54 protein-coding genes are annotated in these 55,234 nt (G+C 71.7%); 21 read left to right on the top strand and 33 right to left on the bottom strand.

What is annotated here, in order from left to right:
- Nucleotides 1-29 precede the first annotated feature (29 nt).
- Together ACLJQE_RS40105 and ACLJQE_RS40100 are read right to left on the bottom strand one after the other, a co-directional pair.
- A complete protein-coding gene (locus ACLJQE_RS40105) occupies nt 30-773 on the bottom strand; it encodes a CbtA family protein (RefSeq protein WP_410644872.1) in 744 nt (247 codons plus the stop codon).
- Nucleotides 774-792: 19 nt separating this feature from the next.
- Complete coding sequence (locus tag ACLJQE_RS40100; RefSeq protein ID WP_410644871.1) at nt 793-1,002, bottom strand: CbtB domain-containing protein; 210 nt, start codon at nt 1,000-1,002, stop codon at nt 793-795.
- 192 nt (nt 1,003-1,194) lie between these two features.
- On the opposite strand from ACLJQE_RS40100, the gene ACLJQE_RS40095 reads away from it, so the two are divergent.
- Nucleotides 1,195-2,112, top strand: coding sequence for an ROK family protein (locus ACLJQE_RS40095; RefSeq protein WP_410644994.1), 918 nt, complete (start codon nt 1,195-1,197; stop codon nt 2,110-2,112).
- Between the two features lie 18 nt (nt 2,113-2,130).
- Here the strand turns inward: ACLJQE_RS40095 and ACLJQE_RS40090 are convergent, their stop codons facing one another.
- Together ACLJQE_RS40090 and ACLJQE_RS40085 are read right to left on the bottom strand one after the other, a co-directional pair.
- Nucleotides 2,131-3,528 carry a Dyp-type peroxidase gene (locus ACLJQE_RS40090; protein ID WP_410644870.1) on the bottom strand — a complete coding sequence of 466 codons (1,398 nt, stop codon included), beginning with the start codon at nt 3,526-3,528 and terminating at the stop codon, nt 2,131-2,133.
- A gap of 149 nt (nt 3,529-3,677) precedes the next feature.
- Nucleotides 3,678-4,718, bottom strand: a complete 1,041-nt coding sequence (locus tag ACLJQE_RS40085) for a helix-turn-helix domain-containing protein (protein ID WP_410644869.1) — start codon at nt 4,716-4,718, stop codon at nt 3,678-3,680.
- A gap of 115 nt (nt 4,719-4,833) precedes the next feature.
- On the opposite strand from ACLJQE_RS40085, the gene ACLJQE_RS40080 reads away from it, so the two are divergent.
- Complete coding sequence (locus ACLJQE_RS40080) at nt 4,834-5,700, top strand: NAD(P)-dependent oxidoreductase (RefSeq protein ID WP_410644868.1); 867 nt, start codon at nt 4,834-4,836, stop codon at nt 5,698-5,700.
- A 15-nt stretch (nt 5,701-5,715) separates the two neighbouring features.
- On the opposite strand, the gene ACLJQE_RS40075 is transcribed toward ACLJQE_RS40080, so the two are convergent.
- On the bottom strand, nt 5,716-6,288 hold the full coding sequence (locus ACLJQE_RS40075; protein ID WP_410644867.1) for a TetR/AcrR family transcriptional regulator: 573 nt from the start codon (nt 6,286-6,288) through the stop codon (nt 5,716-5,718).
- An 81-nt stretch (nt 6,289-6,369) separates the two neighbouring features.
- On the opposite strand from ACLJQE_RS40075, the gene ACLJQE_RS40070 reads away from it, so the two are divergent.
- Complete coding sequence (locus ACLJQE_RS40070; RefSeq protein WP_410644866.1) at nt 6,370-7,242, top strand: SDR family oxidoreductase; 873 nt, start codon at nt 6,370-6,372, stop codon at nt 7,240-7,242.
- Between the two features lie 57 nt (nt 7,243-7,299).
- Here the strand turns inward: ACLJQE_RS40070 and ACLJQE_RS40065 are convergent, their stop codons facing one another.
- Together ACLJQE_RS40065 and gltB are read right to left on the bottom strand one after the other, a co-directional pair.
- Nucleotides 7,300-8,751 carry a glutamate synthase subunit beta gene (locus ACLJQE_RS40065; RefSeq protein WP_410644865.1) on the bottom strand — a complete coding sequence of 484 codons (1,452 nt, stop codon included), beginning with the start codon at nt 8,749-8,751 and terminating at the stop codon, nt 7,300-7,302.
- The gene (gltB, locus tag ACLJQE_RS40060) at nt 8,744-13,315 is read right to left on the bottom strand and encodes a glutamate synthase large subunit (RefSeq protein ID WP_410644864.1); all 4,572 of its coding nucleotides are present in this window, start codon (nt 13,313-13,315) and stop codon (nt 8,744-8,746) included. Before gltB ends, ACLJQE_RS40065 begins: the two co-directional genes overlap by 8 nt.
- Nucleotides 13,316-13,870: 555 nt before the next feature.
- Between gltB and ACLJQE_RS40055 the strand changes: the two genes are divergently transcribed.
- Nucleotides 13,871-14,503, top strand: a complete 633-nt coding sequence (locus ACLJQE_RS40055) for a YigZ family protein (RefSeq protein WP_410644863.1) — start codon at nt 13,871-13,873, stop codon at nt 14,501-14,503.
- Between the two features lie 20 nt (nt 14,504-14,523).
- Here ACLJQE_RS40055 and ACLJQE_RS40050 read toward each other — a convergent pair whose 3' ends face one another.
- From ACLJQE_RS40050 to ACLJQE_RS40040, 3 genes are all read right to left on the bottom strand, one after another.
- The gene (locus ACLJQE_RS40050; protein WP_410644862.1) at nt 14,524-15,099 is read right to left on the bottom strand and encodes a GNAT family N-acetyltransferase; all 576 of its coding nucleotides are present in this window, start codon (nt 15,097-15,099) and stop codon (nt 14,524-14,526) included.
- A gap of 40 nt (nt 15,100-15,139) precedes the next feature.
- On the bottom strand, nt 15,140-15,397 hold the full coding sequence (locus ACLJQE_RS40045) for a hypothetical protein (RefSeq protein WP_410644861.1): 258 nt from the start codon (nt 15,395-15,397) through the stop codon (nt 15,140-15,142).
- Nucleotides 15,398-15,537: 140 nt separating this feature from the next.
- Nucleotides 15,538-15,993, bottom strand: a complete 456-nt coding sequence (locus ACLJQE_RS40040) for an Lrp/AsnC family transcriptional regulator (protein ID WP_410644993.1) — start codon at nt 15,991-15,993, stop codon at nt 15,538-15,540.
- A 79-nt stretch (nt 15,994-16,072) separates the two neighbouring features.
- Here ACLJQE_RS40040 and ACLJQE_RS40035 point away from each other — a divergent pair, with 79 nt between their 5' ends.
- Nucleotides 16,073-17,107: a Glu/Leu/Phe/Val dehydrogenase dimerization domain-containing protein gene (locus ACLJQE_RS40035; RefSeq protein ID WP_410644860.1), complete on the top strand. Its 1,035-nt coding sequence runs from the start codon at nt 16,073-16,075 to the stop codon at nt 17,105-17,107.
- Here ACLJQE_RS40035 and ACLJQE_RS40030 read toward each other — a convergent pair.
- The 8 genes from ACLJQE_RS40030 to ACLJQE_RS39995 all read right to left on the bottom strand — a co-directional run bounded on the left by ACLJQE_RS40030 (nt 17,076) and on the right by ACLJQE_RS39995 (nt 24,667).
- Complete coding sequence (locus ACLJQE_RS40030) at nt 17,076-18,326, bottom strand: ABC transporter substrate-binding protein (RefSeq protein ID WP_410644859.1); 1,251 nt, start codon at nt 18,324-18,326, stop codon at nt 17,076-17,078. The two genes, ACLJQE_RS40035 and ACLJQE_RS40030, sit on opposite strands and share 32 nt — an antisense overlap.
- Nucleotides 18,323-19,375: a branched-chain amino acid ABC transporter permease gene (locus tag ACLJQE_RS40025; RefSeq protein WP_410644992.1), complete on the bottom strand. Its 1,053-nt coding sequence runs from the start codon at nt 19,373-19,375 to the stop codon at nt 18,323-18,325. The genes ACLJQE_RS40030 and ACLJQE_RS40025 overlap by 4 nt, the downstream gene beginning before the upstream one ends.
- A gap of 97 nt (nt 19,376-19,472) precedes the next feature.
- Entirely contained in the window at nt 19,473-20,351 is an 879-nt protein-coding gene (locus ACLJQE_RS40020; RefSeq protein WP_410644858.1) for a branched-chain amino acid ABC transporter permease, read from the bottom strand.
- The gene (locus ACLJQE_RS40015) at nt 20,348-21,160 is read right to left on the bottom strand and encodes an ABC transporter ATP-binding protein (RefSeq protein WP_410644857.1); all 813 of its coding nucleotides are present in this window, start codon (nt 21,158-21,160) and stop codon (nt 20,348-20,350) included. Before ACLJQE_RS40015 ends, ACLJQE_RS40020 begins: the two co-directional genes overlap by 4 nt.
- Nucleotides 21,148-21,957, bottom strand: a complete 810-nt coding sequence (locus ACLJQE_RS40010; RefSeq protein WP_410644856.1) for an ABC transporter ATP-binding protein — start codon at nt 21,955-21,957, stop codon at nt 21,148-21,150. The genes ACLJQE_RS40015 and ACLJQE_RS40010 overlap by 13 nt, the downstream gene beginning before the upstream one ends.
- A 118-nt stretch (nt 21,958-22,075) precedes the next feature.
- Entirely contained in the window at nt 22,076-22,894 is an 819-nt protein-coding gene (locus ACLJQE_RS40005; protein ID WP_410644855.1) for a PHP domain-containing protein, read from the bottom strand.
- A 13-nt stretch (nt 22,895-22,907) separates the two neighbouring features.
- Nucleotides 22,908-23,531, bottom strand: coding sequence for a response regulator (locus ACLJQE_RS40000; protein WP_410644854.1), 624 nt, complete (start codon nt 23,529-23,531; stop codon nt 22,908-22,910).
- Nucleotides 23,528-24,667: a GAF domain-containing protein gene (locus ACLJQE_RS39995; RefSeq protein WP_410644853.1), complete on the bottom strand. Its 1,140-nt coding sequence runs from the start codon at nt 24,665-24,667 to the stop codon at nt 23,528-23,530. Before ACLJQE_RS39995 ends, ACLJQE_RS40000 begins: the two co-directional genes overlap by 4 nt.
- 84 nt (nt 24,668-24,751) lie before the next feature.
- On the opposite strand from ACLJQE_RS39995, the gene ACLJQE_RS39990 reads away from it, so the two are divergent.
- On the top strand, nt 24,752-27,487 hold the full coding sequence (locus tag ACLJQE_RS39990; RefSeq protein WP_410644852.1) for an FAD-binding and (Fe-S)-binding domain-containing protein: 2,736 nt from the start codon (nt 24,752-24,754) through the stop codon (nt 27,485-27,487).
- Here the strand turns inward: ACLJQE_RS39990 and ACLJQE_RS39985 are convergent, their stop codons facing one another.
- From ACLJQE_RS39985 to ACLJQE_RS39970, 4 genes are read right to left on the bottom strand one after another with little or no spacing between them, the layout of a single operon-like run.
- Nucleotides 27,488-28,051 carry a TetR/AcrR family transcriptional regulator gene (locus tag ACLJQE_RS39985; RefSeq protein WP_410644851.1) on the bottom strand — a complete coding sequence of 188 codons (564 nt, stop codon included), beginning with the start codon at nt 28,049-28,051 and terminating at the stop codon, nt 27,488-27,490.
- A gap of 47 nt (nt 28,052-28,098) precedes the next feature.
- On the bottom strand, nt 28,099-28,296 hold the full coding sequence (locus tag ACLJQE_RS39980; RefSeq protein WP_410644991.1) for a ferredoxin: 198 nt from the start codon (nt 28,294-28,296) through the stop codon (nt 28,099-28,101).
- Between the two features lie 2 nt (nt 28,297-28,298).
- A complete protein-coding gene (locus ACLJQE_RS39975) occupies nt 28,299-29,513 on the bottom strand; it encodes a cytochrome P450 (RefSeq protein ID WP_410644850.1) in 1,215 nt (404 codons plus the stop codon).
- A complete protein-coding gene (locus ACLJQE_RS39970; RefSeq protein ID WP_410644849.1) occupies nt 29,510-29,782 on the bottom strand; it encodes a hypothetical protein in 273 nt (90 codons plus the stop codon). Before ACLJQE_RS39970 ends, ACLJQE_RS39975 begins: the two co-directional genes overlap by 4 nt.
- Before the next feature lie 167 nt (nt 29,783-29,949).
- Between ACLJQE_RS39970 and ACLJQE_RS39965 the strand changes: the two genes are divergently transcribed.
- A complete protein-coding gene (locus ACLJQE_RS39965; protein ID WP_410644848.1) occupies nt 29,950-31,140 on the top strand; it encodes a cytochrome P450 in 1,191 nt (396 codons plus the stop codon).
- A gap of 14 nt (nt 31,141-31,154) precedes the next feature.
- Nucleotides 31,155-31,370: a ferredoxin gene (locus ACLJQE_RS39960; RefSeq protein WP_410644847.1), complete on the top strand. Its 216-nt coding sequence runs from the start codon at nt 31,155-31,157 to the stop codon at nt 31,368-31,370.
- Here ACLJQE_RS39960 and mtnA read toward each other — a convergent pair.
- Nucleotides 31,367-32,332 carry an S-methyl-5-thioribose-1-phosphate isomerase gene (mtnA, locus tag ACLJQE_RS39955; RefSeq protein ID WP_410644846.1) on the bottom strand — a complete coding sequence of 322 codons (966 nt, stop codon included), beginning with the start codon at nt 32,330-32,332 and terminating at the stop codon, nt 31,367-31,369. The two genes, ACLJQE_RS39960 and mtnA, sit on opposite strands and share 4 nt — an antisense overlap.
- Before the next feature lie 46 nt (nt 32,333-32,378).
- Between mtnA and ACLJQE_RS39950 the strand changes: the two genes are divergently transcribed.
- Nucleotides 32,379-32,777 carry a RidA family protein gene (locus ACLJQE_RS39950; RefSeq protein WP_410644845.1) on the top strand — a complete coding sequence of 133 codons (399 nt, stop codon included), beginning with the start codon at nt 32,379-32,381 and terminating at the stop codon, nt 32,775-32,777.
- Nucleotides 32,778-33,053: 276 nt separating this feature from the next.
- On the opposite strand, the gene ACLJQE_RS39945 is transcribed toward ACLJQE_RS39950, so the two are convergent.
- The 3 genes from ACLJQE_RS39945 to ACLJQE_RS39935 all read right to left on the bottom strand — a co-directional run bounded on the left by ACLJQE_RS39945 (nt 33,054) and on the right by ACLJQE_RS39935 (nt 36,132).
- Nucleotides 33,054-33,848: a PIG-L family deacetylase gene (locus ACLJQE_RS39945; RefSeq protein WP_410644844.1), complete on the bottom strand. Its 795-nt coding sequence runs from the start codon at nt 33,846-33,848 to the stop codon at nt 33,054-33,056.
- 325 nt (nt 33,849-34,173) lie between these two features.
- Nucleotides 34,174-34,971, bottom strand: coding sequence for an Fpg/Nei family DNA glycosylase (locus ACLJQE_RS39940; protein ID WP_410644843.1), 798 nt, complete (start codon nt 34,969-34,971; stop codon nt 34,174-34,176).
- Between the two features lie 24 nt (nt 34,972-34,995).
- A complete protein-coding gene (locus tag ACLJQE_RS39935; protein WP_410644842.1) occupies nt 34,996-36,132 on the bottom strand; it encodes an MFS transporter in 1,137 nt (378 codons plus the stop codon).
- 47 nt (nt 36,133-36,179) lie between these two features.
- On the opposite strand from ACLJQE_RS39935, the gene ACLJQE_RS39930 reads away from it, so the two are divergent.
- Complete coding sequence (locus ACLJQE_RS39930) at nt 36,180-37,583, top strand: PLP-dependent aminotransferase family protein (protein WP_410644841.1); 1,404 nt, start codon at nt 36,180-36,182, stop codon at nt 37,581-37,583.
- Here ACLJQE_RS39930 and ACLJQE_RS39925 read toward each other — a convergent pair whose 3' ends face one another.
- The gene (locus ACLJQE_RS39925; RefSeq protein WP_410644840.1) at nt 37,584-38,210 is read right to left on the bottom strand and encodes a glyoxalase; all 627 of its coding nucleotides are present in this window, start codon (nt 38,208-38,210) and stop codon (nt 37,584-37,586) included.
- A 251-nt stretch (nt 38,211-38,461) separates the two neighbouring features.
- On the opposite strand from ACLJQE_RS39925, the gene ACLJQE_RS39920 reads away from it, so the two are divergent.
- The 6 genes from ACLJQE_RS39920 (at nt 38,462) to ACLJQE_RS39895 (ending at nt 43,209) form a co-directional block, all read left to right on the top strand.
- A complete protein-coding gene (locus tag ACLJQE_RS39920) occupies nt 38,462-39,202 on the top strand; it encodes a GNAT family N-acetyltransferase (protein WP_410644839.1) in 741 nt (246 codons plus the stop codon).
- Nucleotides 39,202-39,423: a translation initiation factor IF-1 gene (gene infA / locus ACLJQE_RS39915; protein ID WP_103337604.1), complete on the top strand. Its 222-nt coding sequence runs from the start codon at nt 39,202-39,204 to the stop codon at nt 39,421-39,423. The genes ACLJQE_RS39920 and infA overlap by 1 nt, the downstream gene beginning before the upstream one ends.
- A 75-nt stretch (nt 39,424-39,498) precedes the next feature.
- The gene (locus tag ACLJQE_RS39910) at nt 39,499-39,822 is read left to right on the top strand and encodes a YciI family protein (RefSeq protein WP_410644990.1); all 324 of its coding nucleotides are present in this window, start codon (nt 39,499-39,501) and stop codon (nt 39,820-39,822) included.
- A complete protein-coding gene (locus tag ACLJQE_RS39905; RefSeq protein ID WP_410644838.1) occupies nt 39,819-41,186 on the top strand; it encodes an RNA polymerase sigma factor in 1,368 nt (455 codons plus the stop codon). Before ACLJQE_RS39910 ends, ACLJQE_RS39905 begins: the two co-directional genes overlap by 4 nt.
- 198 nt (nt 41,187-41,384) lie before the next feature.
- Nucleotides 41,385-41,540, top strand: coding sequence for a hypothetical protein (locus ACLJQE_RS39900; RefSeq protein ID WP_410644837.1), 156 nt, complete (start codon nt 41,385-41,387; stop codon nt 41,538-41,540).
- Nucleotides 41,541-41,598: 58 nt separating this feature from the next.
- Nucleotides 41,599-43,209 (top strand): hypothetical protein, encoded by a 1,611-nt coding sequence (locus tag ACLJQE_RS39895; RefSeq protein ID WP_410644836.1) that lies wholly within the window; start codon nt 41,599-41,601, stop codon nt 43,207-43,209.
- A gap of 33 nt (nt 43,210-43,242) precedes the next feature.
- Here the strand turns inward: ACLJQE_RS39895 and ACLJQE_RS39890 are convergent, their stop codons facing one another.
- Nucleotides 43,243-44,007 carry a phosphatase PAP2 family protein gene (locus ACLJQE_RS39890; RefSeq protein WP_410644835.1) on the bottom strand — a complete coding sequence of 255 codons (765 nt, stop codon included), beginning with the start codon at nt 44,005-44,007 and terminating at the stop codon, nt 43,243-43,245.
- Nucleotides 44,004-44,651 carry a dienelactone hydrolase family protein gene (locus ACLJQE_RS39885; protein WP_410644989.1) on the bottom strand — a complete coding sequence of 216 codons (648 nt, stop codon included), beginning with the start codon at nt 44,649-44,651 and terminating at the stop codon, nt 44,004-44,006. Before ACLJQE_RS39885 ends, ACLJQE_RS39890 begins: the two co-directional genes overlap by 4 nt.
- Before the next feature lie 95 nt (nt 44,652-44,746).
- Here ACLJQE_RS39885 and ACLJQE_RS39880 point away from each other — a divergent pair, with 95 nt between their 5' ends.
- Nucleotides 44,747-46,099, top strand: a complete 1,353-nt coding sequence (locus ACLJQE_RS39880) for a TrpB-like pyridoxal phosphate-dependent enzyme (protein ID WP_410644834.1) — start codon at nt 44,747-44,749, stop codon at nt 46,097-46,099.
- A gap of 100 nt (nt 46,100-46,199) precedes the next feature.
- On the opposite strand, the gene ACLJQE_RS39875 is transcribed toward ACLJQE_RS39880, so the two are convergent.
- The gene (locus ACLJQE_RS39875; RefSeq protein ID WP_410644833.1) at nt 46,200-47,474 is read right to left on the bottom strand and encodes a diguanylate cyclase; all 1,275 of its coding nucleotides are present in this window, start codon (nt 47,472-47,474) and stop codon (nt 46,200-46,202) included.
- A gap of 207 nt (nt 47,475-47,681) precedes the next feature.
- Between ACLJQE_RS39875 and ACLJQE_RS39870 the strand changes: the two genes are divergently transcribed.
- The gene (locus ACLJQE_RS39870; RefSeq protein ID WP_410644832.1) at nt 47,682-47,939 is read left to right on the top strand and encodes a hypothetical protein; all 258 of its coding nucleotides are present in this window, start codon (nt 47,682-47,684) and stop codon (nt 47,937-47,939) included.
- 30 nt (nt 47,940-47,969) lie between these two features.
- On the opposite strand, the gene ACLJQE_RS39865 is transcribed toward ACLJQE_RS39870, so the two are convergent.
- From ACLJQE_RS39865 to araD, 3 genes are all read right to left on the bottom strand, one after another.
- Nucleotides 47,970-49,169 (bottom strand): MFS transporter, encoded by a 1,200-nt coding sequence (locus ACLJQE_RS39865; protein ID WP_410644831.1) that lies wholly within the window; start codon nt 49,167-49,169, stop codon nt 47,970-47,972.
- 51 nt (nt 49,170-49,220) lie between these two features.
- Nucleotides 49,221-51,005 carry a VanW family protein gene (locus ACLJQE_RS39860; protein ID WP_410644830.1) on the bottom strand — a complete coding sequence of 595 codons (1,785 nt, stop codon included), beginning with the start codon at nt 51,003-51,005 and terminating at the stop codon, nt 49,221-49,223.
- Between the two features lie 110 nt (nt 51,006-51,115).
- Nucleotides 51,116-52,843 carry an L-arabinonate dehydratase gene (araD, locus tag ACLJQE_RS39855; protein ID WP_410644829.1) on the bottom strand — a complete coding sequence of 576 codons (1,728 nt, stop codon included), beginning with the start codon at nt 52,841-52,843 and terminating at the stop codon, nt 51,116-51,118.
- Between the two features lie 77 nt (nt 52,844-52,920).
- Here araD and ACLJQE_RS39850 point away from each other — a divergent pair, with 77 nt between their 5' ends.
- The 3 genes from ACLJQE_RS39850 to ACLJQE_RS39840 are packed head-to-tail and all read left to right on the top strand — an operon-like array spanning nt 52,921 to nt 55,070.
- A complete protein-coding gene (locus ACLJQE_RS39850) occupies nt 52,921-53,574 on the top strand; it encodes a GntR family transcriptional regulator (protein ID WP_410644828.1) in 654 nt (217 codons plus the stop codon).
- On the top strand, nt 53,571-54,074 hold the full coding sequence (locus ACLJQE_RS39845) for a metallophosphoesterase family protein (protein ID WP_410644827.1): 504 nt from the start codon (nt 53,571-53,573) through the stop codon (nt 54,072-54,074). Before ACLJQE_RS39850 ends, ACLJQE_RS39845 begins: the two co-directional genes overlap by 4 nt.
- A gap of 9 nt (nt 54,075-54,083) precedes the next feature.
- The gene (locus ACLJQE_RS39840) at nt 54,084-55,070 is read left to right on the top strand and encodes a PHP domain-containing protein (RefSeq protein ID WP_410644826.1); all 987 of its coding nucleotides are present in this window, start codon (nt 54,084-54,086) and stop codon (nt 55,068-55,070) included.
- The last annotated feature ends 164 nt before the right edge of the window (nt 55,071-55,234 follow it).

Raw genomic sequence — 55,234 nt, 5'->3', positions numbered from 1 at the left:
CGCTCCGGTCATCAAGCGAACCCGGCCGCTCAGGCCGCTACTGCGGTCCGCCGGTTCAGTGACTTCTCCGCGAATGCTCCGAACGCCAGGCCCAGCGCCAGCCACAGCGTCACCTGGGTGCCGACCGAGGCCGTGCGGAAGCTCCACAGTGTCGAGGCCGGGAACGTCGGCGGGACCTCGTCGACCGCCGGCATCAGCCAGGCCACCACGCCGATCACCACCAGGTAGGCCGCCGCGGCGAGGAGGAAGCCGTTCCATGCTCCCACTCGGTCCGCGAGCTTGCGGCCGAACACCGTGGCGAAGATGCCGACGAGCAGCGAAACCGCGACGAAGCCGAAGTACAGCTCCGTGCGGGCACCGATCGTGCCCGGCTGGCCGACCGCCGGTGGGTTGGCCGGGTACTTCAGGAACGGGACCAGGAACACCACCGTGAACGCGCCCGCCGTGAGCAGCAGTGCCGTCACCCGGGGGCGCAACGAGCCGAGCCGTCCCTGGGCGAACGCGAACGCCAGTGAGAGCAGGCCGCCGATCGCGACGCCGTAGACCAGCACGCCGGTCAGGAGCCCCAGCGTGCTCTGGATGTCGCGGGGGACGAGCTCTTCTTCAGAAGGAGCAGCAGCGGACGCGTCGTGGGAGTGCGCGTGGCCGCCGGACTCCTCGAGCCCGATGGCGGCGTTCACCGACGGCTCGCCGAAGGCGTAGGCGAACCCGAACGCGAGCACGCCGGCGATCAGGCCCGCGAGCATGCCGCGGACCAGCAGGGTTTTCATCATGGGAGCGCAGGCCTGCCGATCAGTGGCAGGGGAAGGCCAGCAGGTGCCGGCCGTCGTGCACGAACTCGTGGACGTACATGTTCGCGAACAGCGCGGTGGCGCCCTGCTCGGCGCTCACGAAGTACAGCGCGATCATGGCGAGGAGCACCACGAACACCGCCCACGGCACGATCTCACGGATCGGGATACGGATCGGGAGCGGAACGGCGGGAGCTGCCGTCTGGGTCATGTGTGGCCTCCTCGGGCTTTCGCGGCCTCATCGGGGTCGATCACGACGGTCCGGGTCTGGCTTCCCCCTGGCGGGGGTCACAGTGGCGCGACCGCGCGGACTTGCACCGCGTTCCGGAATCCGTCGTCTGGCCGGTTGAGCGTAGGTCCGCCGTTCGGGGCGCGTCAATGTGACAATGCCGCGGTGACTCGAATGGTGGCCGCCCTCGACGTGGGCGGGACGACGATCAAGGCGGCTCTGCTCGACGAGCAGCTCCAGCCCAAGGCGGCACTGCGCGCGGAGACGGCGCGCAGCGCGGACGGGACGGCGCTGGCCGCGCAGACCGTGGACATCGTGGCCGCGCTGGCCGAGCAGGCGGGCACCGGGCAGCCCGCGGCGGTGGGTGTGGTGGTGCCGGGGATCGTCGACGAGGAGACCCGCATCTGCCACTTCTCGGCCAACCTCGACTGGCGCGAAGTCCACTTCGGCGAACTCCTGGAGGAGCGGCTCGGGCTGCCGGTGGCGTTCGGCCACGACGTCACCGCCGGTGGCATCGCCGAGTTCCGGGTGGGCGCCGGCCGGGGCGCCACGAACGCGGCGTTCATCCCCGTCGGCACCGGTATCGCCGCCGCGCTGCTGCTCGACGGCCGGATCCACCGCGCGCACGGGCAGGCGGGCGAGGTCGGGCACATCGACGTCGGCCACGCCGGCAAGTGCGGCTGCGGCGCGACGGGCTGCCTGGAGGCCATCTCGTCGGCGGCCGCGATCGCCCGCCGCTACACCGAACGCACCGGGCGCCCGGCCGACGGCGCACGCGAGGTCGTCGAGCTGGCCCGCCGCGGTGACGAGGTCGCGGTCGCCGTCGTCCAGGACGCGCTCGACGGGCTCGGCCACGGCATCCGGACGCTGCTGACGCTGCTCGGCCCGGAAGTGATCGTCTTGGGCGGCGGCCTGTTCACGGCGGCCGACTACGTGCTGGAGCCGGTGCGCGAGTGGCTGGCCGCGCACCTGACCTTCCAGCGGCTGCCGGAGCTGCGGATCGCCGAGCTGGGCGACGAAGCCGGGCGGCTGGGCGCCGGGCTGCTCGCGTTCGACCTGCTCGACGCCGCCGGAGGCCACCGCCATGGCTGAAGCGGTGGCCTCCGGCGGTCAGAGCGCGCGCAGGAAAGCCAGCGAGGGCATGAAGAAGTACTCGCCGCCCCGCAGGGTCACCGACTGCGGTACCGGACCGGCCGTCCGCTGCGCCGAGCCGCCCCAATCCACCGTGTAGTCCGACGACCCGCGCTCGCCCTGGCCGATCACCGGGTCCGGCCCCGGGGTGACGCCGTCGACGATCGGGAAGCGCGGGTTGTTCGCCCAGATCGCCTGCGTGAACTCGAACTGGTTGCCCAGGCCGGAGTTGAAGGTCATGAACAGCAGGCCGACCCCGCCGCTCGGCCGCGCCGCGGGCGGCACGTCGGCGTTCGGGTCGTCCGGGCGCTCCCCGTACGTGACGCCCCGGCGGGCCATCAGGTGCCGCCGCTCGTCGGCCGGGTCTTCGGCGCCGCCGGAGCCACGCGGGTTCGTCTTGCGGATGTGCGCCTGGAACGGGCACTTCAGCGCGGCGCGGTCACTGTCGTAGGTGAAGTTGTTCGACACCGGGCTTTCCGCGCCGTCTTCCCGCTGCGTGGTCAGCGGCGTGCCGTCCTCGAACCGGCCGATGATCATCGCCCCGGCCCGCTCGCGGTCTTCGCCGTCGAGGCCGAGCGTGTCGGCCAGATCCGCTTCGGCCTGCTTGAACCGCCGGACGTTCTGTTCCAGTTTGCGGAAAACGAAATAGCTGCCGAAATGCACGCCGGGATCCGGTGCCGCGGTGTCGGGAACCAGCACCTGCTCCAGCGGCGCCGCGGGGTTCCACACGTTGATCCCGTCGGTGTTGTTCTTCTCCGCGTCGACGTCTTCGGTGAGGAACAGCGGCTGGCTGCGGCCGTCGACGTACCCGAAGTGCTCGATTCCCTCGCCGCGCGCGTTGACCCGGCCGAGGCCGGTTTCCTCCGCGAGGACGGTGGCCGAATCCGGCAGCAGACCGAGGATTTCGTTGCGGCGAGCTGTCGTTGTTTTGTCGGTGGCGTCCCCGACGAGCACGACGGCGTGGATTTCGTCGCGGTAGCCCGGATCGAACGTCGAGCGCGGCGGGTCGTCGAGCTTCCGCCGCGTGTCCGGTGCCGTCATCCCGCGCAGGAACGCCTCGTCCTGCGGGAAGTTCTCGACGCCGAGGGCGCGGTAGCCGGCCGCGGTGAGCCCGACGCCGACGTACGGCGTGCTCGCGCCGGTCCCGGCCTTGAACGCGCTCACCTCGTCGAGGTGTGTCTTGGCGGACTTCATCTTCCCGGTGACCGTGACGAGGAAAGCACGCGCTTCCGCCGCGTCGCCGAAGGCGAGGAACAGGGCGGACAGGTGGTCGCGGACGTGGGCCTTGAGGATGTTCGGCTGCAGTTCGCCGAGCATCGTCGCGGCATCGCCGGTCGCCGTGGTCCAGGACAGCGTGGTGGACAGATCGACACTCAATTCGGGTCCCCTCCCGTGTGAAAAAAAGCCCGCCTCTCGGCGGGCACCCGGCCGGCCGAAATCCCCCCTCGGCCGACCGGGTCCCCTGAATACAGAGTGCAGTGGCCGAGGCGGGCGATGCCACCCGTTTGCCGGATTCACACGAAAGATTAAGTTGAGCGCGAAACAGTTTCCGGCCGGAAAGAATTCCCGGGCAACCAGGTGTCCACAGAGGACGGCCGGGGAAACGCCCGCCGGTAATCGCCTGGTGACACGCCGAACTGCTTGAGGAAGTGGTGACGCAGGTTGTTCGCGGTGCCGAGGCCGCTCAGTGCCGCGACCTTCTCCATCGGGAGCCCGGTCGACTCCAGGAGCGTCTGCGCCCGGGCCAGTCGCTGGTCGAGCAGCCACTGCAGCGGGGTCGTCCCGGTGGCGCGCCGCAGCTGCCGGTAGAAGGTGCGCGGGCTGACCGCGGCCCGGCGGGCCAGGTCCTCGATCGTGAGGGGGCGGTCGAGGTGGGCGCGGGCCCAGTCGAGCACCGGGGCGAGGCCCTGGTCGTCGGCGGCGGGGACGGAGAGGTCGACGAACTGCGCCTGGCCGCCGGGCCGGTGCGCGGGGACGACCAGCCGGCGGGCCAGCTGGTTGGCGACGTGCGCGCCGAGGTCGCGGCGGACGAGGTGCAGGCAGAGGTCGAGCCCGGCGGTCATCCCGGCGCTGGTCAGCACGTCGCCGTCGTCGACGTAGAGAACCGAGTCGTCGACCCGGACCGCCGGGTGGCGCTCGGCGAGCTGGGCGGCGTGCATCCAGTGCGCGGTGGCGGGACGGCCGTCGAGCAGCCCGGCCGCGGCGAGCGCGAAGGCACCGGTGCACAGCGACACCATCCTCGCGCCGTGGGCGTGGGCGTTGCGGAGGGCCGCGATCAGGTCCTCGGGCACCGGTACGCCGTCCTCGACACAGGCGTCGGGGACCGAAGGCACGATGACCGTGTCGGCGCCTTCGAGGCCTTCGAGCCCGTACGGCGTCCGCAGGGCCAGGCCGGGTGTTTCCGACGCCGGCGAGCCGACCCCGCAGATCCGCAGGTCGTACCACGGATCGGCCAGGTCGGGCTGCGGGACGCCGAACACGGTCGCCGCGATGCTCACTTCGTACAGATCCCAGGACCGCAGCCCGATCTCCTCGGGCACGACCAGGGCGACGGATCCGGCGCTCATGACCCGATCCTATGGCAGGAATTTGGTGGCGTGGGTCAGTGGTGCCACTGGTAGGACTCGGACCGCGCTGCGAATGTTGCGGCACACGATCACCAACCCGTTGAGGAGCAAGGAAATGAAGCAGCCTGTGACCGTTCTCGGCCTGGGCGCGATGGGCTCGGCATTGGCCGGTGCCCTGCTGGACCGCGGTCACCCGGTGACCGTCTGGAACCGCACGGCGGAGAAGGCGGTGCCGTTGACGCAGCGGGGAGCCCGGCTCGCGGCTTCGCCCGGGGAGGCGATCGCGGCGAGCCCGCTCGTCGTCGCGTGCGTGCTCGACTACGCCGTACTGCGCGCGGTGCTCGAGCCGGAATCGTTGCGCGGCAAGGACTTCGCCAACCTGACGTCCGGTTCGCCGGAGCAGGCGGCGGAGGCGGCCGGCTGGTTCGGCGCGCGGGAGGCCGGCTACCTCGACGGCGCGATCATGACCACCCCGGAAGGCGTGGGCTCGGCCGAGGTGATGTTCCTGTACAGCGGGCCGCGGCCGGTGTTCGACGCGCACGAGCAGGTGCTGGCGGCCCTCGGCGACCCGGTGTACCTCGGGGCGGACCCGGGCCGGGCGGCCCTGTACGACGCGGCCCTGCTGGGGCTGATGTGGTCGGCGATGGCGGGCTGGCTCCACGGCGCGACGCTGGTGGGCGCGGAGAAGACACCCGCGGCCGAGTTCACGCCGGTGGCCGTCCGCTGGCTGGGGACGGTGAACCGGTTCTTGACGCGGTATGCGGATCAGGTGGACGAGGGCCGCTATCCCGGTGCCGACGCCACCGTCGACGTGCAGGTCGCGGCCATCGGGCACCTCATCCACGCGGCCGAGGCCCGTGGCGTGGACAACGCGTTGCCGGAGCTGCTGAAGTCCATGATGGAACGGGTCAGCGCGGCCGGGCACGGGTCGGACAGCTTCGCGAGCTTGGCCGAGCTGTTCGCGGGCCGGGTGGCGCGGTAGCGCTGATCCGGTGAGTCAGCCGAGTGCGGCCGTCGCCGCCACCAGCTCGGCCAAGGCTTCGCGGACCAGCTCGGTGAACTCCCGCTCGTTGCCGGGTGCGACCCAGCGGGTGAAACCCGTCGTGAAAGCGAGGCCGCCGATTTCGGCGGCGAGGCCGGCCGTCGGGTCCGGGACTCCGCGGGCACGCAGGGCGCCGGCCATCGCGGCCGTCAACGTCGCGTGCTTGAGCAGTTCACGTTCGCGCAGGTCACGGTGGCCGGCGACCACCGACTGGACCTGTCGTGCCCGGTCGCGCCGCTGCGGTCCGAAGGCCGCCGCCGCGGCCGTCAGGCCCGCCGCCACCGCCTCCACCGGGCTGGCCGGCGACGGCGCTTCGGCGATCGCCTCGGCGAAGATCCGGCTCAACACCTCTTGGCCCGCGAAGAGCACTTCGCGCTTGTCCGTGAAGTGACGGAAGAAGGTCCGCTTCGTCAGCCCGGCCCGCTCCGCGATCTCGGCGACCGTGACGCTGTCGTACCCCCGCTCGGCGAACAGGTCGAGCGCGGCGTCGAGCAGTCGCTCGCGCGTGTTCGGCTCCCAGCGGCTCATGTCCTCAGCCTAGGCGATGACACCTGGTGTCATCGCGGTGCTATGGTGATGGCACCAAGTGTCATCACCAGGGAGAAGCTCATGCGTGTGTTCGTCACCGGCGCGTCCGGCTGGATCGGCCGGGCCCTCGTGCCCGAACTCCTCGAGGCCGGGCACGAGGTCACCGGGCTGGCGAGATCGGACGAGGCGGCTGCCGTCGTCGCCGCCACGGGCGCCGGCGTCCTCCGCGGCGACCTCACCGATCTCGACGTCCTCCGAACCGGCGCGGACGGCGCCGACGGTGTCGTCCACCTCGCCTTCGGGCACGACTTCAGCCGGGTGGACGCCGCGATCCGGACCGACGCGGCCGCCGTCGCCGCCATGACCGCCGTGCTGGGAGGCAAGGCCTTCGTCGCCGCTTCGGGGACGCCGATGGTGCCCGGCCGCCCGGCGACCGAGGCGGACGACGCCGTCTTCGCGGGCCCGGTGGCCGGCCGGGCGGACATCGCCCGGGCCGTGCTCGAGACGGCGGAACGCGGCGTCCGCGCGTCCCTCGTCCGGCTGCCGCGTTCGGTGCACGGCGAAGGTGACGCCCACGGGCTCATCGCCCGCCTGGTCGCCCTCGGGCGCGAGCAGGGCATCGCGGCTCACGTCGGCGACGGGACGCAGCGCTGGCCCGCGGTGCACGTCCTGGACGCGGCCCACCTGTTCCGCCTGGCGCTGGAACGGGCCCCGGCGGGCGCGGTGCTGCACGCGGTCGGCGACGAAGGCGTACCGATCCGCGACGTCGCCGAGGTGGTCGGGCGCCGCCTCGGCCTGCCGGTCACGTCCGTGGCCGCCGGGCAGCTCGGCTTCCTCGGCGGGATCCTGGCCCTCGACCAGCCGGCGTCGGCCACCACGACCCGGGAGCTGCTGGGCTGGCGGCCCACGCAGCCGGGACTGCTGGACGACCTCGAAAAGGGTTACTACGACTGAGAAGCAGGACAGCGCCGGCGGCGGTGGCGACGATGACACCTCCGCCGGCGCCGGGTCTTACGCGATCGGCCGGTCCGTCGGCGCGATCGGGCGGGGCAGGACGTCACGGCCGGTCAGGTAGGCGTCGACGCCGGCCGCGGCGCTGCGGCCCTCCGCGATCGCCCACACGATCAGGGACTGGCCGCGGCCCATGTCGCCGGCCACGAACACGTTGTCCAGGCTCGTCTTGAACGCCTGGTCGCGGGCCACGTTGCCGCGCGCGTCCAGCTCGACGCCGAGGTCTTCGAGCAGCCCCTGCTTCTGCGGTCCGAGGAAGCCCATCGCCAGCAGGACCAGCTGCGCGGGCAGCTCGCGTTCGGTGCCCGGCACCGGGACGAACTTGCCGCCCTCGTTGCGCACCTCGACCAGCTTCAAGGCGCGCACGCGGCCATCCGCGTCACCCAGGAACTCCTGCGTGTTCACCGCGTAGAGCCGCTCGCCGCCCTCTTCGTGCGCCGAAGACACCCGGTAGATCATCGGGTAGGTCGGCCACGGGTGGGCGTCCGAACGCGCCTGGGGCGGCTTGGGCATGATCTCCAGCTGCGTCACCGACCGCGCGCCCTGGCGGTGCGACGTGCCGACGCAGTCCGCGCCGGTGTCGCCGCCGCCGATGACCACGACGTCCAGCCCCGCGGCGTCGAACGGCGACTTCTCGAGCTCGCCCGAAGCGACCCGGTTGGCCGGGGGCAGGAACTCCATCGCCTGGAGGATCCCGTCCAGCTCCCGGCCGGGGATCGGCAGATCGCGCCAGTCGGTCGCGCCGCCCGCGAGGACCACGGCGTCATAGGACGCCTGGAGCTCGGCGGCCGAGACGTCCACGCCGACGTTCACCGACGTCCGGAACTCCGTGCCCTCGGCACGCATCTGGTCGAGCCGCCGGTCGAGGCGGGACTTCTCCATCTTGAACTCGGGGATGCCGTAGCGCAGCAGCCCGCCGATCTTGTCGGCCCGCTCGAGGACCACGACGCTGTGGCCCGCGCGCGTGAGCTGCTGCGCCGCGGCGAGCCCCGACGGACCGGAGCCCACGACCGCGACCTTCTTGCCGGTGAGCGCGACGGGCCGCTGTGGCGTCACCCAGCCCTCGTCGAAGGCGCGGTCGATGATCGAGATCTCGACCCGCTTGATGGTCACCGGGTCGTCGTTGATCCCGAGCACGCACGCCGTCTCGCACGGCGCCGGGCACAGGGTGCCGGTGAACTCCGGGAAGTTGTTGGTCGCGTGCAGCCGTTCGATCGCCTGCTGCCAGTCCTCCCGCCAGGTCAGCGTGTTCCACTCCGGGATCAGGTTCCCGAGCGGGCAGCCCTGGTGGCAGAACGGGATGCCGCAGTCCATGCAGCGGCCGGCCTGCTTCTGCAGCTTCGTCGTGGCGAAGTCTTCGTAGACCTCTCGCCAGTCCATCAGCCGCAGGTCGACCGGACGCCGCTTCGGCTCTTCGCGGGTGGTGGTCAGAAAGCCCTTGGGGTCAGCCATGTGCGGCCTCCATGATCGCCTCGTTCACATCGCGCCCGTCGCGCTCGGCCTGCACCTGGGCGGCGAGCACGCGCTTGTAGTCCTTCGGCATGACCTTCCCGAAGCGGTCGATGCCCGCGTCCCAGTCGGCCAGCAGTTCCCGCGCGACCGCGGATTCCGTTTCGTTGTAGTGCTTCTCCAGCGTTTCCCGCAGGAAGTCCGCGTCCTCGGAGTCGAGCGGGTCGAGGTCGACCATCTCCGGGTTGACGCGGTGCGCGGGCAGGTCCAGCACGTAGGCGATGCCGCCGGACATGCCGGCCGCGAAGTTGCGCCCGATCGGGCCGAGCACGACCATCCGGCCGCCGGTCATGTACTCGCCGCCGTGGTCGCCGACGCCTTCGACGACGGCCAGCGCACCCGAGTTGCGCACGCAGAACCGCTCGCCGACCTTGCCGCGGATGAAGATCTCGCCGCTCGTCGCGCCGTAGGCGATGACGTTGCCGGCGATGATCTGCTCCTCGGCCACGTACTGCGCGTCGCGCGGCGGCCGCACGATCAGCCGTCCGCCGGACAGGCCCTTGCCGACGTAGTCGTTGCCGTCGCCGTACAGCCGCAGCGTGATGCCCTTGGGCACGAACGCGCCGAACGACTGGCCCGCGGTGCCGGTGAAGGTGACGTCGATGGTGTCGTCCGGCAGGCCTTCGCCGCCCCACCGCTTGGTCAGCTCCGACCCGAGCATGGTGCCGACCGTCCGGTTCACGTTGCGCACCGGCAGTTCCAGCCGCACCTTGTCGCCGGAGTTCAACGCACCCTCGGCGAGCTGGATCAGCGTGTTGTCGAGCGCCTTCTCCAGCCCGTGGTCCTGCTTCGTCTGCTGCAGCCGCAGCCCGGCCGGGGCCGTGTCGGGCACGTGGAAGATCGGCGACAGGTCGAGCCCGGACGCCTTCCAGTGTTCGACCGCCTTGCGCTTGTCGAGGAACTCCGCGTGCCCGACGGCCTCGGCGATCGACCGGAAGCCCAGCGCCGCCAGGTACTCCCGCACCTCCTGGGCGATGAACTCGAAGAAGTTGACGACGTACTCGGCCTTGCCGCTGAACTTCTCGCGCAGCTTCGGGTTCTGCGTCGCGACGCCGACCGGGCAGGTGTCGAGGTGGCAGACGCGCATCATGATGCAGCCCGACACGACCAGCGGCGCGGTCGCGAAGCCGAACTCCTCGGCGCCCAGCAGGGCCGCGATGATGACGTCGCGGCCGGTCTTGAGCTGCCCGTCGGTCTGCACGACGATCCGGTCGCGCAGCCGGTTGGCCAGCAGCGTCTGCTGCGTCTCGGCCAGGCCGAGCTCCCACGGACCACCCGCGTGCTTGATGGACGACAGCGGCGACGCACCCGTCCCGCCGTCGTGACCGGAGATGAGCACGACGTCCGCGTGTGCCTTGGAGACGCCCGCGGCGACCGTCCCGACGCCTACCTCGGACACGAGCTTCACGTGGATGCGCGCGTCCGGGTTGGCGTTCTTGAGGTCGTGGATCAGCTGCGCCAGGTCCTCGATCGAATAGATGTCGTGGTGCGGCGGCGGGGAAATCAGGCCGACACCCGGCGTCGAGAACCGCGTCTTCGCGATCCACGGGTACACCTTCGCGCCGGGCAGCTGCCCGCCTTCGCCGGGCTTCGCGCCCTGCGCCATCTTGATCTGGATGTCGTCGGCGTTGACGAGGTATTCGCTCGTGACGCCGAACCGGCCCGAGGCGACCTGCTTCACGGCGCTACGGCGTTCCGGGTCGTACAGCCGCTCGGCGTCTTCGCCGCCCTCGCCGGTGTTGGACTTGCCGCCGAGGCGGTTCATCGCGATGGCGAGGGTCTGGTGCATCTCCATGGAGATCGAGCCGTAGGAGATCGCGCCGGTGGCGAACCGCTTGACGATCGACGAGACCGGCTCGACCTCCTCGATCGGCACCGGCGGCCGCTGGCCGTACTTGAAGTCGAACAGCCCGCGCAGCGTCAGCAGCTTCTCGGCCTGGTCGTCGACGGCCTTCGTGTACTCCTTGAAGATCTCGTACTTCCCGGACCGCGTGGAGTGCTGCAGCTTGAACACCGTCTGCGGGTTGAACAGGTGCGGCTCGCCTTCGCGGCGCCACTGGTAGTCGGCGCCGGTCTCGAGCTCGCGGTGGGCGGCCCGGACGCCGTCGGCCGGGAACGCGTACTTGTGCCGCTTCGCGACCTCGTCGGCGAGCGTCTCGAAGCCGACGCCGCCGAGGCGGGACGTCGTCCCGGTGAAGCAGTTCTCGATGACCTCTTCGCCGAGCCCGATCGCTTCGAAGATCTGCGCGCCGGTGTAGGACGCCACGGTCGAAACGCCCATCTTGGACATCGTCTTGCGGACGCCCTTGCCGAGCGCCTTGATCAGGTTCTGCGTCGCCTGCTTCGGCGTCACGCCCGGGATCAGGCCCTGGTGGGCCATTTCCTCGACGGTCGCCATCGCCAGGTACGGGTTCACCGCGGCGACGCCGTAGCCGATGAGCAGCGCGATGTGGTGCACCTCGCGTGCGTCGCCTGCCTCGACGATGAGGCCGACCTGCGTGCGCGTCTTCTCCCGGACGAGGTGGTGGTGCACCGCGCCGGTCAGCAGCAGCGACGGGATCGGCGCGTGGTTTTCGTCGACGCCGCGGTCGGACAGCACGATCAGCCGGGCGCCGTCTTCGATCGCCTCCGAAACCTCGGCGCGGATCTCGTCCAGCCGCTTGACCAGCGCTTCGCCGCCGCCGTGGACGTTGTAGCGGCCGAGCACGGTGACCGCCTGGAACTCCGGCAGGTCGCCGTCGTCGTTGACGTGCACCAGCTTGGCGAGCTGGTCGTTGTCGAGCACCGGGAACGGCAGCGCGATCCGGCGGCACGACGACGCGTCGCCGATCAGCAGGTTCGGCTCGGAGCCGATCTGCGTGCCGAGCGCGGTGACGAGCTCCTCGCGGATGGCGTCCAGCGGCGGGTTCGTGACCTGCGCGAACAGCTGGATGAAGTAGTCGAAGATCAGCCGTGGCCGGCTGGACAGCGTCGCGAGCGGCGAGTCGTTGCCCATCGAGCCGATCGGCTCCGCGCCGGTGCGGGCCATCGGCTCGAGGATGGCTTCGAGCTCTTCCTCGGTGTAGCCGAACGCCTGCTGGCGGCGCACGAGCGCGGCGTGCAGCGGGACCTCGCGGTCGCGCTCGGGCAGGTCTTCCAGGTGCACCAGCCCGGCGTCGACCCATTCGTCGTACGGGTGCGCGGTGGCCAGTTCGGTCTTGACCTCTTCGTCCTCGACGATCCGGCCTTCGACGGTGTCCACGAGGAACATCCGGCCGGGTTCGAGGCGTCCCTTCCGGACGATCGTCGCCGGGTCGATGTCGAGCACGCCGACCTCGGAGGCGAGCACGACCAGGCCGTCGTCGGTCACCCAGTACCGGCCGGGGCGCAGGCCGTTGCGGTCGAGCACCGCCCCGATCTGGCTGCCGTCGGTGAAGGCGACGAGCGCCGGGCCGTCCCACGGTTCCATCAGCGTCGAGTGGAATTCGTAGAACGCGCGCCGCGCGGGGTCCATTTCCTGGTGGTTCTCCCAGGCTTCGGGGATCATCATCAGGACGGCGTGGGGCAGCGAGCGGCCGCCGAGGTGCAGCAGCTCCAGGACCTCGTCGAAGCTCGCCGAGTCGCTGGCGCCGCGGGTGATCACCGGGTAGAGGCGCTTGAGGTCGCCGGGGATCAGGTCGGTCTCCAGCAGCGCCTCGCGGGCGTCCATCCAGTTGCGGTTGCCGCGCAGGGTGTTGATCTCGCCGTTGTGGGCCACGTACCGGTACGGGTGGGCAAGCGGCCACGACGGGAAGGTGTTGGTGGAGAACCGGGAGTGCACCAGGCCGATGGCGCTGGTGACGCGCTCGTCGGTCAGGTCGGCGAAGAACCGCTCGACCTGGGGCTCGGTGAGCATTCCTTTGTAGACGATCGTGCGCGAGGACAGCGACGGGAAGTAGACGTCGTCCTCGACGAGTTCGTGCTCGGCACGCTTGCGGACGCAGAACGCGCTGCGCTCGATGTGCAGCGGGTCCGAATGTTCCGGTTTGGGGCGGCGCGCGGTGAGGAACAGCTGCGTGAAGTGCGGCATGGTCTCGGCCGCGGTCGGCCCGCAGTGCTCGGTGTGCACCGGCAGCTCGCGCCAGCCGAGGACGCGCATGTCCTCCTCGGCGGCGATGCGCTCGATGGTCGTCATGGCCCGGCCGCGGCGCTTTTCGTCCTGCGGCAGGAAAGCCGTGCCGACGGCGTAGGCACCCGGCTCGGGGAGCTCGAAGTCCACGACCGCGCGGTAGAACTCGTCGGGGATCTGGATCAGCAGGCCGGCGCCGTCGCCGGTGTCCGGTTCGGCACCACGAGCCCCGCGATGTTCCAGATTGCGCAACGCGACCAGGGCCTTGGCGACGATCGCATGATCTCGGCGCCCGGTCAGGTCGGCGACGAAGGCGACACCGCAGGCGTCGTGTTCGTAGTCGCTCCGGTAGAGGCCCTCGGCCTCGGCGTTGCTGAGCTGCTCCCCGGACGGGGGCAGGGAACTGGCACGGTGGGTCACGGCTGGCCGCCTCCCAAGGCGTTGGCGCGACCGGTACTCACTCCATCGAGTGGTTCGAGCTGAACCGGTTAACGAAGTGGTCCGGGACCGCGATAGTCAGTCGAGAACAGTTGCTGTTGTCGGCGCTGTTGGTGTCGGCGTTGTTGGTGGTGCTGTGCAAGATGCCGCGAAGGATCGCCGGGCTGCGAGCCCGGAAAAGCGGTCATCTGGGAGGCCGCACAACGCTGGGCAGCCGAACATGTCGCGTGCTGCGAGCGCGCAGAGGTCGGCCACTGTGGTGGGGGCCGTCCGGAGCGCGCGGTGTTACTCCCGGGTTCGCCGGGTCTTATGACGATAGTGTGAATTCGCTGTTATCGACATACGTCGTTGCGCCCGGGTGGGAAATGCCACGCTTGCGTTGACGTGCCCCGGGGTAGTCCCATATACCGGGCTGGGCCTCCCGCTGCGCGGGTCACAATGCTTCTGACCTGCGGAAACGTCCGTCCGAAGTGGTCTGGGGCACCTGGCGGGCCCCAGCACCGGGGTGGGAAGGTGAGTGCATGGCGGACTGGCTCGATGACTGATCGTTATCTCTCCGTGGCTCGTGCCGGGGTCCACGAGCTCGAGATCAAGCGCTCCCGGTTCCTCTGCGCGGTCGCTCCGGTGACGTCGGAAGAGGCTGCGCGCGAGTACATCGCGGTCCGCCGCCGCGCGGATCCGGGTGCGCGGCACCACTGTCACGCTTTCGTCCTCGGCCCGGACGGCCGGACGCAGCGGTCCAGTGACGACGGTGAGCCGGCGGGCACCGCGGGCACGCCGATGCTGGAAGTGCTGCGCCGCCGGGAGCTGACCGACACGGTCGCGGTGGTGACGCGGTACTTCGGCGGCGTGCTCCTCGGCGCGGGCGGTTTGATCCGTGCGTACGGTCAGTCCGTTTCGGACGCAGTGGAAGTTGTTGGTGTACTAGAACACCGGCGTCTCAGCCTGGTCGAGGTCGCGGTGAGCTACGACCGCGCGGGCCGGCTGGAGAACGACCTGCGCGCGTCGCCGTACCTGCTCCACGCGACCCGTTTCGACGAGCGCGCCCGCTTCGAGATCGGCCTGGCTCCGGGTGAGGGCGAGGCGTTCGCGGGCTGGCTGGCGGACCTGACGAACGGCGAAGCGACGACGACCGGGCTCGGCGACCACTGGGTGGTCCACCGTCCCTGACTGGTCCGGTCGCGGATCGGTTACTCGCGAGCGCCGCTCGCGAGCCACTCTTCGCGGGTGATCGCGTACTCGACGTCGCCGAGTTCGCTGCCCGGCGCCCGTTCGTGCTCCGGGACTTCCTCGAAGTACGTGCGGACCAGCTTCATCCCCAGTTTTTCCATCACCCGGCGCGAGGCCTTGTTCACCACCATGGTGGACGCGGTCACGCGCCGGACCCCCAGTTCGGTGAAGCCCTTGGCGAGCAGGGCCGCCGAGCCTTCGGTGCCGTAGCCCTTGCCCCACGCCGTCCGGTGCAGCCGGTAGCCGAGCTCGGGCTCGTCCGGCGGGTCGTCCGGCCGGGGGCGGAAATGAAACCACCCCAGGAAGGCGCCGGTGCGCTTTTCGATCGCCGCCCAGAACCCGTAACCGGGGAAACGCTCGTAGTAACCGAGGAACGCGGGGAGATCCAGTGTGACGATCTCGGCGCGGTCCGCCGGTTGTCCCCCATTCAGGTACTTCATGACAGCCGGGTCGTCGTAGAGCTCGAAGAGCGCATCGGCGTCGTTCTCGGTGAACCGGCGGAGGAACAGCCGCTCGGTTTCGAGGAATATGTGCATCGGGTGATGCTGTCAGTGACCCCAGAGTGTGGCAACGTGTTTACGCGGCGGCGGCGAAGACCTCGCCCAGCGCCCGCGAGCCGGCGTCGGTGAGCAGCGCGGGCACGAGCTCGCCGCACTTGCCCGGGCGTGCGGGTGCGATCAGGCCGAGCCGCGCGAGCCGGTGCACGGTGGTCTGGTCGCAGCAGCTCAGGCCGTCGATGAAGAGGTCGGGCTCGCAGCTGCAGCTGATCTCGGCGTGGCCCCCGGCCACGGCTCTCAATGTGGCCCGCTCACGATGGTTCAATGCGGTGATCATGGCGGCGCCTCCTTCCCGTCGTGCTCATTAGACGCCCCGCCACCGACAGTTTCCGCCTCCGAGCGTGCGAACCCGGGTATTTCAGGGGTCGACGTAAGGGTCGGCGTGTCGAGCCGTCCGGGGGTGAACCCCGGTTACCCCTACGGGAGCGGTTCAAGCATCGTCTTGCGCAGGTGCCGGAAAACGATCGAGGTGCGGAACCCGACGATCTCCCGGCGCAACGCGAGCCGGTCGGTCAGGAATGCGTGCAACGCGTCGATGTCCGGGGTGGTCACCTCGATCAGGAAATCGTCGCTGCCCGCCGTGACGTAGACCGAAAGCACTTCCGGGAGTTCGGCGATCGACCGCTGGAAGGAATCGATCACGGCCCGGCTCAGCGGCCGCACCTGCGCCGTGACGAGCGCCCGGACGCCGCGGTTGAGGCTCGGCAGGTCGATGTCGGCGTGGTAGCCGCGGATGACGCCCCGTTCGCGCAGCAGCCGGATGCGTTCGAGACACGTCGACGGCGCGATGCCGACCTTCCGGGCGATGTCCCGGTTGGTCTGGCGCGCGTCCTCCTGCAAGTGCCGCACGATCGCCGAATCAAGTTCGTCCAGCACCGGGCCTCCCCGTCTTCGCCGAATTTCGTTCGACAACGCTGCCGCGTCGCCGACGTTCACTCTAACTTCGGCGTCTATGACCGCACATGAGCAGCTCGTAGCCCGCCGGGGCCGTCGATCCGGCATCACCACGATGGTCGCGATCCACTCGACCACGCTCGGCCCCGCCGTCGGCGGCTGCCGCTTCAAGTCCTACGCCACCCTCGAAGAAGCCGTCGGCGACGTCCTCCGCCTGTCGGCCGCCATGACGGCGAAGTGCGCCGTCGCCGGGCTCGCGTTCGGCGGCGGCAAGAGCGTCATCGCACCCGAGCCGGGCCGGGTGCTCTCGCCCGGAGAGCGCCGGGCCGTCCTGCTCGACCACGCCGAGCTGATCGCCGAGTTCGGCGGCCGCTACCAGGCGGGCCCGGACGTCGGCACCGGACCGGCCGACATGCTGGTGCTCCGCGAAGTGTCGCCGTACGCCTTCTGCACCCCCGAGTCCGCGGGCGGAACCGGTTCCTCCAGCGGCCCGACCGCCGCCGGAGTGCTTGCCGCGCTCCGCGCCGCGGCCGGCACGCCGGACATGACGGGCCGCCGGGTGGTGATCAGCGGCTACGGCTCGGTCGGGGCCCACCTGGCCGCCAGTCTCCAGGCCGCGGGCGCCGACGTCGTCGTCTCCGACATCGACCCCGGCAAGCGGGCCGGCGCCGAGCAACGGGGCTTGACCTGGGTCGAGCCGGAGAAGGCGCTCACCCTCACCGCCGACGTCGTCATCCCGGCGGCGGTCGGCGGGGTGCTCGGCCCCGGGACCGTGGCCCGTCTCGACACCCCGCTCGTCGTCGGGCCGGCCAACAACCAGCTCACCGACGACGCCGTCGCCGACGACCTCGCCGCCCGCGGCGTGCGGTGGATCCCGGACTACGTGGCCAGTGCCGGCGGCATCCTCTACACCCTTTCGCGGGAAGCCGAAGGCCTCGGCCACGAGGCCGCGCTCGCCCGCGTCGAGACGATCGAGGACACCGTGCGCACCATCCTCGCCGCGGCCGAGGCCAACGCGACCACCCCGCTCCACGAGGCGGCCGCGCTGGCCGGGCGCCGGCTCACTTCTGGTGCGGAGCCACGTACTCCTTAGCTTCGGGTGCTTCGAACAGCGGCTTGACGTACTTGACGCCGCCCTCGGCGGAGGCGTCCGGGGTGGCCGCGTACACCTGGCGCGTCGCCGGCGTCCCCGGCTTGGAGAAGTCGAGCGCCGCGACCAGGTTGTCCGTGTTCGCCGACGTCGTCTGCTTCAGCGCCGCCGCGATGCCGTCACGGGTGAGGTCCTTGTTGTCGCACGCCTTCTTCAGCACCGCGCCCCACACTTCGCCGACCGCGTAGCCGTACGGGACGCCGCCGTTGGGCGTTTCCTTGTAGGTGGCCTTGTACTTCGCCGCGACGTCCTTCGCCTTCGGGATGTCCGCGGAGAACGGCACGCTGCTGGCGACGATCGTCAGCTTGTCGAGCGCTCCGGCGGCCGGGCTCTTCAGCAGTGCCGGGTCGAACGTCGGGTTGTTGCCCAGCACCGGCACGTTCAGCCCGAGCGCCTTGTTGGCCCCGACCGTCGAGCCGGTCTGCGTCGGCGTGGTCGTCAGCACGATCGCCTTGATGCCCGCGCCCTTCAATCCGGTGACCACGTTGGTCAGGTCGCTGTCGGTCGAGGTGATCTTCACTTCCTTGAGCGTCAGGTTGTGCTTCTTGGCGTAGAACTGCGAGCCGCGCAGGCCGTTCTTGCCGTACTCGCCGTCGATGTAGATGTGCCCGATCGTGTCGCCGTCCTTGAGCTGCCCCTGCTCCTGCAGGTACGACAGCCCGTCGATGATCTCCAGGTCGTAGGTCGTCCCGACGATCATCACGTACGGGTTGTCCAGCAGCTCCGACGACCACGACGCGGGCGCGGCGACGGTCTTGTCCGAAGCCAGGTTCTGCTTCAGCGCGGCCACCACCGGCGAGCCCAGCAGCTGCACGAACCCGAGCACCTTCGGTTCGAGCTGCGGGTACAGCGTCTTCGCCGTGTCGGCCTTGTAGCCGTGGTCGACCTGCTCGAGCTTCACCTGCCGCCCGCAGACCCCGCCGGCGGCGTTGAAGTCCTTGGCCCACAGCTCGTTGCCCTGCGTGACACCGAGGCCGAGGTTCTTGAACACGCCGGACTTGTCGGTCATCACGCCGAGCGTCACCTCGGTCGCCGTCACCCCCTTGCCGGTCTTGACGCCGGAGCTGTCCGGGCCCGACGAGCCCGAGTCGTTCGCTTTCGTGCTGCACGCCGAGAGCGCGAGGACGGCCACCAGCGCCGCCGCCAGGTGTGTGCGTTTCATGATTCCTCCGGGAGTTGACGGCGAGAACGGGTGATCCGGCGGCCGATCGCGGCGAGCCCGCCCGGCTCGAACAGCACGACGAGGATGATCGCGGCGCCGTAGACGAACGAGCTGACCAGGATTGGGGTCAGCGCGCCGTCGCCGGTGCCGGAGAACCAGCCGAGGTCGGCCGAGTACAGGGCGAGGACCTGCGGCAGGCCGTTGACGATCAGCGCGCCGACCAGCGCGCCGGGCACCGAGCCGAGGCCGCCGATGATGACCATCGCCAGGTAGGCGATCGACACGTTGATGCCGTAGGTGCCGAACTCGCTCTCGTCCGGCTTGAGGATGTCGAACCACAGCACGGTCATCGCGCCGGCGAGGCCGCCGTAGGCCGACGAGACGGCGAACGCGCCCGCCTTCGCCCGCAGCACGCTGACGCCCATCACCGCGGCCGCGGCCTCGTTGTCGCGCACCGCCCGCCACGAGCGTCCGACCCGGCCGCGGACCGCGCCGCGGGCGATGACGAACGCGAGCACGGTGAGCAGCAGGAACAGGTACCACATGCGCTCGGCCTGCCGGATCGGCACGCCGAGCACGGTGAGCTCCGGGCCGTCGCCGGCGAACGGGAAGCCGAACAGCGAGAACGGCGCCGGTGTGCGCCCGGTCGACGTCCCGCCGGTGAGCTCCTCCGCGGACTGTCCGAAGTAGAGGCCCAGGAACACCAGTGCGAGCGAGGCGACGCCGAGGTAGATCCCGCGCAGCCGCCCGGCGACCGGGGCGAAGGCCAGCCCGAGCAGGGCCGTGGTGACCACCGCGCCCAGCAGCGAGAGGCCGGGGTCGAGGCCGAAGCCGATGACGCGGCCGTCTCCGGTGGGTCCGGAAAGGACGGTGTAGGCGGTGCCGCCGGCGAGCAGGAAGAACGCGTGGGCCAGTGACAGCTGCCCGGCCTGCCCGACCACCAGCGTCAGCCCGATCGCGCCGACCGCGCCGATCATCATGTACTGCCCGGCCTTGAGCCAGGCCGCGTCGAGGTACAGCGGCAGGGCGAGCAGGACGATCAGCAGCATCAGCCACGCGGCCTTGCGGACGAGCCGCGCCGGGCCACGCCGCGGGCGCGCCGGGGTGTCCACTTCGGACTTGGTGGCGGCTTCGGAAACGGCTTGGTCAGACACGCGTTCGCTCCCTCGTGCCGAACAGCCCGGACGGCCGTACCACCAGGACCACCAGCATCACCAGGAACACCGCGCTCTTGGAGAAGTCGAACGAGACGTACTCCGCCGACAGCGCCTCCACGAGGCCGACGACCAGGCCGCCGACCACCGCACCCGCCGTCGAGTCGAGGCCGCCGAGGATCGCCGCGGGGAACGCCGCCAGCGCGATCGAGTGCGTCCCGCGCGAAAGCCCGGCGCCGGAGAAGTCCTGCGTCGCGATGAAGAGCACGGCCACCCCGGCCAGCAGCCCGGCGACCACCCACGCGGTCGCGGTGACCCGGGAGCTGCGGATGCCCATCAACGCGGCGGCTTCGCGGTTCTCCGCCTGCGCCCGCATGGCCACGCCCCAGTTCGAGTACTTGAAGGCCAGCCAGAACGCCGTGATCAGGACGGCGGCCACGCCGAGCGCGACCAGCTGCGTGCGGAACAGGGTGATCCCGCCGAGCTGGAACGGCTTGGCGTCCCACGCGTCGCCGAGGAAGGGCAGCGTGACGCCGAGGCGGCGCACGATCTCCTCGGTGACGATCACGTCGACGCCGATGGTGAGCAGGGCGAGGCTGTTCGCGTCGGCGTGCCGGGAGCGCGACAGCAGCAGCCGCTCCACCAGCAGGCCGAGCAGCCCGGCCGAGACGATGCCGACGAGCGACGCGCCGGCCCAGCCCAGCGCGTCCTTCGTCACGACGACGAGGTAGCCGCCGAAGAGCACCAGCGAGCCGTGCGCGAAGTTGACCACCTCGGTGGCCTTGAAGATGATCACGAACCCCAGTGCGAGCAACGCGAACACCGCGCCCTTGCCGAGGCCGTTCACCACGAGCTGCAGGAAAGTGTTCACGCCGCCTCCGTGCCCAGGTAGGCCTTGATGACGTCCGGGTCGGACTGGACCTGCGCCGGGGTGCCGTCGGCGATGCGCCTGCCGAAGTCGAGCACGGTGACGCGGTCGGCGATGCCCATCACCAGGCCCATGTCGTGCTCGACGAGCAGGATCGAGATGCCGAGCTCCGCCCGGATCCCGCTGATGGTGCCGGCCAGCTCGGCGGTCTCGGCCGCGTTCATCCCGGCCGCGGGCTCGTCGAGCAGCAGCAGCACCGGCTCGACGGCGAGCGCGCGGGCGAGGTCGACGCGCTTGACGACGCCGTAGGGCAGCGCGCCGGCCGGGGCGTCGACGACCGCGCCGAGCCCGAGGAACGCGCAGATCTCGCGGGCGCGTTCGGCGTGCCTGCGTTCGGCGCGGACCGTCCACGGCAGCCGCAGCCCTGCTTCGAGGAACCCGCCGCGGGTCAGCGCGTGCCTGGCGAGCATGACGTTGTCCAGCACGGTCGAGCCGGGGGAGAGGGCGGCGTTCTGGAACGACCGCCCGACGCCGAGGCCGGCGAGCTTGTGCGGCGCGAGCCCGGTGAGGTCGGTGTCCCCGAGCCGGACGCGGCCCGCGTTCGCCCGGTAAAGGCCGCTGATCACGTTGAAGCAGCTGGATTTCCCGGCGCCGTTCGGCCCGATCAGCGCGTGCAGCGAGCCGGGGGCGACGGTGAAGCTCACCTCGTCGAGCGCCCGGATCCCGCCGAACCGGAGGGAGACGTCCTCGACGCACAGCTTTTCGGGGGCGCGAGGCGAAGCCTCGGTTGCCGGCGGCGTCATCCGGCCCACCTCGACAGGCTCCGGCCCGCCAGGCGGGCGCGCGCGGTCTCCGCTTCGGCGTCGGCGGTCTCCTGCGACTCGGCGTGCCCGCCGAGGTAGAGCCGCTGGACGTCCTGGCTGGCGGCGAGCTCGGCCGCCGTCCCGGCCAGCGCCACCCGGCCGACTTCCAGCACCACGGCGTGGTCGGCGACGTTCAGCGCCATCACGGCGTTCTGCTCGACCAGCACCACGGCGGTGCCCTGGTCGTGGATCTCGCGGACGGTCCGGCCGATCTGCTCGACGATCTTCGGCGCGAGCCCCAGCGACGGCTCGTCGAGCAGCAGCAGCTTCGGCGCGGCCATCAGCGCCCGGCCGATGGCCAGCATCTGCTGCTCACCGCCGGACAGCAGGCCCGCGCGCTGCTTGGCGCGTTCGGTGAGGACGGGGAACAGCGCGCCGACCCGCTTGCGGGCGGCGGCCCGGTCCGCGGCGGTGCGGGCTCCGATGCCGCCGGCCCGCAGGTTCTCCTCCACGGTCATCCGCGCGAACACCTGCCGCCCTTCGGGCACGCCGACGACGCCGAGCCGCACGATCCGGGCGGGGTCGAGCTTGCCGAGCGCGTGGCCGGCGTAGCGGATCTCGCCCTCGTCGATCGAGCCGCGGTGCATCCGGAGGGTGCCGGAAACGGCCCTGAGCAAAGTGGACTTCCCGGCACCGTTGCTGCCCAGCACGGCCAGCACGCCGTCGGCGGGGACGTCGAGGTCGATCCCGTGCAGGGCGGCCGTCGACCGGCCGTACCGCACCCGCAGGCCACGCACGGTCAGCACGAACTCACTCCAGGACGCAAGAGGCCTCCTCCACTCGTGTGACGTGAGTCACCGTCAGTGGCGGTCATCCTGCGTTCGGCGGGAGTGATCCGATACCCCCACCTGGAGAGGTAGGCGGCTACGAAACGGACACGGCGGCCTCCCGCAGAGCCGCGAACACCTCGGCCGAGGTCGTGCACTCGCCGAGCCGGACGGGCTTGCGGTCACCGTGGAAGTCGCTCGAGCCCGTCGCGAGCAACCCCAGGTCGGCGGCCACTTCCCGGAGGCGGTCCCGGACCGCCGGTGGCTGCTCGGGGTGGTCCACCTCGACACCGGCGAGCCCGGCTGACGCGAGGGCCGCCAGCTGCGCGTCCGAGACCGAAGCACGCCGCTTGACCGAGCGCGGGTGGGCCAGCACCGCCACCCCGCCCGCCGCGCGGACCAGCCGGATCGCGTCCACTGTGGACAAGACGTGCTTGGGCACGTCGGCGCGGCCGCCGTCGGCGATCCAGCCGGACGTGAAGGCGTCGGTGACGCCCACCGCGGCCAGCGCCGCGGCGATGTGCGGACGGCCCAGCGGCGCGCCCGCGGCGATCGTCTCGACCTGAGCCAGGGTGATCGGCGCGCCGAGTTCCCGGCAGCGCTCGACCATCCGCACGGCACGACGATTGCGGTCGGTGCGGATCAGCTCCAGCTCGGCCGCCAGCGCCGCGTGGCCGGGATCGACGAAGAGGCCGAGCAGGTGCACCTCCGCGTCGTCGAGCCGGCAGGAGATCTCGACGCCGGGGACGATTTCCACCCCGGCGGAAGCCGCGGAAGCCGCGGCCAAGCCCGCGAAGGTGTCGTGGTCGGTGAGGGCGAGCACCGTCAGCCCGGCTTCGGCGGCCAGCCGCGGGAGCGAAGCAGGTGGAGTCGTCCCGTCGGAGGCCGTGCTGTGCGCGTGCAGGTCGATCGTCACCCGGCCGAGGATCTCACAGCAGCCCGGCCTCGCTGGCCTTCCCGATCGCTTCGACGCGGTTGCGTGCGCCCAGCTTGTGCAGTGCCGACTGCAGGTACGTCTTCACCGTGTTGCGGGCCAGGCCCGTCGACTCCGCGATCTCCGGGTTCGTCTGGCCCTGCGCGGCCAGCCGCAGGACTTCGTACTCGCGGCGGGTCAGGCCGCTGCGGGCCAGCGCGTCCGAGCGCTGCCCGGCGTCGGGGACGATCCGCGGGTCGACGACGCGCTCGCCGCGCAGGACCCGGCGCAGCTCGGTGACCAGCTGCGCACCGGCGGCGTCCTTGAGCAGGCAGCCGTGCGCACCCGACTCCAGGGCCGCCAGCACGCCCTGGTGGTCGCCGTGCGCGGTGAACACCACGATCTTGCCCTCGGGGTGGACCCGGCGCAGCTCGGTCACCACCTCCGGGGCGAGCATGTCCGGCAGCCGCAGGTCGAGCAGGATCAGGTCCGGGGCCAGCGAAGCCACCCGCTCGATCGCCAGCCGCCCGGACTCCGCCGAACCGACCACGTTCAGGCACGGGTCCGAGCGCAGCAGCAGCGTCACGCCGTCGCGGACCACCGGGTGGTCGTCGACGACGAAGACGCTCGCGGGGGTCACGGCCGCACCAGCGGCACCCACGCGCGCAGGGTGCAGCCGTCGTCGTCGTCGCGGACCAGGCTGAGCCGGCCGCCCAGCCGGGCCGCGCGCCCGGTCAGCGTCCGCAGGCCCATGCCGGTGCCCGGGGCGGTCCCGGTGCCGGTGCCGTCGTCGGCGACGACCACCTGGACCCCGTCGTCGCTCGGCAGCAGGCTGACGATCACCGAGGACGCCCGTGCGTGCTTCTCGACGTTCAGCAGCCCCTCGCGGACCGCCGCCACCAGGAGCGCGGTGCGTTCGGCGTCCAGCGGCGGCACCGCCGCGAGCTGCACGAACCGCGCCGGGACGCCGCAGCGCGCCTGGAACGAACGGCAGTGCTCGGCCAGCTCGACCGGCAGCGCCCGCTCCGGGCTGCACTCCGACAGCGCCAGCAGCGATTCCCGCAACGCGCCCGCGGCCGCCGAGACGTCGCCCTCCAGCCGCCGCAGCCGCGCCTCCAGGCCGGGGTTCCCGTGGAAGTCTTCGTGCAGGTCCCGCACCTGGACGCCGATGGAGAACAGCAGCGCGCCGACGGAGTCGTGCAGCGCGCTCTGCATCCGCAGGCGCTCGCCCGCCACCGCGGCCGTGCGGTCGGTCTCGGCGACCTTCGCCAGGTGCAACGCCGTCCCGGCCTCGCGCGCGACCTCTTCCATCCGCCGGACGGCGTCGTCGCCGAAGTCGGCAGGCTCGCGCATGGCCGCGTAGGCGACGGCGACGGTCTCGCCGCGCGCGACGATCGGGACGGCGAGCATGGCGGCCAGGCCTTCGCCGCGCACCTGGGCGTCGAACTGGTGGGTGATGGCCGGCGAGCTGACGTAGTCGGAGACCTTCACTGGACGGCCCAGCGCCAGCACCCGGCCACCGATACCCTGGCCGACCGGCACCTCGAGGTCCTGCAGCGAGTTCGTCCGGGTGCCGGACATCCAGCGGATCACGGCCAGCTCGGGCCGGTCGAGCTCGGCGACGAACCCGGCCTTCGCCCCGACGGTCTCCCGGATCAGGCGCGCGGTCCCGTGCAGCGCGGCGACGCGGTCGAGCGTGCCGAGCAGCTTCTCGCGCTCGCGCAGCAGCTCGCCCAGCACCGCGCTGTACTCGGCGACGTGCTCCTTTGCCGTCACGCGATCACGATCGCACACCGGGTGTGGTTCCGGACATACCCGGCTGGAGAGGTACGGCGGCCTCCGGTCGACTTGAATGGGGGTGTGGAGATCCTCACCGACGCCGCCACGCTCGCCCTGTACACCACCGACGCGTCCAACTACCGCCACGTGCCCCGCGGCGTGGTGCTGCCGGAGACCGTCGACGACGTCGTCGCGGCGGTCGCCGAGGCCCGCGCCCGCGACCTGCCGGTGGTCGCGCGCGGCGGCGGAACGAGCGTCGCCGGGAACGCGTGCGGGCCGGGGCTGGTGATCGACACCTCGCGCCACCTCGGCGGGGTGCTCTCACTGGACCCCCGGGCGCGGCTCGCGCGGGTGCTGCCCGGCACGGTGCTCGACGACCTGCAGGCGGTCGCGGCCCCGCACGGCCTGCGGTTCGGCCCGGACCCGTCGACGCACAGCCGCTGCACGCTCGGCGGGATGATCGGCAACAACGCTTGCGGCTCGCATTCGGTGGCGTGGGGGCGCACGGTCGACGTCGTCCGCTCGCTGGAGGTGCTGCTCTACGACGGCACGCGGCTGCGGGTGGGCCCGGACGAGCCTGCGGAAGGCCGGATCTTCGACGAGCTGCGCGCGCTGGTGCGCGACAACCTGGCGTTGCTGCGCAAGGAACTCTCGACGTGGCCACGCCGGGTGTCCGGCTACGGGCTCGAACACCTGCTGCCGGAGAACGGCTTCGACGTCGCCAAGGCGCTCGTCGGCAGCGAAGGCACCTGCGTGACCGTCCTCGAAGCGACCGTTTCCCTCGCCGAACTGCCCCGGCAGCGGGTGCTGGCGGTACTGGGGTTCCCGTCCGACATTGCGGCGGCGGACGCGGTGCCGTCGATCCTGCCGTGGTCGCCGCTGACCGTCGAAGGCGTGGACGCCGAGCTCGTCGCGATGCTGCCCGGGCGGGCCGGCGACCTGCCGCCGGGCGGGGCGTGGCTGTTCGTCGAACTGGCCGGCGACGACCCGGCTGCACGGGCCCGCGCGCTGGCCGCGTCCCTCGACCTGACCGGCTTCGCGATCGTCGACGACCCGGCCGCGCAACGCGGGCTGTGGCGCATCCGCGAGGAAGGCGCCGGGCTCGCGACGCGGCTCGCCGACGGTTCGGAGGCGTGGCCCGGCTGGGAGGACGCCGCCGTCCCGCCCGAGCGGCTCGGCGCGTACCTGCGCGAGTTCAAGGACCTCATGCGGGCGCACGGGCGCCGCAGCGTCGTCTACGGCCACTACGGCGAAGGCTGCCTGCACCTGCGGCTGGACTTCGACCTGCTGTCTTCGGGCGGGGTCGCGGATTTCCGGCGCTTCCTGGAGGAGGCCGCGGACCTCGTCGCCGCGCACGGCGGCTCGCTGTCGGGCGAGCACGGCGACGGCCAGGCGCGGTCCGAACTGCTGTCCCGGATGTACAGCCCGGAGATGATGGCCGTCTTCGCCCGGTTCAAGGCGATCTTCGACCCGGCCGGGCGGATGAACCCGGGCATCCTGGTCGCGCCGCGGCCGGTCGACGCCGACCTGCGCGTCCGGGCCACCTCGCCGTCCTTCGAGGACAGCGTCTTCCTCGGTTACCCGGAGGACCGCGGGAGTTTCGGCCAGGCGATGCGGCGCTGCGTCGGGGTCGGGAAGTGCCGCAACACCAGTGGCGGCGGCGTGATGTGCCCGAGCTACCGGGCGACCCGCGAAGAGAAGCATTCGACCCGCGGGCGCGCGCACCTGCTCGCCGAGATGATCAACGGCGAGGTCGTCACGGACGGCTGGCGCTCGGCCGAAGTGCGCGACGCCCTGGATTTGTGCCTGTCCTGCAAGGGCTGCCTGTCGGACTGCCCGGTCGACGTCGACATGGCGACCTACAAGGCGGAGTTCCTGCACCAGCACTACCGGCGGCGGCTGCGGCCGGCGTCGCACTACTCGATGGGCTGGCTGCCGCTGTGGCTGCGGCTGAGTTCGCGGCTGCCGCGGCTGGCCAACGCCGTCGGGCGGTCCCGCTTGGCGGGCTTGGTGAAACGGCTGGGCGGGATCGCGCCGGAGCGTTCGCTGCCGTCCTTCGCCCCCTCCCCGTTCACCCGCACCCGGGCGGACCTCCGGCGGAGGGCGTCGGGGGAGCGTCGCGTGGTGCTGTGGCCGGACTCGTTCAACAACCACCTGACGCCGTCGGTGCTCGACGCCGCGTGGGAAGTCCTGACCGCGGCGGGCTACGACGTCGTGCTGCCGGACCGCGGAGTCTGTTGTGGACTGACGTGGGTGTCGACGGGCCAGCTCGGCGTCGCGCGCCGCGTCCTGGACCGGACGCTTTCCGTGCTGGCGCCGTACCTGGCGGACGGTTACGAGGTCGCGGGCCTGGAACCCAGCTGCACGGCGCTGTTCCGCGGCGACCTGCCCGCGCTCATGCCGGGCGACGAGCGTGCTTCTCTGCTGGCTGCGCGGACGTTCACGTTCGCCGAACTGCTGGCGCGGGCACCGATCCCGTTCGCCGCGCTCGACGTCGACGCGATCACGCAGGTGCACTGCCACCAGCACGCGGTGCTGGGCTTCGACGCCGACGAGTCGGCGCTCGCGGCGGCCGGGGTGCGCAACACGACGCTCGACTCCGGCTGTTGCGGCCTGGCCGGCAACTTCGGCTTCGAGCGCGGCCACTACGACGTCTCGAAGGCGGTGGCGGAGGACCGGATGCTGCCCGCGATCCGCGCGGCCTCCCCGGAGACGGTGGTGGTGTCGGACGGCTTCAGCTGCCGGACGCAGATCGCCCAGGAGTCGGGCCGGACGGCGGTGCACCTGGCGGAGCTGCTGCGGCGGGCGCTGCCGTGATCATTCGGCGCGTTCCAGCAGCGTCCGGACAGCGGTGAGGACGAGCCGGACGACGGCGTCGGGGTCGGCACCGGCCAGCGGCTGCCTGCCGGTGAGCTCGCGGACCACCCCGATGCCCATCAGCCAGGCCAGCGCGAGGTCCGCGCGCAGCTCGGCGTCCGGGGCGTCGCTCAGTGTGGCCAGGATCCGGGCGTACTCGTCGCCGATCTCCTCGCGCAGCACCGCCCCGACGTCGCCGCTGCCCGACGAGCGCAGGTATGTCTCCAGCGTCCGGTTCCGGTCGCCGCCGGGCTCGAGCATGCTGCGCAGCGACGCGCTGAGCAGCCGCTCGGGCGGGTGGGCTTCGAGGTGCTCGCGCCCGCTGCGGGCGATGACCTCCTCGAACAGCGCTTCCTTGCTGCCGAAGTAGCGGAAGAGCAGCGCCTGGTTGACCCCGGCCAGGTCGGCGATGTCCCGCACGGTCGTCCGGTCGAAGCCGCGCTCGGCGAACAGCTTCGCGCCGGCGTCGAGCAACGCCTGCCGCGTCGCGGCCGCGTCCCGCTTCCGGCCCGGCTGTTCGGTCATCGGTGCAGGTTAACCGCCCGGACCGGGCCGGGCCGGAGCGCGGCGGCTTACGCGCCGGAAACCCGGATCGCCGCGGCCGGGCAGGTCAGTTCCGCCTGCCGGACCGCGTCCTCCGCACCGGCGGGCGGCTCGGCCGCGAGGAGGACGACCGTGCCATCGTCGTCGTTCTGGTCGAACGTCTCCGGAGCGAGCAGCACGCACTGGCCGGACGAGACGCAGCTTCCCGTGTCGACGCTGATCTTCACGCTCACCACTCCACGGGCACGCACTCGACGCCACCGGCCACGCGGTTGGTGCGGACCGGGATCTCGTCGAGCCCGACGGCGAGCCGCAGGCCGGGGAAGCGGCGGAACAGCTTCGGGAACACCGTCCGCAGCTCGGTGCGCGCGAGGTTGGCGCCGATGCAGACGTGGGCGCCGGTGCCGAAGGCGAGGTGCACGTTCGGCGTCCGGTCCGGGTCGAACCCGTCCGGGTCGGCGAACACCGACGCGTCCCGGTTGGCCGCGTCGCTGGAGATCAGCACGGCGTCACCGCGCATGATCCGCGTCCCGGCGATCTCGACGTCCTCGTGCGCGTACCGCAGCAGACCGGTGCCGCTGGTCGCGGTCAGCCGCAGGATCTCCTCGACGGTCTGGTTGACCTGGCCCTCCGGGTCGGCGGCGAAGCGGTCGCGGCGCGCGGTGTCACTGAGCAGGAACAGCGTGCCCATCGCGATGCGCGTCGACGTCGTCTCGTGGCCGGCGAACAGCAGGCCGGCGCCCAGCCGGGCCAGGTCCTCGCCGGTGAAGGCCGGGTCTTCGGCCTGGAACGCGACCAGGTCGGAGATGACGTCGGGCTGCGGGTCCACGCGCTTGGCGTCGGCCAGCTTCGTCATGTACGCCATGAACTCCGCCATCGCCGCCTGGGCGTCTTCGCCGCCGTCCATCACGGCGATCCGTTCGGACAGCCCGCGGAAGTGTTCCCGGTCGGTGTACGGCACGCCGAGCAGCTCGCAGATCACCAGCACCGGCAGCGGGAAGGCGAGGAAATCGGTGAGGTCGACCGGACGGCCGGGATTCGCGTCGCGCGCGGCCTCCAGTTCGTCGAGGCAGCGGTCGGTCAGCTCCGCGATGTGGTCGCCGAGGGCACGCATGCGCGGCGCGGAGAACGCGGGCGCCAGCATCCGGCGCATCCGCTTGTGCTCGCGCTCCTCGGTCTCGAAGTCGCCGCTCGGGCCGTCCTGCACCGCGGCGTAGGAGATCCGCGACGCCTGTTCCGGCGCCGGGTGCGACCGGCCGAAGCGGCGGTCGCGGAAGACCTCCTTGGCCTCCTCGTAGGACGTCACCAGCCAGGCCGGGTCGCCGGCTGGGGTGAGCACCCGGGTCACCGGCGCCCGCCGCCGGAGGGTCTCGTAGTCCGGGGCGATCGCGAGCGCGTCCGCGCGGGCGAAGGGGAGTCGAGGCAGCTCTTCGGTGGTGGTCATGCGTTTTCCCTCGGATCGGTGGTGAGGCCGGCGAGCCAGCGGAGCTCGGCGTCGAACTTCCCGAGCACGTGGTGCAGCGCGGCGCGGCTCCACGGATCGGCTTGCCGGGCGGCCAGCCCGGTGAGCCGGGCGCGCTCGGCGTCCAGTGCGGTTCTGCGGATCTCGAGCACACGTGCTCGTTCTTCGGGGCGCAGCCAGGCGAAGTTCCCGACGCGGGCGAGGAACTCCGGCTCGTTGAGCGCCTGATCGGCCGGGAAGTCCGCGAGCACGTCGTGCAGCAGCTCCCGGCCGACCTCGGCAATGGCTCATGGTGACAAGTGGACGGAAACTTTCCGTTATGTGTGACTCTGCGTGGTTTGATTGGCGCTCGACGTGAGTGCGCGGGCTGTGTAGCGTTGTAAGCAGCTGCTTACTGCCTGGAGCACGGGGGTTCCGCATGACCGCCACCCACACCGAACCACTCGCGTACCCCTTCAACGAGGACGCCGGGCTCGACCTGAACGAGGCGTACGCGGCCGCCCGCGAAGCCGACGGCATGGTCCGGGTGAAGATGATCTACGGGGAGCCGGCGTGGCTGGCCACCCGCTACGCCGACGCCCGGCTGGTGCTGGGCGACCGCCGGTTCTCGCGGGCGATGGAGAAGGAAAAGGACGCCCCGCGCCTCTCGCCGGTGGTGCGCGACGGCGGCATCCTGCAGATGGACCCACCCGACCACACGCGGCTGCGGACGCTGGTCGCGAAGGCGTTCACCATGCGCCGCGTCGAGCTGCTCCGGCCGCGCGTCGCCGCACTCGCGACCGAGCTCGTCGTGGCCATGAAGGCGGCCGGGCCACCCGCGGACCTCGTCGACGCCTACGCGTTGCCGATCCCGGTCGCGGTGATCTGCGAGCTGCTCGGCGTCCCGGTCGCCGACCGGCCGAAGTTCCGCGCGTGGAGCGACGCGGCGCTGTCCACGAGCGGGCTGACCCCGGAGGAGTTCGAGCGCAACCGAGAAGAGCTGCGCGACTACATGCGCGGCCTGATCGCCGAGCACCGCGCGCGGCCACAGGACGACCTGATGACGGCGCTGATCGAGGCCCGCGACGTCCGCGACCGGCTGACCGAGCTGGAGCTGGTCGACCTGTGCGTCGGCATCCTCGTCGCCGGGCACGAAACGACCGCGAGCCAGATCCCGAACTTCGTCTACGCGCTGCTGGACCAGCACGCGCAGTGGGAGCGGCTGTGCGCGGACCCGGACCTGATCCCGGCCGCGGTCGAGGAACTGCTGCGGTTCGTGCCGCTGGGTGCCGGCGCGGGATTCCCGCGCTACGCCACCGAAGACGTCACGGTCGGCGGCGTGCTGGTCAAGGCGGGGGAGCCGGTGCTGGTCGCGGTCGGCGCGGCCAACCGCGACGGGCTGCAGTTCGACGACGCGGACAAGCTGCGCTTCGACCGCCCGGAGAACCACCACCTCGGCTTCGGCCACGGCGTTCACCACTGCCTCGGTGCGCCACTGGCCCGGCTGGAACTGCAGGAGGCGCTGCGCGCGTTGGTCACCGGAATGCCGGGGTTGCACCTCGACGGCGATATCGTGTGGAAGACGCAGATGCTCGTCCGCGGACCGCGGTCGATGCCGATCGGATGGTGACTCGGAAGGTGGCCATGAGCTGGCACGTGGAAGTCGACGAACACACCTGCATCGGGTCGGGGATGTGCGCGGCCCTGATGCCCGAGGTGTTCGCCCTCGACGGGGCGGTGGCGAACCCGGTGACGCCCTCGGTCGAAGCCGACGAGACCGTCCTCGACGTGGCGGACTCCTGCCCGGCCATGGCGATCACGGTGACCGACGGCGGCCGCGAGATCGGCCCGCGTCCCTAGGGTGCGAACCGGCCGTGCTCGGTGACCACGGCCGTGACCAGTCCGAACGGGGTGACGTCGAAGGCGGGGTTGAAGACGGCCGCGTCCGGTGGCGTGATCGGCACCCCGGCGTATCCGGTGAGCTCGCGGGCGTCGCGTTCTTCGATGGCGATGCCCGCGCCGTCCGCGAGCCTGTTGTCCACAGTGGACGAAGGTGCGACCACGACGAACGGGATCCGGTGGTACCGGGCGGCGATGGCGAGGCCGTAGGTGCCGATCTTGTTGGCGACGTCCCCGTTCGCGGCGATCCGGTCGGCGCCCACGAGCACGCAGTCGACCATCCCGCGGGCCATGGCGGCCGCGGCGGCGCCGTCGGGCTGGACGCGGTAGGGGACGTTCTCCTGGGCGAGTTCCCACGCCGTCAGCCGGGCGCCTTGGAGCAGCGGGCGCGTTTCGTCGACGAGGACTTCTTCGACGAGCCCGCGTTCGTGCAGGTGCCAGACGACGCCGAGGGCGCTGCCCCAGCCGACGGTGGCCAGCCGCCCGGCGTTGCAGTGGGTGAGGAGCCTCAACGGCCGCCGGGGGCATTCGGCGACCACGATCTCGGCGGCGTGGGCCGAGGCGGTCTTGTTGAGCCGTTCGTCTTCGTCAAGCAGGGCCAGCGCTTCGGCGAGCACGGCGTCTTTGCCTTGGCCGAGTTTCCCGAGCGCGCGTTCGACGCCCCAGGCGAGATTGACGGCGGTGGGCCGCGCGTGCGCGAGGAGTTCGGCATCGTTGCGGACATCGCCGTCCAGGTGGGCGGACAGCGCAACACCGAGCGCCCCGGCGGCCCCGAGCGCGGGCGCTCCCCGGACGGCAAGCCGCTTGACGGCGTCGACGAGCTCACCGACGGTGGTCAGTTCGAGCAGCCGGTACTCGCCGGGCAGCGCGGTCTGGTCGATGATGACGACGGCCCCGCCGGCCCAGTCGATGGTCCTGCGCACAAGGCCCTCCCGTAAATCCGGTTGCCGCGGCCGCGATGATGCGGCTGTGACCATTGAACGGCAGAACCCGCCCGGCTTGCACGCAACACCGGGCTACCACCACGTAACGGTGGCATCCGCACCCCGGACGGTGTACTTGGCGGGCCAGTGCCCCCTGACCCCGGACGGCGAGGTGGTCGCCGGCGACATCCTGGCCCAGACGGACCAGGTCGTCACCAACACGGCAGCGGCCCTGGAGTACGCGGGAGCCGCCCCGTCCGACGTGGTCCGCACGGTGATCTACGTGGTGACGGACGACCGAGCGGTGTTGTCATCGGTGTGGAACCGCTTGACGAGCTCACCGATCGCCGAGGCCTTCACCACGGCAAGCACCCTGCTGGGAGTAGCCCAGCTGGGCTACCCGGGCCAGCTGGTAGAGCTGGACGTGACAGCCGCCCTCGCCTAACCCGGATACCCGCCCCATCCCACGAGATCCGTGCTCGATCACGCGAGATCCGTCTCTGGTCACGCGAGTCCCGTGCTCGATCACGCGAGTGCGGTGTACCGGAACGGCGAACTCGCGTACCTGGACGGACGACTCGCGTACCTGAAGGGTCGGTTCTCGTGATCGGGGCCGGGATTCGCGTGATTGGAGGCGGAACTCGCGTGATTGGGGAGCGAACTCGCGTGATTGGAGGGGCAACACGGGCCCAGCCGACCACTCGCGCCGCGGGAGGGCGGGTTAGAGGCCGGCCATGAGGTCTGTTTCGGTTATTCCCGGGCCCTGGCCGTACCGGATGAACCACTCCGTGCCGAAGGCGAACGTGAATGCTTCGTCCGGCATGGCGAGCATGAACATGTCCTCGCTGATCTGGCTGGGGTGCGCCCGCATGGCCGCCCGCTTGACCGCCGCGTACTTGGACACGTCGACCGCCGCCGTGATCTCGGCCTCCGGCTTGCCGAACTCCACGTCCTCCGGTGGCTTCGGCGCCGCCTCGGGTGGGATCACTCCCTCGGCCACCGCTGCTTCGAAGCCGCGCTGCATGAACTCGCGGTTGAACGTTGCCTGGAACACGCGGGCGGTGCCGGCCAGCTCGGCCGCCCGGAGGCCGACGCGGTGGACCTGGATGTGGTCCGGGTGGCCGTAGTCGCCGTTGTCGTCGTACACCGTCAGCACGTCGGCCGATTCCTCGCGCAGGATCGCCGCGAGCTGCTCGGCCGCCTTTTCGACGTCGGCGCGCCAGAAGCACGCGGGGTCGTCGTTCGTCGGCTCGCCCATCATCCCCGAGTCGCGGTAGCCGAGGAACTCGACGCGCTCGACGCCGAGGATCTCCGCCGCCGCGTACGACTCCTGGACGCGCCGGTCCGCCAGCTTCTCGCCCTCGGCGAGGAATCCGTCGGGTACCTCGCCGACCTCGCCCTTGGTGGCGACGACGAGCACGACCCGGTGCCCCTCTTCGACGGCTTTGCGCATGACGCCCGCGGTGCGGAGGCACTCGTCGTCCGGGTGGGCGTGGAAGGTGACCAGTGTTGCCATGTCCGCGACGGTACCGGGAACCCCCGACAAAAACCGCCCGCGAGGATGCGCTGCCGCCCGCCAAGGTCCGCGGCCGTGACCGAGAAGAGCACGTTGCCGACCTTCCTGCGGGCCCAGCGCGAGAGCGTGCCGGCGATCCTCGACGGCCTCGGCGAGGAAGCCCTGACCACGGCGGTCCTCCCGTCCGGCTGGACCCCGCTCGGCCTTCGCCTACTACCGCGAACAGTGCCACCGGTCCGACGAGATCTTCGCCGTGACGCCGTTGCCGGCGACGCCGCGGGGCCGTCACCGCCTCAACCCGGGACAACCTCCCCGGACACCACAGCTAGGCCTGTTCCGCCGAGCACCACCAGGTCGACCGGCCACCGACCGTGCCGTGCCGCATTTCCGCGCCGCAGCGCGGGCAGTGGCCGCCCGGACGGCGGTGGCCGATGATCTCGCCGGTGTGCACGCCGCCGTGGCGGATCGCCGCGCGCAACGCCTTCCGCAGCGCCTTGTGCAGGTTCGCGAGGTCGTCGCCGTCCAGCTCGTTCACCGGCCGCGCCGGGGACAACGCGGCCTGCCAGAGGGTTTCGTCGGCCAGCAGGTTGCCGATCCCGGCCACCACCGCCTGGTCCAGCAGCCGGGCTTTCAGCGGTGCCCGCCCGCGGCCGACGCGCGCACCGAAGTCGCGGCGCGAAACCTCCCCGGCGTCGGGGCCGAGCGCGTCGAGATCCGGGTCGAGCCGCACCCGGCTGAGCCGCCGTGTGTCGAACAGGCTCAGTTGTTCGCCGTCGGCGAAGGTGATCCCGAACCGGAACCACTCGGGTTTCTCCGCGCGGCCGCGGAATCGTTGCGGGCCGGGCGGTCCGCTCGCGCCCGCGAACCGCAGCTGCCCGGCCATCCCGAGGTGCAGGCCGAGGTTCGGGCCGGGCCGCCCGTCGCCGCCTTCCGTTTCGCACCACAGTGTCTTGCCTCGCCGGTGCGCCTCGGTGAGCAGGCCGCCCCGCAACGCCCTCGCGATGTCCCCCGGGGCGTGCGGGCGGCAGACCCAGTCGTCGTGGTCGTCGACTTCGCGGATCTTCCGGCCGAGCGCACCGGCGAGGACCTGCCGGGCGAGTTCCACTTCGGGCAGTTCGGGCACCCGGGCAAGTCTGCCGGAACCCGGTCAGGGCCGCCGCGCCAGCAGGAGCGCGGGCAGGATCACCACGGCGGCGAGTGCGAACGTCGCCGGGTAGCCGGCCGGGCCGATCAGCAGCCCGGCGCCCAGCGCGCCGGCCGCCATACCGAGGTCGTAGGCAGCGTTCCAGATCGCGCTCACCGCGCTCTCGCCGCCGGCGGGCGCCCGGGCGTACATCAGCGCCTGCGTCGCGTTCTGCAGCGCGCCGAACCCGACACCGAACACGAATGCCCCGCCGATCACCGCGGCCGGGGTGCCGGTGAAGGCGATGCCCGCCATGCCCACCGCGGACAGCAGCAGCCCCGGCGCCAGCAGCCACGCCGGTCCGTGGCGGTCGCCGATCCGCCCGGCGAACCAGCGTGCCGCGGTGGCGGCCGCGGGCTGGGCGAGCAACGCGCTCGCGGCGACCCAGGCCGGCTGGTCCGCGGCGGCGAGCGGGAGGAACGTGACCAGGACGCCGACCGCGGCGGCCGACACCGCGAAGAGCGTCGCCGGCCGGGTCAGCACCGGGTTGCGCAGACCGGCCAGCACGCCGTCTTCCTTCGCCGTCACGCAGTGGCGCGGCAAACCGGGCACCGACAGCAGGGCGAGCAGGGTCGCCACGGTCGTCACCACGAACACGGGCGCGTAGCCCCAGTGCGCCGCCGCCCACACACCGGCCGGCAAGGCGAGCAGGCTCGGGATCCCGCCGACGATCCCGACGAGCGCGAGGCCTTCACCGCGCCGGTCCGCCGGGATCAGCAGCGCGGTGACGGCCCCGCCGGCCACGACGGCGATGGCGTACCCGATCCCGCGCACCACGCTGACCGCGACGATCACGGCGAGGTCGTCGCTGAAGGTCAGGACGAGCGTCGGCACCCCGAGCAGCACCAGCCCGACGGCCAGCGCCCACCGGTAGCCGACGCGGGCGACGAGCCGCGGCGTCACCAGCTCGGCGGCCACGGTGGCCAGCAGCAACGCGACCGTCGCCAGCCCCGCGCCGGTCTCCGAGCCGGCCTGCTTCGCGAACAGCGGCACCACCGAAAGCGGCAGGAAGAAGCCGATCGCCGAGCCGATGATCGAGACGAACCGGACCAGGAGGGCACGGGACACCAGCTGGGGGCGAAGCTGCAGGTCAACGCTCATGGCGAGAACGCTAGAAGCGAACCGGGTCACCAGTAAGGTCCAGTTCCATGGCTGTGGAGTGGGCCGGTTCGGGTCCGGAGCTGTTGTTCACCATCGACCGCGACAGTGGCGCCGGGCTACGCGCGCAGCTGGAGCAACAGCTCCGAGACGCGATCTGCGAGGGCCGGTTGGCCGGTGGGGAGCGACTGCCGTCGTCCCGCGAGCTCGCCCGCGCACTGGGCCTGTCCCGAGGTCTCGTCCAAGACTGCTACGCCCAGCTGCAATCCGAGGGCTACCTGACCAGCCGCCCGGGATCGGCGACGCGCGTGGCGGCGGTCGCCCGCCGGGCCACATCGCCCCGGCCGAGCGAGCCCGTCCGGTCCCGGCTCGCGATCGCCGACTTCCGCCACGGCGTCCCCGACCTCCGCCTGGCCCCGCGCGAGGACTGGGCGTGGGCGATCCGCGAGGTCTGCCGCACCGCGCCGAACACCGCGTTCGACTACGGCGACCCGATCGGCGAGCGGCAGCTGCGGGAGGTGCTCGCGGCGTACCTGCGGCGGGTGCGAGCGGTCGCAGCCTCGGCGGAGCAGGTCGTCGTCTGCACCGGGATGGCGCAGGCACTCGGGCTGGTGCTGCGGGCACTCGCCGCCGACGGCGTCACCCTGGCCTTCGAAGACCCCGGCGCCGTCCGGTCGACGACGAGCCAGGCGGCCGCCGCCGGGATGGCCGTGGTGCCCGTCCCGGTCGACGAAGACGGCTTGGACGTCGAGGCGCTCGACCGCAGCGGGGCCCGGGCCGTGCTGGTCACCCCGGCACACCAGTGGCCGACCGGCGTGGTGCTCGCCGGGCACCGCCGTCAGGAACTGCTCGCCTGGGTGCGCCGGCGCGACGGCCTCGTCATCGAAGACGATTACGACGCGGAATTCCGGTACGACCGCGACCCGGTCGGCTCCCTGCAGGGCCTCGACCCCGATCACGTCGTTTCGCTCGGCACGGTCAGCAAGTCGCTCGCGCCCGCCCTGCGCCTGGGCTGGCTGGTCGCCCCTGAACGACTCGTGCCCGCGCTGGCGCACGACAAGCTCGTCACCGACCGCGGGAGCCCCGGTCTCGACCAGCTGGCACTGGCGCTCCTCATCGAGTCCGGCCGCTACGACCGGCACCTGCGCCGCGTCCGCGCCGAGTACGCCGCCCGGCGCCGGACCCTCGTCGACGCGCTGGCCGTTCACGCGCCCGGCCTCCGCGTCACCGGGCTCGCCGCCGGGTTCCACGCCGTCCTCCACCTGCCGCCCGGGGCCGACGAGCAGCAGGTGATCGACCAGGCCCGGCAGCGGGGCGTCGGGCTCTACGGCCTGGCCGGGCTGCACGCGACGCCGGGTTCGCGGCCGCCGCGGCTGATCCTGGGGTTCGGCGACACCCCGGACCACGCGATCGCCAGCGGGATCGCCGCCGTTGCCGACCTGCTGTGCGGCTGATCAGGACAGGCTCGCGGAAGCGGTGGTTTCCCAGGCGAACCCGTCCGGGTCGGTGAACGCCTTGGCCGCGCCGCTGACGGCGATCCGGTGGGAGCCGCTGCCTTCGGGGGCGACACCGGCGTCCTTCGCGAGTGCCTTGCGCCGGTACAGCGCCAGCTTGACGGGGCTCTCGCCGGCGTCGAACTCGACGTACATCTTGCCGAAGCTCTTGCCGACGGTCAGGCCCTGGCCGACGTAGAACTTCTTGCTGGCGGCCACGTCGGCGGCGCCCAGCAGAAGCACGATGGCGTCGATCTCGCGGGTGGCCGGGCCGGTGTTCTTCTTGGCGGAGGTCGCGAGCTTCCAGATCGTCCCGTCCGGCGCCCGGACGGTGCCGCCGTAGCCCCAGATGGACTTCGTGGCCGGCTTGATCGTCGTGGCCCCGGCCGCGAGGGCGGTCTCGATCAGGGAGTCGACGTCGGCGGGCTGCGGCACGGTGAGGGAGAGGGTGAACCCGCGGAAGCCGTCGCTCGGCGCGTCCGAGGCCCGGAACCGCAGCTGGGTGGTGAGCCCGAAGGCGTCGGCGTAGAAGCGCTCGGCGGCGGCGGTGTCGGCAACTTCGAGGGTGATGGTTTCGATGTTCGTCATGCCGGTAACGCTAGGTCCGGGCCGCTGACCGGCGCTTCTCGATTCCTGACCGGTCTGCGCGGCGGGGGGCCGGAAAAGGAGTGGAGCGGGCGGGCGGCGGTCTGCTAGCTTGCTGCAGTCCGTGACCCGGCTTTGGGAGGTGAGACCCGTGAACGCTGCAACGCTGTGGGTGCTCCCCCTCGTCGTCACGGGCGGGCCGGTCTAGCTGTCGCCGGGAGCACCTGGAACAGGTACTCCCGAAAGGCGACACCATGAACTTCCTGCACCACAGGCCGGTGATCACCCGCGTCGCGGAGCGGCACTGGCACGCACTCGACGACGACCGCGTGGTGGGCCGCGCCGAAGCGTCCCCGCGCCCGGACGGGCGGCTCTTCCTCAGCATCGACACCTGGCACGACGCGGACTTCGCGCCGTTGGCCGCCGCGATGCTGCCCGAGCTGCCCAGGCCGCTGTACACAGTGGTCGACGACGCCGACCGCGAGCTGCGGTCCCGCTGGGAATCCGCCGGTTTCACGCTCCGGCGCCGAGAGGGTGAGTACCTCGTCGCGACGGCGCCGGGCGCGGTGCCCCCGCCGCCGGGGGTGACGATCGGGCCGCCGTCCGATCCGGACCTGCTGCGCGAGCTGGCGGCGTCGATCCGCGCGGAGGTCGACGCCACGATCGGCTGGCAGGAGATGCCCGCGGAGGTCATGGCCCCTCCGCTGGACCTCACGAAGTACACGGTGGCCGCGTCCGAGGACGGTTATGTGGGCCTCCTCCGCCTGGCGGCGGTGCCACGGCAGCCGCGGATCGGCCTGCTCGCCATCCGCGCGGACCGGCGGCGGTCCGGAATCGGCCGCGCGGTGCTGACCCACGTACTGGACGCGTTGCACCACAAGGGAGTCACGGCGGCATCGGCCGAAGTGAACGACGCGAACCCGGCGGCGGTCGCGTTGTTCGAGGGCGTCGGAGCCCGCGGGGTGGGCGGCAACGTCGAGCTGGTGCTGCGCTGATGGCGAACACCGCCGGCATCGAAGTCGAGGGCACGGTCGTCGAGTGCCTGCGGAACGCGACGTTCCGGGTGGAGCTGGAGAACGGGCACAAGGTGCTCGCGCACATCAGCGGGAAGATCCGGAAGAACTTCATCAAGATCCTGCCGTTCGACCGGGTCCTGGTGGAGCTGAGCCCGTACGACCTGAACCGGGGACGGATCCTGTTCCGGTACCGGACGTAGTGTGTGGCCGCCGTCGCCGGGTCCGGCGGACCCGGCGACGGCCTGGAGTTCCCCACCACCGGAGAGGATCTGCCGATGCAGTACCTGGTTTCCGTGATCGACGACAAGATCGAACCCGGCCGCACGGACCGGCAGCCCGCCATCAGCGAGTTCAACGAACGGCTGATCGCGGAGGGCTACTGGGTCTTCGCGGGCGGGCTCGCCGACACCGACGCGGCCACGGTCGTCGACAACCGGGGCGAGCAGGCGGTGATCAGCGACGGGCCGTTCGTGGAGTCGAAGGAGTACCTCGCCGGCATCTGGGTGTGGGACGTCCCCGACCTCGACGTGGCGCTCGAGCTCGCCACCGAGGCGTCGAAGGTCTGCGCCCGCAAGATCGAGGTGCGGCCGTTCCGGTGAGTGACGTCGAAGAGGCGGTGACCCGGGCCCACCGCGACGGGTGGGCCCGGGTCGTGGCCGTCCTGACCAGGCGTTTCGGTGACCTCGGCCTCGCCGAGGACGCGGCCGCCGAGGCGTTCGCGACCGCCGTCGAGCGGTGGCCGTCCGACGGCGTGCCCCCGAACCCCGGTGCCTGGCTGACCACCACCGCCCAGCGCAAGGCCATCGACCGGATCCGGCGCGAGAACAAGCGCGACGACAAGCACAAGGAGGCCTGGGCGGTGTCCGACGACACCCCGTCCGAGCCGCCCGGCGCCATCGACGACGACCGGCTCCGGCTGATCTTCACGTGCTGCCACCCGGCGCTGGCGACGCCCGCCCGCGTGGCCTTGACGCTGCGCATGGTCGGCGGCCTGACCGTGCCCGAGATCGCCCGAGCCTTCCTGGTGCGGGAGTCCGCGTTGGAGCAGCGGATCACCCGCGCGAAGGCCAAGATCAAGGCGGCGCGCATCCCGTACCGCGTGCCGTCCGCCGAAGACCTCCCGGCACGCGTTTCCGGGGTGCTCACCGTCCTTTTCCTCGTCTTCAACGAGGGTTACCTGGCGACCGGGTCCGGCGCCGGCCCGATCCGGCACGACCTGACCGCCGAGGCGATCCGGCTCACCCGCCTGCTCCACGCCCTCCTCCCGGACGACGGCGAGGTGACCGGGCTGCTGGCGCTGATGCTGCTCACCGAGGCCCGCCGCCCGGCCCGGGTGGCGGCGGGCGAGCTGGTCACGCTCGACGAGCAGGACCGCGGAGCGTGGGACACGGCGCTGATCGCCGAAGGGCACCGGCTGGTGCGCGAGCGCCTCGCCGCCGGGGTGCCGCCGGGCCGCTACCAGATCCTCGCGGCGATCAACGCCGTGCACACGTCCGCACGCGACATCCGCGACACCGACTGGTCACAGGTCGTCGCCCTCTACGACCAGCTGATCCGCGTCGACGCCTCGCCGGTCGTCGCCCTCAACCGGGCGATCGCGGTCGCGGAGCTCGACGGCCCGGAGGTGGCACTGGCGGCCGTCGACCGGCTCGAGGGCCGGCTGGCCGGCTACCACGCGTACCACGCGACCCGCGCCGACCTGCTGAGGCGGCTGTCGCGCGGCGAGGAGGCACGCGAGGCGTACGGCAAGGCCATCGAGCTGGCGGGCAACACGGCCGAGGTCGCGTACCTGACGCGCCGCCGGGACCAGCTGAGCGTCCGCTCGACGGGACCGGGGTCACCGGCCTCCTCGACGGTCGTCACGGCGAGTCGGCCACCTCAGGTAGGCGACTGCGGCGCCGCCGAGCACGGGGACCGCGAGCAGGACGACCGCGACGACGACGACCGTCATCCCGGCCGGTAACCGGTCCCCGAGAACCGCGGTGAGCAGCAAGCCGCACACCCCGCCGAGCACCATCATCGCCAACGTGCAGCCGTACAGCGAAAACAGTGCGAACGCGGGGTCTGGCACTTGAGGCCCACGTACAGCGCGGTGATCACGACGGTGGTCAGGACGAGGAGAAGCGAGAGTCCGAACACGGACCACAGCACCGCTGCCGGCATGGCGCCTCCCTTGGCGATTGCGGCCCGGATCAGGGTGCGCGTCGCCGACGAGGTGCGTGCCCTCGTCCGCGGCGCCGACCCGGCCCGCGACGACGACGTCGTGGCCGTTCTCACCGACATCATCTGGACGACGCTCTACGCCACCACCCGCTGACCCGATCCGGCGCCGGGCCGTGTCACGTCCGTGATCACCGCACTGCAGTCTGTATCAGGTGCGAACTGGGGTTTTCCTGCGCTGGGCGGCGCATCCGCTGATCATCGGCGCCGCGGTGGTGTTGCTGCTCAACGACCACGTGCTCAAACCGGCGTGGCCGGGGCTCGTCACCGGCAAGCTCAGCGACGTGGCCGGGCTGGTCGCGGCGCCGCCGGTGCTCGGGTTGCTGCTCGGCCTGTGCCTCGCCGGCCGGATCGGGGCCGCGGCCGCGGTGCTGGTGACCGGCGCCGGATTCGCGTGGGTCAAGCTGACCGCCGTGGGCGCGGACGTCGCTTCGGCGACGTGGTCGGTGGTCAACGGGCCTTCGGTGGTCCTGGCCGATCCGAGCGACCTGGTCGCGCTGCCCGCGCTGGGGCTGTCCTGGTGGGTCTGGCGCCGGGTGGCGGCGGCCCCGCCGTTGCCGGACGGCCTGGTGTTCCGGGTGCGCGTGATCGTCGCGACGCCGTTCGCCGTGCTGGCGATCACCGCGACGTCGGCGCCCGCGGACACGACTCCGGCGGTCGAATCCGTGCGGAGCGAGGGGTCGCAGGTGGTGATCGAGGCGGCCGACGGGATCTACAGCTCCGCCTCGGGCGTCGACGGCTGGCGGTTCCTGTCGCCGGTACCGCCGCAGATGGACCCGTCGGCGATGCGGCCGAAGCGGCAGACCGAAGTCTGCGTGCCCGACGTGGCCGCACACTGCTACCGGGTGCGTGGCACCGCTGATCTCGATATGAGCGGGACGCTGCCGAGCGGTGGCCGCCAGCCCGGCGTCGACGAGACGACCGATGCCGGCCGGACCTGGCACACCGCCTGGGAGCTGCCCGTCGCCCGGTGGGAATTCGTCATGCGCCAGCACCCGTTCCCGGCCGGGGTGGTCAATCCGTCCAAAGTGGCCAGTGTGGAGGTCGCCGTCCGCGCCGTCCCGGGTGGACACGAGGTGATCGTGGCCAACGGGGTGGAAGGGCTGCTGGTCCGCGGTGCCGACGGTGCCTGGCGCCGGGTCCCGGTCGTGGTCCCCGAAACCGGGCTGGACATCCGGCCGGCGCCGCTCACCGCGTTCGGCCGGGTGATCGGGGACGACGTCATGACGGCCGGGCTGCTCGCCCTGCTCGCGCTGCTGATCGGCACGGCGGTGGCGGCCGCCCGGGTGCGCGTCCGGCACGGACGCGGGCTCACCGCCGCGGTTCCCATCGCCGTGTTCGGCTTCCTGGCCCTCCCGATCACCGGCGCGGTGGCGTTCTTCGGCTCCAACGCGGGGAATTCGACCGGGCTTTGGCTGGTGAGCTCCCTGTGCCTGCTCGGCATCGGAACCGCGCTCGTCCTGGCGCAACAGTGGCTGCCCCGATCGCGCATGCTGGTGGTGGTCGCCGCCGCCGTCCTGACCGCGCTCGCGTCCGTCGTGCCCGCCCTGGGCTGGACGGTGGGCCACCCGCAGGAGCACGCCCCGGCCGTCCGGCTCGGGCTGATCCTCGCCGCGATCTGCTTGCCGGCAATCGTCGCGGCCGGCTGGTGGGCGGGCGCCCGTGACCCCGCCTTGGTGCAGCTCAGAGCGGATCCGCCTTGGCCGCGCCAGCAGTCCGGGCCGCCCCGGCCGGTGGAGCCGCCCGGCCCGAGGCAGGATTCCTAGCGCAACCGACCGACCTGCCGGTGCTGACCGCGCTCATCGGGCGGGTGTTCGACCTGCTGTCCACCGGTCTCGATCACCCCACGGGGCCGATGGCACAAGGCGGCCCCACCACGACGCCACGATGATCGAAACGCCCACCAGCGCAACGCTTCCCGCGATGTCCAGGACGTAGTGGTTCCCCGTGGAGAGCACGTTCGCCATCATCGCCAGCGGGAACAACCATGCCGACAGCGCCAGGCGTGGATGCGTGTCCCGGAGCGCGATCCACACCGCGTACGCGCACCACAGCGACCAGCCGACGTGCATGCTCGGCATTGCCGTGTGGTGGGTGGGCTTGATCCAGCTCTCCAGGCGCAGGAAGTCGTACCGGGCCACGATGTCGACGGCGCCCGGCAGGGCGAACCGCGGCGGCGACATCGGCACCGCCCAGTAGACCGGCAGGACGAGGGCCATCATCGCGACCATCGTCCGGCGGGCCTGCCGGTAGACGCCGGCGTGCCGGACGAACACCCACAGCAGCACGCCGGCGACCACCACGTAGTACAGCCGGTACTGGTACATCGCCAGGTGGCCGAGGACCGGATTGCCCGCCAGCCACCCGTTCACGCTCAGCTCGACGTCGAGGTGCGCCAGGTGTTCCGCGGTCTGCAGCGCGAGCGCATTCGCCTCGGCGGCCGCGAAGTCCCTGCCCACGGCGGCGTCGAGCCGCGCGAAGAGCAGGAACCACGCCACCAGGAAGGCCACCTCGACGAGCACGCCGGGGCGCCCGCCGGTACCGCGCAGGAGCACCGCTTTCACGACGGCAGGGTCCGCCGCAGGAACTGCGTGGTCAGTTCCCACGCCCGGGCCGCCGCTGCGGGGTGGTGGAACATCGGCGCCACGTGGTTGTGGAACGCGTGCCCGGCCTCTTCCTGGACGTGGATCTCGGCCCCCGGGTGGGCCGCCACCGCCGCCTCCACCACGGCCACGTCGGACCGCGGGATGAACGGGTCCTGGCCGCCGAAGTGGAACTGGATCGGGCAGGCGACCCGGGCGAGCCCGTCGATCTGCGCTGCCACCGTCGAGCCGTAGAACGACACCGCCACGTCGGGGTCGCCCTCGGCCGCCGCCGCGAACGCCAGCGATCCGCCCAGGCAGAAGCCGAGGACTCCCACGCCGCCCGTCACCGACGGCAGTGAACGCAGGTGTGCGACCGTGGCCAGGACGTCGGCCAGCCCCAAGACCGGGTCGAAGGAAGCCGCCACCTCCATCGAAGCCGCGACACCCGCTTCGTCGTGCGTCGACGACCAGCTCGGGGCCGTCCGCCGGAACAGCTCCGGGACCGCCACCACGTACCCCGCGGCGGCCAGGTCCGACGCGACCGAGCGCAGGTAGTCGTCCAGGCCGAAGATTTCCTGGACCAGCACCAGGCCCGGCCCGCGGCCGGACGGGGGGTGCCACATCGGGAGGTCGGCCGGAATCGGGTTCGTCACCCGAACACCGTACTGGTTCCGCGGCCGGGAGCGTCCTAAGTTGAGGAGCCGACCAAGGAGGCGTGATGGCTGAGCAGACCAAATACGTCCTGGACGAAAGTGAGCTCCCCACCCGGTGGTACAACGTCATCCCCGACCTGCCGGAGCCCCCGCCACCGCCGCTGCACCCCGGCACGCGCGAACCCGTGGGCCCGGACGACCTCGCCCCGCTGTTCCCGCAGGCGCTCATCGCCCAGGAAGTGACGACTGATCGCTATGTCGACATCCCGGAAGAGGTCCGGGAGGTCTACCGGCTCTGGCGCCCGTCGCCGTTGTTCCGGGCGCGACGGCTGGAGAAGGTGCTGGGCACCCCCGCACGGATCTACTACAAGTACGAGGGCGTCAGCCCGGTCGGCTCCCACAAGCCGAACACCGCTGTGCCGCAGGCGTTCTACAACGCGGCCGAAGGCGTCAAGCGGCTGACCACGGAGACCGGCGCCGGCCAGTGGGGGAGCGCGCTCGCCTTCGCCTGCGCCCAGTACGGCCTCCAGTGCGAGGTCTGGCAGGTGCGTGCGTCCTACGACCAGAAGCCCTACCGCAAGCTGATGATGGAGACGTTCGGCGCGACGGTGCACCCGAGCCCGTCCGAGCTGACCGAATCCGGTCGCGCGATCCTCAAGCAGCACCCGGACTCCACCGGCAGCCTCGGCATCGCGATCAGCGAAGCCGTCGAGCAGGCGGCGCAGGCCCCGGACACGCGGTACGCGCTGGGCAGCGTGCTCAACCACGTGCTGCTGCACCAGACGGTGATCGGCGAGGAAGCACTGAAGCAGTTCGAGCTGGCCGGCGACACGCCGGACCTCCTGGTCGGCTGCACCGGCGGCGGTTCCAACTTCGGCGGGCTGGCGTTCCCGTTCCTGCGGGAGAAACTGGCCGGCCGGATGGACCCGGTGATCCGCGCGGTCGAGCCGGCCGCGTGCCCGTCGCTGACGCGCGGCAAGTACGCCTACGACTTCGGTGACACGGCCGGGCTCACGCCGCTGCTCAAGATGCACACGCTCGGCCACGACTTCATCCCGGACCCGATCCACGCGGGCGGCCTGCGCTACCACGGGATGTCACCGCTGATTTCGCACATCCACGAGCTCGGCCTGATCGAGGCGCTGGCGATCGGGCAGCAGGAGTGCTTCGCGGCGGGCGTGCAGTTCGCCCGGTCCGAAGGCATCATCCCGGCACCCGAGCCGACGCACGCGCTCGCGGCGTGCATCCAGGAAGCGCTGCGGTGCAAGGAAACCGGCGAGGAGAAGGTGATCCTCACGGCGCTGTGCGGCCACGCCCACCTCGACCTGCCCGCCTACGGCGCCTACCTCGCGGGCACCATGGTGGACGACGAACTCTCCGATGCCACGCTCGAGGAGTCGCTGGCCACGTTGCCCTGACCCGAGCGCCCCAATGTGGCCTTGGGTGCGTTGAGCGCACCGAAGGCCACATTGGGTGCGTTGAGCGCACCGAAGGCCACATTGGGGCGCTGGGGGTGGGTCAGAGGGTGTCGGGGATTTCGGGGCGGGTGAGCTCGGTGCGGGTGGTCGCCAGGACCACTCGGTCGCGGCCGCCCGCCTTCGCCTCGAACACCGCGTCGTCCGCGGCCTGCAGGAGGATTGTGTACTCCGTGGCCGTTTCCGGGTACACCGCCGCGCCGATCGAGGCGGTCAGGCCGCTGATCACCTCGGGCTTGCCCGGGCGGATCACCGGGACCGGCACCTCGATCCGGGCGATCGCCGTGCGGATGCGGTCGGCGACCGACGCGATCTCCGTACTCGTGGTGCCCGGGAGCAGCACGACGAACTCGTCGCCGCCGAAGCGGCCCACGTAGTCGCCGCCGCGCACCGAGGCCTGGATCGCCCCCGCCACCGCGCGCAGGACCTCGTCGCCCGCGAGGTGGCCGTTGCCGTCGTCGATGGCCTTGAAGTGGTCGATGTCGATCATCAGGACGCCCGCGGTCGAGGACAGCTCCGCCGCGCGGGCCAGCTCGTGGCGGGCCAGCTGGACCCAGAACTCGGGCGCGAGCAGCGCCGTCTTGGAGTCCGTGCGCGCGGCCGCCTGGAACTGGGGGAGCAACAGGCCGATGTGGAGCGCCACCGGCGTCACCATGAGCACCGGCAGCAGCCACGGCCGGACCGTCATCACCAGGGCGATGCCGCAGCCGACGCCGACCGCGGCGAGCACGATCAGCACGTCGGACGGGTTGCCGAACGCCTGCCGCGGCGGCTTTCCCGGGTTGCTCAGCAGGATCGCGACGATGACGAGCACGTAGTTCAGGCCGAAGTAGACGATCCCGGACGTCAGCAGCGCGGTCATCCCGCCGAGCCCGTCCAGGTACGGCACGTACGGCGCGACGTGCCCGGTGCCCGCCCACAGCACCGCACCCGCGGCGGCGCACGCCAGGATCACCGTGGCGCCGGAGAACACTTTCCGGTGAATCACGCCCCGTCGCTTGTAGACACGGACCCACGAATGGGCATAGCTGACGACGATGACGAGCGTGGCCAACGGCGGAGGCAGCAGGAGCAGCCCGGCGAAGATCCAGATCGACTGCAGGTGCATGTGCGGACGGCCGTCGGCGGCCAGCTCGCGGATGCGCTCGATGCGTTGCGCCGCTTCGAGGTGCACGATCTCACCGGCGAGGATCAGTCCACACCAGAGCAGCGATGGGGTGGTGATCGGCACCAGCGCGGCCGTCGAGACGACCGCGATCAGCGCCAGTGCGTCGACGATGAGGACGTAGCCGAGCACCGGAGTGGTCAGCTTCCACATCGCCCACGTTCGGATACCTGATCGTGGACGTTCTGAGCTGGGCTTTCGCCCTGGGGACCCGGACAATCCCACGAAACGCCCTTCTGTTCAGGACGGAACTCTTCGCGGAATCGTCACTGTAATCGAATGAACGCGGTGTGTCACTAGGCCGGTCAGGCTACGGTCCGGTCACGCACCGTGCAACTTCCCTCACAACCAGGAGAAATCATGTCGCACTTCCTGACCGGCAGCAACATCGTCCCGTCCCGCCGGCGCGCGCAGCGGCCGACCGACTGGACCCGGCAGCTCCCCACCGACTGGACCCGCGCGATCCCGACCGACTGGACCCCGCGGCAGCTGCCGACCGACTGGACCGCCCGCGAACTGCCCACCGACTGGACCGTCCGCGAGCTGCCGACCGATTGGACCCGCCCCGGCGTCGCACCAGCGCTGCCGCAGTGCCCCACCGACTGGACGCGGTCCTGACCAGTGCCCGGTGACCGGCGTCCGCGCCGGTCACCGGGGTTCCGGCTGCGCCCGCCGCCACAGCCGGGCCGCGCCGAACGCCGCCACCACGCCGATCGCCCCCGCGCCGGCGACCACGCCGTGCGGGGCCACGCGTTCGGCGGCCAGTCCCGCCAGCACCACGCCGAGGCCCTGCGACACCCGCAACGCCGTCAGCGCGAACCCGAACGCCTGGGCGCGCTGGGTGTCCGGCGTCAGCTGCACGAACGTCGTGTTCGCGATCAAGTTGTACGAACTGGCCACTCCGGACAGCGTGAACAACGCCAAAGTGGCCACCAGGTCCGGTTGCAGCGCACAGCCCAGCAGCGCCGCGCACGCCAGCACCGCCAGCGGCCCCAGCAGCCGCGCCCGCCGCGCGGGCGGGATCCGCGACAGCGCCGCCATGCCGAGCACGTTCCCCAGTGCGAACGCCCCGAGCAGCAGCCCGACCACCGCCGCGCCCCCGCCGAGTTCGGCGGCGTACGGCGCGGCGATCGCCTCGCCCGCGATGTAGACCCCGGACACGCACCCCAGCGCCACCAGTGCGAGCCGCTGCCGGTCGCCGGCCACCACCGTCCAGCCCGCCCGGACGTGCCGCCACCACCGGACGCCGGAGGTTTCCCGCGGCGGCCACGGCCGCACGCCGGTGGCCAGGAACAGCGCCGACACCGCGAAGCTCGCCGCGTCCGCCAGCAGGGCCCCACCGGTGCCGGCGGCCGCCACGAGCAGCCCGCCGAGCGCGAACCCGGCGACCTGGCCCGCCTGCACCAGCATCATCAGCAGGCCCATCCCGGGCACGAACGTCTCACCCGGCAGCACCTGCGGCAGCAGTGCCGCCCGCGCCGAGTTCCACACCGGGTTGAACAGCTGGACGCCGACCAGCAGCGCCGCCACCGCCGGGAGCGGGAGGCCGGGTACCGCCATCACGGCCACCGCCAGTGCCCGCAGGACGTCCGACAGGACCATCACCGTCCGCGGCGGGTGCCGGTCGGCCAGCCCGGACAGCAGCGGCCCGCCGACGAGGTCCGGCAGGAACGTCAGCGCGTAGGCCAGCGCGGCCCAGCCCGGCGAGTTCGTGCGGTCGTAGACCAGGATCGACAGTGCGACGCGGGCCAGCTGGTCGCCCGTGACCGAGACGAGCTGGGCCGAGAACAGCGCCCGGAACTCGGTCACGGCGAGGACGTCCCGGAAGCCGACCGCGCGCGCCGTCATGGGCACCCACGGTACCGCCGCGGATACCCGGCGTGAACGGCCGTTAGGAGGCTACTGCCCCTGGCCGCAGACGATTTTCGGCTGCGGGTTGTAGTGGACGGTCCGGGTCGACCGGCCGACCTCGCGGCCGGTGGCGACGTCCTTGAGCACGCGGGTGTTGCTGGTGGTGAACCCCGGAGCGCCGGTGGAGGCGTGGCAGTTCTCGGCGGGGCCCGGCTTGGTCGGCGGGTCGCTCTGGTTGGTCTGGGCGCCTTCGATCGACTCGACGGTGTAGCGCTTGGTGCCCCACAGCTTCACGGTGATCGACGACGGCGTCCAGATCGTCTGGATCGCGATGCCGGTCGGTGCGTCGTTGGTGAACTTGAGGTCGATGACGCTGCTGCCGTTGGGGTTCTGGAACACCGTGGCCTCGCGCGCGGCGGGGTAGCGGGGGATGTAGTAGCTGTGCTCCTTGTGGCCCGCGTCCTTCAGACCAGCGAAGTAAGCCGCGTTGTACAGCGTCGTCGCGAACTGCGAGATGCCGCCGCCGACCTCGCGCCCGGGGGCGCCGTCCTTGATCACGCCCGCCTCGACGTAACCCTGGGCCGTGCCGCGCGGGCCGGTGAAGCCGTTGAGGCTGAAGGTTTCCCCCGGCTTGACGATGGCGCCGTTCACCTTCTGGGCGACGGTCCGGATGTTCGCCCCGGAGTCGGCCGCGAACTTCTGGGTCGTGAACTCGCCGACGACTTCCTTGATGCCCAGCTGGTTCGCCTGCTCGGTGGTCACCTTCGCCGGGCTGTCCTTGTAGATGGCCGGGACCTCGCGGCCGTCGGTCTTCTTCAGCACGTCGGGCAGCGGCTTGAGGCTGGGGTCCCAGTCGATGGTCCGGCCGTCGGTGGAGGGGTCGACCGTGGGCTTGCCGCCCTCGAAGACGACGGTCGCGTCCTTGCCCTCCTTCTCGGTGGACTTCAGCTGCGGCCCGGCGGCGTCGGCGATCTTCTTGTTGTCGATCTTCGGCGTCAGCCCGCCACCATCGGCCGGTTCGAACGTGATCGCCGCGGCGATCGCCTCCGGCTTCACGGTCGCGTTCTTGCCTTCACCCTTGACCACGAGCGGGCCGGAGACGGCGGGCCGCGCGAAGCCGTCGAGCGCCGCCTGGACGCCTTCGGCCGTGGTGCGGACCGGCGTGCTCGTCACCGGCAGCGCCAGGGTTTCCCCGCTCGCCCACTTCTCGACGACGGCGGCGGTCGAGGCCGGCAGGTCGAGCTTCTGCCCGGCCTTCGGCGGCACGGCGACCGGCTCGACGCCCTCGAACTTCACGGTGCCTTCGACCGGGTCGCGGTCGACCTGGCCGCGCAGCGTCTCGAGCGCGGCGGCGAGCTTGGCCTGGTCAGCGTGGCTGACGACGCCGACCTCGCGGCTGGAGAACAGCGACGACAGCCGTGTGAAGGGGTTCAGCGGCTGTTCGCCGGCCTGGTCGAGGGTCTGCGGCCAGTCGAGCTTCAGCCCGGCCAGCGTCGGCGACAGCGTGCCCTGGTGCTCGCCCGCGGTGACGGCGAGCGGGCGCGTGAGCCGCGGCTCGATCTTGCCGCGCAGTTCCTGCTCGGCCGCTTCGCGACCCATCCCGCCGACGTCGACGCCGGCCACGGTCACCCCGCGCGGCACGCTGCCCTGGCTGATCAGGAGGTCGATCCCGTAGATCGCGACGAGTACGCCGAACACCCCGCCCGCGATCAAGCCGGCCTTGCGGAAGGAGCGCTTCGCGGCGGCGGGTTCCGGTTCCGGCTGCGGCCGGACGGCCGGCAGGACGTCGGTCTGCTCGCCGTGTGAGTCGGGCCAGTGCGGTTCGTACGGCAACTCTCCACCCCTTCGACGCGGCACCGGGTTGCGTCGGTGACGGGAACAGCGTACGGGGCACCCGGACAAGCCGTACGACTCGCCCTAACGGGGGATCACCCGGTCGGGGATCAGCGGGCGTCGGGTTCGGGGTTCCGGCCGGACCTGGCCAGGAAGTCGAAGTCGCACCCTTCGTCGGCCTGGGTGATGTGTTCGCTGTAGAGCGCGCCGTAACCGCGTTCGAAGCGGGGCGCGGGCGCCGTCCACCCGGCACGCCGCCGCGCCAGTTCCTCATCGGACACCTCGAGCCGCAGGGTGCGCGAAGGGACGTCCAAGGTGATCGGATCGCCGTCGCGGACCAGGGCCAGCGGGCCGCCGACGTGCGACTCGGGGGCCACGTGCAGGACGCAGGCGCCGTAGCTGGTCCCGCTCATCCGCGCGTCGGAGATCCGGACCATGTCCCGGACGCCCTGTTCGAGCAGGTGCGCGGGGATGGGCAGCATCCCGTATTCGGGCATGCCGGGGCCGCCGAGCGGGCCGGAGCCGCGCAGCACCAGCACCGAGTCCGCGGTGATCGCCGGGTCGTCGATCCGCTTCTTGAGGTCGGCGTAGTCCTCGAACACCACGGCCGGGCCGGTGTGCGTCAGCAGGTGCTTCTCGGCCGCGATGTGCTTGATCACCGCACCCGACGGCGCCAGGTTCCCGCGCAGCACCGCGACCCCGCCCTCGGCGGCGACCGGGTTGTCCCGCGTGCGGATGACGTCGTCGTTGTGCACCCGCGCGGGTGCGAGGTTCTCGCCGAGGGTGCGGCCGGTGACGGTGAGCCGGTCGGTGTGCAGCAGGTCGGTCAGCCGCGACAGCAGCCCGGGCAGCCCGCCGGCGTAGTAGAAGTCCTCCATCAGCCAGTCGCCGCCGGGGCGGAGGTTGGCCAGCACGGGCACGCGCCGCGCGATGGCGTCGAAGTCGGCCAGGTTCACCGGGATCCCGCTGCGGCCGGCCATCGCGATCAGGTGGATCACGGCGTTGGTCGAGCCGCCGAGGGCGAGCACGGTGGTGATGGCGTCGGCGTAGGCGCGCTTGTCCAGCACCTGCGTGATGGTGAGGTCTTCCCAGACCATGTCCACGATCCGCGCGCCGCTGGCGGCGGCCATCCGGTGGTGCGCCGAGTCGACGGCGGGGATCGACGCGGCGCCCGGCAGCGTCACGCCGAGCACCTCGGCGGCCGAGGTCATGGTCGACGCCGTGCCCATGGTCATGCAGTGCCCCGGCGAGCGGGCCAGCCCTCGCTCCAGTTCGGACATTTCGGCGTCGCCGATCAGCCCGGCGCGCTTGTCGTCCCAGTACTTCCACATGTCGGTGCCGCTGCCGAGGACCTCGTTGCGCCAGTGCCCGCGCAGCATCGGTCCGGCCGGGACGAAGATGGCGGGCAGCCCGGCGCTGGCCGCGCCCATCAGCAGGGCCGGCGTCGTCTTGTCGCAGCCGCCCATCAGGACGGCGCCGTCGATCGGGTAGGACCGGAGGATCTCCTCGGTCTCCATGGCCAGCAGGTTGCGGTAGAGCATCGGGGTCGGCTTCTGGTAGGTCTCCGACAGCGTGGCGACGGGGAACTCCAGCGGGAAGCCGCCGGCCTGCCAGACGCCGCGCTTGACCTGCTCGGCGCGTTCGCGCAGGTGCAGGTGGCAGGGATTGATGTCGGACCAGGTGTTGAGGATGCCGATGACGGGTTTGCCGAGGTGCTCTTCCGGGTTGTAGCCGAGCTGACGGCCGCGGGCGCGGTGGCTGAAGTTGCGCAGTTCGTCGCCGCCGAACCACCGGTGGCTGCGGAGCTCCTCGGACTTCTTTCGACGACTCAGCTTCATGAGATCCAGTATGGCATCTGATATATGATTCCGGGGTCCTGGTTGAATGGGTGCCGACGCGAACTAGGGAGCACGCCATGACCGGGACGTTCAGCCTGCCCGCCTCCCGGACCGAAGTGGTCCTGGAGGAGATCCGCCGCGGCATCCTGACCCGGGAGCTGGTGCCCGGCCAGCCGCTCGTCGAAGCGGAGCTGGCCGGGCGGCTCGGCGTGTCGAAGACCCCGGTGCGCGAGGCGCTCAAGGTGCTGTCCAACTCCGGGCTGGTGACGTTCAGCCCGTACAAGGGCGCGTCGGTGATCACGGTCGACGCCGAGCTCGCGAAGTCCGTCTACGACGTGCGGATGGTGCTCGAACCCGAAGCCGTCCGGCGGACCGTCGAGCAGCACGACCCCGAGCTGCTGGAAGACGCGGCGGAGGCGCTGAAGGAGGCCTCGGCGGCGATCGCGGACAAGGACCAGGCCGCGCTGAGCCTGCTGAACCGCCGGTTCCACCGCGCCCTCTACCGCGGCTGCGGCAACCCGCTGCTGGTCAGCATCCTCGACGACCTCAAGGACCGTGCGGCGCTGATCAGCGTCGTCGGCTGGGAGGCCAACCCGAGCTGGAAGAAGGAGTGGACCGAGCACCGGGCGGTGCTGGCCGCGGCGAAGAAGGGGGACGCCGAAGGCGCGGCCGCGCTGCTGCGCGACCACATCGCCGGGTTCCTCGAGCGGGTGCTGAAGGCCATCGGATGAGGCTGCTGCTCATCTCGGACACCCACCTGCCCGCCCGCGCCCGCGAGCTGCCGTCGCCGGTGTGGGCCGAGGTGGCGGCCGCCGACGTCGTCGTGCACGCGGGCGACTGGGTCGACGTCGCCCTGCTGGACGAGCTGGAAGCACGCAGCAAGCGGCTCATCGGCGTGTACGGCAACAACGACGGCCCGGCGCTGCGGGCGCGGCTGCCGGAGATCGCGCGGGCGGAGCTCGGCGGCGTGCGCCTGGCCGTGATCCACGAGACGGGCGCCAAGCAGGGCCGCGAGCAGCGGTGCGACGCGCGGTTCCCGGACACCGACGTGCTGGTCTTCGGGCACAGCCACATCCCGTGGGACACGGTGACGCCGTCCGGGATGCGGCTGCTCAACCCGGGTTCGCCGACCGACCGCCGCCGCCAGCCGTACTGCACGTACCAGACGGCGGCCGTCCGCGAGGGTGCGCTGGTGGACGTCGAGCTGCACCAACTGCCCCGGAGGGGGTAGACAGGTCCCATGGATCCGGCATGGGCGTTGCGGGAGATCGCGTTCCAGCTCGAACGCGCGGGCGAGCCGAGCTACCGCGTCCGGGCGTTCCGCAACGCGGCGGCCACGGTCGAAAAGACCGGCGCCGAGAAGCTGGCGCAACTGGCGGAGAACGGCACGCTGACGTCGCTGCCCGGGATCGGCAAGGCCACCGCCGGGGTCATCGAGGACGCGCTCGCCGGCCGCGACCCGGCGTACCGGGGGAAGATCGTCGAGAAGAAGCTGCCGGACGGCGAGCCGCTGCGCTCGGTGTTGCGCGGTGACTGCCACACGCATTCCGACTGGTCGGACGGCGGCAGTTCGATCGGCGAGATGGCGGTTGCGGGCCGGGACGTCGGCCACGAGTGGATGGTGCTGACCGACCACTCGCCGCGGCTGACGGTCGCGAACGGGCTGTCCGCGGACCGGCTGCGGACGCAGATGCTGATCGTGGCGAAGGCCAACGAGCTGATGGCGCCGTTCCGCCTGCTGCAGGGGATCGAGGTCGACATCCTCGACGACGGTTCCCTCGACCAGGAAGAGGAGCTGCTGGGGGAGCTGGACTTCGTGGTGGCGAGCGTGCATTCGAAGCTCCGGATGCCCGCTCGGGACATGACCCGCCGGATGGTGGCGGCGGTCCGGAACCCGCACGTGCGGGTGCTGGGGCACTGCACGGGCCGGCTGGTGGTCGGCCGCGGGCGCCCGGAGTCGGAGTTCGACGCCGAAAAGGTGTTCACGGCCTGCCGGGAGAACGGCGTCGCGGTGGAGATCAACTCCCGGCCGGAGCGGCTGGACCCGCCGATGCGGTTGCTGCGCCTGGCGGCGGAAATCGGCTGCGACTTCACGATCGACAGCGACGCGCACGCGCCGGGGCAGCTGGACTGGCTCGGCTACGGCTGCGAGCGCGCGATCAAGGCGGGGATCGGGCCGGAGCGCATCCTCAACACCCGCACCGCGGATGAGCTCCTGACCCGCTGACCCCCCAGCGCCCCAATGTGGCCTTCGGTGCGTTGAGCGCACCCAAGGTGGCCTTCGGTGCGTTGAATAGGGCTTTGTTAGGGGTTGTTGATCTTGTGATGTGATCGTGGTGTGGATCTCGGTGCGGTGCTGGCGCTGAATGGGGAGCTGGAGCGGTTTGTCGC

Source organism: Amycolatopsis sp. lyj-346 (genome assembly GCF_046548975.1).
GTDB lineage: Bacteria > Actinomycetota > Actinomycetes > Mycobacteriales > Pseudonocardiaceae > Amycolatopsis.
The sequence above is the reverse complement of the archived record's forward strand: the minus strand, read 5'-3'. Positions and strand labels throughout refer to the sequence as shown.

Coding starts and splice junctions, on each gene's coding strand:
- ACLJQE_RS40105 (WP_410644872.1), bottom strand. CDS start 773: ATGATGAAAACCCTGCTGGTCCGCGGCATGCTCGCGGGCCTGATCGCC.
- ACLJQE_RS40100 (WP_410644871.1), bottom strand. CDS start 1,002: ATGACCCAGACGGCAGCTCCCGCCGTTCCGCTCCCGATCCGTATCCCG.
- ACLJQE_RS40095 (WP_410644994.1), top strand. CDS start 1,195: ATGGTGGCCGCCCTCGACGTGGGCGGGACGACGATCAAGGCGGCTCTG.
- ACLJQE_RS40085 (WP_410644869.1), bottom strand. CDS start 4,718: ATGAGCGCCGGATCCGTCGCCCTGGTCGTGCCCGAGGAGATCGGGCTG.
- ACLJQE_RS40080 (WP_410644868.1), top strand. CDS start 4,834: ATGAAGCAGCCTGTGACCGTTCTCGGCCTGGGCGCGATGGGCTCGGCA.
- ACLJQE_RS40075 (WP_410644867.1), bottom strand. CDS start 6,288: ATGAGCCGCTGGGAGCCGAACACGCGCGAGCGACTGCTCGACGCCGCG.
- ACLJQE_RS40070 (WP_410644866.1), top strand. CDS start 6,370: ATGCGTGTGTTCGTCACCGGCGCGTCCGGCTGGATCGGCCGGGCCCTC.
- ACLJQE_RS40065 (WP_410644865.1), bottom strand. CDS start 8,751: ATGGCTGACCCCAAGGGCTTTCTGACCACCACCCGCGAAGAGCCGAAG.
- ACLJQE_RS40055 (WP_410644863.1), top strand. CDS start 13,871: ATGACTGATCGTTATCTCTCCGTGGCTCGTGCCGGGGTCCACGAGCTC.
- ACLJQE_RS40050 (WP_410644862.1), bottom strand. CDS start 15,099: ATGCACATATTCCTCGAAACCGAGCGGCTGTTCCTCCGCCGGTTCACC.
- ACLJQE_RS40045 (WP_410644861.1), bottom strand. CDS start 15,397: ATGATCACCGCATTGAACCATCGTGAGCGGGCCACATTGAGAGCCGTG.
- ACLJQE_RS40035 (WP_410644860.1), top strand. CDS start 16,073: ATGACCGCACATGAGCAGCTCGTAGCCCGCCGGGGCCGTCGATCCGGC.
- ACLJQE_RS40030 (WP_410644859.1), bottom strand. CDS start 18,326: ATGAAACGCACACACCTGGCGGCGGCGCTGGTGGCCGTCCTCGCGCTC.
- ACLJQE_RS40025 (WP_410644992.1), bottom strand. CDS start 19,375: ATGCTGCTGATCGTCCTGCTCGCCCTGCCGCTGTACCTCGACGCGGCC.
- ACLJQE_RS39985 (WP_410644851.1), bottom strand. CDS start 28,051: ATGACCGAACAGCCGGGCCGGAAGCGGGACGCGGCCGCGACGCGGCAG.
- ACLJQE_RS39975 (WP_410644850.1), bottom strand. CDS start 29,513: ATGACCACCACCGAAGAGCTGCCTCGACTCCCCTTCGCCCGCGCGGAC.
- ACLJQE_RS39965 (WP_410644848.1), top strand. CDS start 29,950: ATGACCGCCACCCACACCGAACCACTCGCGTACCCCTTCAACGAGGAC.
- ACLJQE_RS39960 (WP_410644847.1), top strand. CDS start 31,155: ATGAGCTGGCACGTGGAAGTCGACGAACACACCTGCATCGGGTCGGGG.
- ACLJQE_RS39945 (WP_410644844.1), bottom strand. CDS start 33,848: ATGGCAACACTGGTCACCTTCCACGCCCACCCGGACGACGAGTGCCTC.
- ACLJQE_RS39935 (WP_410644842.1), bottom strand. CDS start 36,132: ATGAGCGTTGACCTGCAGCTTCGCCCCCAGCTGGTGTCCCGTGCCCTC.
- ACLJQE_RS39930 (WP_410644841.1), top strand. CDS start 36,180: ATGGCTGTGGAGTGGGCCGGTTCGGGTCCGGAGCTGTTGTTCACCATC.
- ACLJQE_RS39925 (WP_410644840.1), bottom strand. CDS start 38,210: ATGACGAACATCGAAACCATCACCCTCGAAGTTGCCGACACCGCCGCC.
- ACLJQE_RS39920 (WP_410644839.1), top strand. CDS start 38,462: ATGAACTTCCTGCACCACAGGCCGGTGATCACCCGCGTCGCGGAGCGG.
- infA (WP_103337604.1), top strand. CDS start 39,202: ATGGCGAACACCGCCGGCATCGAAGTCGAGGGCACGGTCGTCGAGTGC.
- ACLJQE_RS39910 (WP_410644990.1), top strand. CDS start 39,499: ATGCAGTACCTGGTTTCCGTGATCGACGACAAGATCGAACCCGGCCGC.
- ACLJQE_RS39900 (WP_410644837.1), top strand. CDS start 41,385: ATGGCGCCTCCCTTGGCGATTGCGGCCCGGATCAGGGTGCGCGTCGCC.
- ACLJQE_RS39885 (WP_410644989.1), bottom strand. CDS start 44,651: ATGTGGCACCCCCCGTCCGGCCGCGGGCCGGGCCTGGTGCTGGTCCAG.
- ACLJQE_RS39880 (WP_410644834.1), top strand. CDS start 44,747: ATGGCTGAGCAGACCAAATACGTCCTGGACGAAAGTGAGCTCCCCACC.
- ACLJQE_RS39875 (WP_410644833.1), bottom strand. CDS start 47,474: ATGTGGAAGCTGACCACTCCGGTGCTCGGCTACGTCCTCATCGTCGAC.
- ACLJQE_RS39870 (WP_410644832.1), top strand. CDS start 47,682: ATGTCGCACTTCCTGACCGGCAGCAACATCGTCCCGTCCCGCCGGCGC.
- ACLJQE_RS39865 (WP_410644831.1), bottom strand. CDS start 49,169: ATGACGGCGCGCGCGGTCGGCTTCCGGGACGTCCTCGCCGTGACCGAG.
- araD (WP_410644829.1), bottom strand. CDS start 52,843: ATGAAGCTGAGTCGTCGAAAGAAGTCCGAGGAGCTCCGCAGCCACCGG.
- ACLJQE_RS39850 (WP_410644828.1), top strand. CDS start 52,921: ATGACCGGGACGTTCAGCCTGCCCGCCTCCCGGACCGAAGTGGTCCTG.
- ACLJQE_RS39845 (WP_410644827.1), top strand. CDS start 53,571: ATGAGGCTGCTGCTCATCTCGGACACCCACCTGCCCGCCCGCGCCCGC.
- ACLJQE_RS39840 (WP_410644826.1), top strand. CDS start 54,084: ATGGATCCGGCATGGGCGTTGCGGGAGATCGCGTTCCAGCTCGAACGC.